The organism is Parviterribacter multiflagellatus, assembly GCF_056863265.1.
The window spans coordinates 167570-224475 of record NZ_JBXPIZ010000006.1; the positions used below are offsets into that span (position 1 = coordinate 167570).

A 56906-nucleotide genomic window follows, 5' to 3' on the forward strand; every position below is an offset into this window, starting at 1 on the left:
CCCCCAATATCCTCGCGGGCCCGTGCCCGCTCCCGTCTCCGTGGTCGTGCCGACCCGCCAGCGCGCGGCCTACCTCGCGGTCGCGCTCCGCTCGATCGCCCCGCAGGTCGCCGCCTGCGGGGGCGAGCTGGTCGTCGTCGAGGACGGCGACGACGGGGGCGCGACCCGCGCGGCGGCCGAGGCCTGCGGCGCGCGCTACGTCGCCAACGCGCGCACGCCGGGGCTCAACGGCGCGCGCAACACCGGCGTCGACGTGACGACCGGTGCGCTGGTCGCGCTGGTCGACGACGACGTCGAGGTGCGCGCCGGGTGGCTCGACGCGCTGCTCGCCGCCGCGGACGCGCACCCGGACGTGGACGCGTTCACCGGCCCGATCATCGCGCGGCTCGAGACCCCGCCCACCCGGCCGTACCGCTTCTGCGGGCGCGAGGGCGCGCCGATCACGACGTTCGACCGCGGGCCGGAGGAGCAGGAGGTCGAGCACGCGTGGGGCGCGAACCTCGCCGTCCGCCGCTCCGCGTTCGACCGCATCGGCGGGTTCGACGAGGGCCACCCGACCGGCGCGGGCGACGAGGAGGAGTGGGAGCGGCGGCTGCGCGCCGCGGGCGGCCGCATCCTCTACGTGCCCGGCGCGGCGCTCGACCACCGGCGCGACGCCGCCGACGCGCGCATCGGCGCGCTGGCGCGGGCGGCGCGGGTGCGGGGCCGCTCGGCGCGGCGGTTCGACGCCACGTCCGGCCGCGCGCCGGGCCTCGGCCACGAGCTGCGGGTGCTCGCCGGCTGCGTGCTGCACGGCCCGCTGCGCCGGTGCGCGAACGGGCCGATCCTCGCCGCGCACGCGCTCGGCCGGGTCGAGGAGGCGCTGAACCCCGGCCCGGACCCGACCGCGGACGACTTCCTCAGCGGCCGCAGCGGCCACGTCGCCGGGCGGCGCGGACAGCTCCTGCGGGCGCTCGACGCCGTGCTCGACCGTGCGTGGCGGCGCGGGACGCCGCGGGGCGCGCAGCGGCGCGTGCTCGTGCTGGCGATCGACCGCCCGGGCAGCCACTTCGCCGCCGCGCGCGCGGAGCTCGAGCGCTCGCGCCACCACGTCGAGGTCGCGGTGACCGGGCCGGGCGAGCGCGGCAAGTTCCAGAACCTCAACGCGCTGCTCGAGGGCCGCGACCTCGCCGCGTACGACTGGGTCCTCGTGATCGACGACGACGTCGTGCTGCCGCGCCGCTTCCTCGACCGCTTCCTGGCCCGCGCCGAGCGCCACGGGCTGCGGCTCGCGCAGCCCGCCCACCGCCTCGCGAGCCACACGGGGTGGAGCGTCACGCGGCGGCGCCCGGCCAGCGTCGCGCGCGAGACCGCGTTCGTCGAGATCGGTCCGGTGACCGCGTTCCACCGCGACACGTTCGGCACGCTACTGCCGTTCCCCGACCTGCGGATGGGCTGGGGCCTGGATGTGCACTGGGCGGCCGTCGCGCACGAGCGCGGCTGGCCGATCGGGGTCGTCGACGCGACGCCGATGCTCCACGCCGTCCCGCCGGCCGCGACGTACCCGCGCGACGCCGCGATCGCCGAGGCGCGCGCGTTCCTGGCCGACCGGCCGTACCTGCCGCGCGACGCGGCCGACCGGACGCTGCGGACGCACAGGTAGGGCCGCGTGCGGGCGGTCGTCGTCACCGAGTTCTACCCGCGGGCGGAGGACCCCGTCCTCGGCGTCTGGGCGCACCAGCAGGCGGTCGCGACGCGGGCCGCGGGCGTGGAGCTGGAGGTCGTCGTGCTCCACCGCGTCGTCCCCGCCAAGCGCGACGTCGCGGGCGGGCCGCGTCAGGCGGCCGCGTCGCTGGCGGCCAAGCTGCGCCAGCCGCGCGGGGTCGAGCTCGACGGCGTGCCCGTGCACTACGCGCCGTTCGTCTCGCCGCCGCGCACGCAGAGCTACGGCGCGTGGGGCTGGTGGGCGGCGCCGACGCTGCGGCGCGCGCTCCGCCGGCTGGAGCCGTTCGACGTGCTCCACGCGCACAACGCGGTGCCGGCGGGCGACGCGGTGCGACGGCTCGGGCGCCCCGAGCCGCTGCTCGTCAGCGTCCACGGCGGCGACGTCTTCCACACCGCCGAGCGCTCGCTCAACGTCACGCACACGTTCGCCGCCGCGGATCTCGTGCTGGCCAACAGCGAGGGCATCGCGCGCCGCAGCCGCGGCCTCGGCGCCGCGCGCGTGCGCGTCCTGCGGCTCGGCACAGAGCTGCCGCCCGTGCCCGCCGCGCACACCGGGCCGCCGCGGCTCGTCACGGTCGCGCACCTCGTCGCGCGCAAGCGCCACGCCGCCGTGCTCGACGTGCTGCCCGACCTGCCGGGCGTCACGTACGAGGTGATCGGCGACGGGCCGGAGCGGGCGGCGCTGGAGGAGCGGGCGCGCGCGCTCGGCGTGGCAGACCGCGTGGTCTTCCGCGGCCAGCTCCCCAACGCCGAGGCGCGGGCGCGGCTGCTGGACTGCTCGGCGCTCGTCCTCCCCTCGACCGACGAGGCGTTCGGCGTCGCCTACGTCGAGGCGATGGCCACCGGGCTGCCCGCCGTCGGGCTGCGCGACGAGCCGGGCCCGCGGGAGATCGCCGGGTGCGGCCCGGGCATGGTCCTCGTCGACCGCGACGAGCCCGGCTCGCTGCGCGCGGGCATCGAGCGCGCGCTCGCCGAACCGGCCCGTCTGGGCGCCGCCGCGCGGGCGACCGTGCAGGCGCACTTCACCTGGGAGCGGTGCGGCCGGGCCACCGCGAGCGCCTACGCGGACGCCCTCTCCCGCTACCCTCGGTAGGAGCGGCTCGCCCGTCGTCCGGGCTTCCCGTGTGTCACATCGGGCGGAGGTAGGACGCAACTTCCGCCGCCTCCCGCCGTTGTGATCCCTCGGACGCGCAGCCGCGCCCGTCCTCGTCCAACCCGACCCGGAGAGTCCCGACATGCGCAGAGCACTTCTCACCGTCCTGCTCGCCCTCGCCGCGCTGCCGGCGACCGCCGCCGCGAGCGTGACGTCGGTGTACGAGGACTGCCAGGACGGCCGGCTGGACGACCAGCACTCCGCCAGCGACCTGCGCGAGGCGCTGTCGGACATCCCCGTCGACCTCGACGAGTACACGAACTGCCGCGAGATCATCCGCAGCGCCCAGCACGGCGTGCGCGGGCCGGGCGGCTCCGGGCCGACGCAGAACGAGAGCGGCAAGCAGGGCTACGGCCCGGTCCTCATGGGCCAGGGCGGCCTGCCCGTCGGCGCCGAGAAGCGCCCGTTCAACCCGCGCGACCTCGCCCAGCCGGACGAGATCCAGGAGATCGACAGCATCACCGCCGGCGGCGACGTCAACCCGCTCGCCGCGCAGCAGAAGGTCGATGCCGAGAAGGCGGGCAACGCGCCGGCGCGCACCAGCGGCGCCGACCTGCCGACCACGCTGATCGTCGTCCTCGTCCTCGCGGCGGCGGCGTTCCTCGCCCCCGTCATCGCGCGGATCAGGAGCCTTGTCGTCCATCGCGACGCCTAGCCCGCCGGCGCCCGGCTCTCCGGAGCCGGACAGCAGCCTCCCCGTTCCCGCGCCGCCGGGCCGGACGCCGGCCCGGCGGTCCCGCGTTCCCCGCCTGCCCGAGCGCGGCCGGCCCAGCCCGTCGCTGCTCGCGTTCGCGGGGGTGGCGGGCATCCTGCTGCTCACGACGTTCGCGCAGCGGGCCGGCAACGCGCTGGGACCCAAGACGCTCGTCGAGATCGTGCTCATCGTGCTCGGCGGCGCGGTCGTCGCGACCGCGCTGGTGCGCGCGCGGCGGCCGTTCGAGACCCCGGGCCTGATCGCGATCGTCCTGTTCGGCCTGCTCGCGGCGCTGACGGCGCTGTCGATCGGCTGGGCGGTCAACCCGTCCGACGGCTGGCTCACCGCCAACCGCCTGTTCTCCTACACGGCCGTCTTCGCGGGCGCCGCGGCGCTGGCGCGGCTGCGGCCCGCGGTCGTGCCGTCGGTCGTCGGCGCGATCGCCTTCTCGCTCACGATCGTCTGCGGCTACGGCCTGCTGACGAAGGCGCTGCCCGGGCAGCTGCAGGAGTTCGAGCTCTTCGCCCGCCTGCGCGAGCCGTTCGGGTACTGGAACGCCGTCGGGCTCGCGGGCGTGCTGGCGCTGCCGCCGCTGCTGTGGCTCGGCGCACGGCGCGACGGCGCGCCTGCGCTCAACGCGCTCGCGGCGCCCGCGATCAGCCTCTGCCTCGCGGCGACGCTGATGGCGTACTCGCGCGGCGCGCTGGTCGCGGCCGCGATCGGGCTCGCGGTCTGGTTCGCACTCGTGCCGCTGCGCCTGCGCGGCGTGACCGTGCTGGCGATCGGCGGCGTCGGCGGAGCGCTGATCGCGGTGTGGAGCTTCGGGCAGGACGCGCTGACGACCGATCGCGCGCCGCTCGACGAGCGCACGCCGGCGGGCACCGAGCTGCTGATCCTCACGCTCGCGGTGATCCTGCTCGTCTACGTCGTCGCGCTCGCGGCGTCGTTCGTCGCCGAGGTGCGAGACGTCCACGCGCTGAGCCGCAAGCGCATCGGCGCGGTGCTCGTCGTGCTCGCCGCCTGCCTGCCGTTCGCGGCCGCGGGCGCGCTCGCGATGACCGACGCCGGCCTGAAGGGGAGCATCGAGAACGCGCTCGGCTCGCTCACCGACACCGAGGCGGTCGGGCCCGCGAACGACCCCGGGCGGCTGATCGACACCGGCAGCGTGCGCGGCCGCTACTGGCAGCAGGCGTTCAAGGTGTGGGAGAGCGAGCCGGTGCTCGGCACCGGCGCAGGCGGCTACAGCACCGGCCGACTGCGCTACCGCGAGGACCTGCTGGACGTGCGCCACGCGCACGGCTACATCCCCGAGACGATGGCCGAGCTGGGGCTCGTCGGGCTCGTCCTGAGCTTCCTCGTGCTCGGCGCGTGGGGCGTGGCCGGGTGGCAGGCGATCCGCGCCGCGATGCGCCGGCGCTCGACCGCCGAGCTGGCCGCGCTGGGGACGCTCGTCTCCGTCGCGGTGACGTTCGGCGCGCACTCGATGATCGACTTCACGTGGGCGGTGCCCGGCGTGGCGCTCGTCGCGCTGGTCGCGGCGGGGTGGATCGCGGGGCGCGGGACGCTGCCCGTGGAGCTGCCCGCCCCGGCGGCGCCTGCGGCCGGGCCGGAGCCGGCGACTGCCGTGGCGGTGGCGGAGTCGCCCTCCCGGAGCCGGTTCGGCGCGCTGCGCACCCCGCGCGCGGTGGCCGCCGGCGGCGTCGTCGCGCTCGTCGCCGTCGCCGCGTGGTCGGTGTGGCAGCCGATGTGGTCGCAGAAGGCCAGCGACGCGTCGATCACGGCGCTGAGCGACGGCAACCTGGAGGAGGCGCGCCGCCAGGCCGACCTCGCCCGCGACCGCAACCCGCTGTCGATCGAGCCGCTGCTCGACATCGCCGCCATCGAGGGCCGTGCCCGGCGCCCGCGCGAGGCCGAGCAGGCGCTGATCGAGGCGACGCGGGTGCAGCCGCAGAACTGGCTGCCGTGGCAGCGCCTGGCGGACCTGCGGCTGTTCGACCTCGACGACCCGCAGGGCGCCGTCAACGCGTCACGGGTCGCGCTGTACCTCAACCCGCGCTCGTGGGACGTCGTGCAGCGGTTCATCGACGCCCGCCGCCGCGCGGCAGAAGCCGCGGCCGGCAAGTGAGCGCCGCCAGGGCCGACACGCCGGTCCTGGTCGTCACCAGCGACGTCCCCGAGGACCGCGTCGCGCCGTTCCGCGCGCTGCACGCGCGGCGCCCGATCGTCGTCGCCCGCTTCGGCGGCACGCGGCGCCACGCGGGGGCGAGCGCCGCCGACCCGGGCGTGCCGGTGCTCGACCTCGAGCAGCGCGCCGTCCACGCCGAGGCCGCGAGCGGGCGGTACACGGCGGTCGTCGCGGGCACCGTCGGCCGGATCGCGCTGCCTGCCGCGTACCTCGGCGCGCGGCGGGCCGGGGTGCCGTTCGTGCTGTGGTCGGCGCTGTGGTCGCAGCCGCACGTCGCGAGCCTGCCGCTGATGCTCTGGCTCTACCGCCACGCGGACGCCGTCGCCGCCTACGGCGAGCACGTCGCCGCCTACGCCGCCGCGCGCGGTGCGCGGGAGATCCACCTCGCCCCGCAGGCCGTCGACCCCGCGTTCTGGTCCGTCCGCGACACCGCCGCGGCGGAGGCCGCCGCCGGCCCATCCGCGGAGGCCGCCCCCTCCCACCCCCTCCGCGCCCTCTACGTGGGCCGGGTCGAGGAGGAGAAGGGCATCGGCGTCCTGCTCGACGCGTGGCGCCGCACCGGCCTCGCCGCGGACGGCGCGACGCTGACCGTCGTCGGGCCTGGCGCGCTGCCGCAGGCCGAGGCCGGCGTCGACGCGCGCGGGCCGCTGCCCTCTGAGGGCGTGCGGGCCGCGATGGGCGCCGCCGACGTGCTCGTCGTCCCCTCGATCGCCACGCGGGCGTTCCGCGAGCCGTGGGCGCTGGTCGTCAACGAGGCGATGCACCAGGGCCTCCCCGTCATCGCCACCGACGCAGTCGGCGCAGCGGCCGGCGGGCTCGTCCGCCACGAGCGCAACGGGCTGATCGTCCCGCAGCGCGACCCCGAGGCCCTGGCCGGGGCGCTGCGCCGCCTCGCCGCCGACCCGCCGCTGCGCGCCGCGCTGGGCGCCGCGGCCGCGCGCGACGTGGCGGCCTTCACTCCCGAGGCGTGGGCCGCGGGGATGGACGCCGCGATCGCCGCCGCCCTGCGCTGACCCTCAGCGCGCGACCGCGTGCAGGTGGCCGTGGCGCCGCGTGATCGTCAGGTCGGTGAAGCCGGCGTCGTCGAGCACCATCGCGAGCGTCCGCTTCGTGAAGAACCGCAGGTGGTCGGCGTACGGCCACACGTGCTCCTCGAACGCGCGCGGCCGCAGCGCGAGCTTCAGCAGCAGCCGGCGCGGATGGTCGGGGGTCGTGAGGAGCAGCGTGCCGCCGGGCCGGACGACGCGGCGCAGCTCGGTGGCGAACGCGCCGACGTCGTGGACGTGCTCGATCACCTCGCCGGCCCACGCGGCGTCGGCCTCGCCGTCGGCCAGCGGGAGCGGCGCGCCGGCCTCGGCGCGGCGGACGTCGGCGAGCTGGGGGAACCGCGCGCGCAGGCGCCGCAGCGGCTCGTCCACCACGTCGACCGCGATCGGCCGCGCACCCGCCTCGGCCAGCGCCGCGGAGAACACGCCCTCGCCGCATCCGACGTCGAGCACTCGCTGCCCCGGCGCGACGTGCGCGAGCAGGAAGTCGCGGCGCTCCGCGAGCAGCTCCGGCTCGGCACCCTCGGGCACGGCGTCCCACACGGCGTCGAGGTAGTCCGACATCGGTGGGACGTCTACCGCGCCGCGGCGACCGGCTCGGGCTCGGGCTCGTCGGCCGGCGGCGGCTCCGCCGGCGCCTCCTGGGTCCGCGCACGCAGCAGCCGGTGCACGCCGCCGTACCGCACCGCGCCGATGATCAGGCCGGCGATCGTGATCGGGACCATGAGCACGAACCGCAGCAGGATCAGGTACGACAGCGCCGCCTTGGAGGACTCGTCCAGCGCCTTCGCGCCGATCAGCACCGCGGTGTCCATCGTGCCTGCGTAGCCCGGCCCGGACGGGATCATCACGAGCATGCTCGCCAGCGCGAGGACGTAGAACGCGCCGACGAGCCCAAGCCCGAGGCCGGCCGCGACGCTCGTCAGCCACCACACGCCGCCTTCCAGCGTCCACACGACGACCGTGAGCACGAGCACCTCGGCCCCGTGCCGGCCCTTGAGGTTGGCCGTCGCGGCCAGCATCGGGCGGACGAACTCGATGACGCGCCGCAGGACGCCGCGGAGGTGGAGCACCGCCGCCACCGCCACGCCGAGCGCCGCGAGCCCGCCGAGGATCAGCGCCGCCGTCCCGGCCCGGTCGCCGAGCACGTCGGTGCCGGCGCCGCTGAGCGCGCCGTAGGCCAGCGCGAGGAAGAGCACGCCGAGCACGAGCACGTCGCACAACCGCTCGGCGACGAGCGTCCCGACGACCGTGCGGTTGTCGGTCTGCGCGCGCGGCGTGAGCAGCGCCACGCGGAGCACGTCGCCGGCGCGCGCCGGGAGCACGTTGTTGCCCAGGTAGCCGACCGCGATCAGCCCGTACGTGTCGGCGCGGTGCGGCTTGGCGCCGTTCTCCAGCAGGAGGATCTGCCACCGCTCGCCGCGGACCGCGCACGCGAGGAAGTACAGGACGACCGCCCCGGCCAGCGCGGCGAGGTGCGGCGCGTCGGTGGGGAGCTCGGGCGCCTCCTGCTTGGAGGCCCACCAGACGATCCCGGCCAGCGACGCGACGGAGACGAGCGCGCCGGCGAGGCCGGCGAGCCGCCGGCGACCGGCGCGCGGAGCTCGAGCGGTCGACACCGCGGACAGGGTACGGCGCGCGCGCCGCGCGAGGGCCCGTCAGCTCGCGCGGCGCGGCGTGGCTCAGACCTCCCGGCGCGTGGAGGTCGTGGAGGCCGCCGGGCGCTCCGGCGCGTGGTCGGGGTCGCGGTCCACCGTGCGGTCGCGGTCCCGGTCGCGCTCGAACCGCGCCGGGACGCGCTGGTGCGCCTCGGTCGGCTGCTCGGCGCGCTCGCGGCGCACCGCCGCCTCGCGCTCCTCGATCCGCTCGCGCTCCGCGATCGCGGCCCGCTCCTCCGCCTCGTGGTCCCGGCGGCGACGGCCGACGCGCGGCAGCAGCGCGACGAGGGCCAGCACGCCCGCGGCGATCGCCCAGGCGGTCGCGGTGCCGGCGTTGGCGGCGAAGATGCCGAGCGCGTCGCTGCCGTCGGCGACCCACAGCAGCGCGCAGGCGCCGAGGACGAACGCGACGATCAGCGACACGGTCTTCGCGCCCCAGTGCATCGGCGCGGCGCCGAGGAGCAGCGCGCCCGAGCCGGCCCACAGGACGCTCGTCCAGCCGTTCGCCTCCATCCCGAGGAAGGTGTCGCCGTTGACGGTGCCGCGGAACGGATCCGCGGTGAAGTCGTCGGCGCCGCTGAGGTACGAGGCGACCCCGAGGACGATCATCGCCAGGCCGAGGATCCCGGCCGGGGCCTTGGCGAGCGAGACGCCGTCCCGCCTTCGTGCTCTGGACATGCAGAGGTGGTTCCCGTCAACCCACGCTCGTCAATCAGCGATTGGCGGGTAGCCCGTCGCGCGTGACCGAACGGCGCCTCACGTTCGTCTACCGCGCGCCGAGCGAGGACGCGGCCCGCGCGCTCGCCCGCCACCTGGCGTGGGAGACGAGCTACGACGTGCACGTCCTCGGCCCGGGCACGGAGGACGACCGGTGGCGGGTCGCCGGGGCGACGAAGCCGACCGACGCGGACCAGCGCGCGGTCGAGGAGTGGGTCGACTGGCTGGTCGAGGCCGGTGCGGGGCTCGACTGCGAGCTGGAGCGGTGGGGCGCCCAGCCCGCCCCGGGCCGGCCCTGACGCCGCGCGTGCGAGGCTGGGAGGCGATGCCGTACACCGGACGCGAGATCCACCTGGCCGCCCGCCCCGTCGGCGAGCCGAAGCTGACCGACTTCCGCACGGTCGAGACGACGACGCCCGAGCCCGAGGAGGGCGAGGTCGTCGTGCGCAACCTCGTCATGTCGGTCGACCCGTACATGCGCGGGCGGATGAACGACGCGAAGTCCTACGTGCCGCCGTTCCAGCTCGACCAGCCGCTCGCGGGCGGCGCGGTCGGCGAGGTCGTCGCGTCGCGGGCCGACGGCTTCGCGGCCGGTGACGTCGTGCTCCACCAGCTCGGCTGGCGCGAGTACGCGCGGCTGGACGCGCGGCACGCGACGAAGGTCGACACCGCGATCGCGCCGCCGTCGGCGTACGTCGGGGTGCTCGGGATGCCGGGGCTGACCGCGTACGTCGGGCTCCTCGACATCGCGGCGCTGCGCGAGGGCGACGTCGTGTTCGTGAGCGGCGCGGCCGGCGCGGTCGGCTCGCTCGCGGGGCAGATCGCCAAGCAGCGCGGCCACACGGTCATCGGCTCGGCCGGCTCGCCCGAGAAGGTGCGCCACGTGGTGGAGGAGCTGGGCTTCGACGCGGCGTTCGACTACCACGACAGCCCGGTGGCCGAGCAGCTCCGCGCCGCCGCGCCGGACGGCATCGACGTCTACTTCGACAACGTCGGCGGCGAGCACCTCGAGGCGGCGATCGGGTCGCTCAACACGTACGGCCGCGTCGCGCTGTGCGGCGCGATCTCGGTCTACAACGCGACCGCGCCCGCGCCCGGGCCGCGCAACCTGTTCCTCGCCGTGGGCAAGCGCCTGACGCTGCGCGGCTTCATCGTCAGCGACCACGCGGACCGCCACGCGGCGTTCGCCGAGGAGGTCGGCGGCTACCTGCGCGACGGCCGGATCGTCGCGCGCGAGACGCTGGTCGACGGCGGCGTCGAGGCCGCGCCGCAGGCGTTCATCGACCTCCTGCGCGGCACGAACACCGGCAAGATGGTCGTGCGGATCGCGTGAGCGCGAGCCCGCTGGCCGAGTGGCGGACCTGCCCGCGGTGCGGGTCGCCGCTCGAGCTCCACGACGCGACCGACGACGTCCACGTCACGTGCGCGGCCTGTGGGTTCGTCCACTACGACAACCCCGCGCCGGCGACGGTGCTGATGATCCTGAACGACCGCGACGAGCTGCTGCTCATCCGCCGCGCGGTCGCGCCGTACGCGGGGGAATGGGACACGCCGGGCGGCTTCCTCGTCCCGGGCGAGTCGGCCGAGGACTGCGCGCGGCGCGAGGCGCGCGAGGAGCTCGGCGCCGACGTCGTCGACCTCCGCCCGTTCGGCACCTTCCCCTCCCGCTACGGCGACGGCGGCCGGTGGACGATCGGCATCGCGTTCGCCGCCCGCCTGGCGCTCGGCGCGACGATCGCGCTCGATCCCGACGAGTCGCTCGAGTTCGGCTGGTTCCCCCTGGACGCGGTCCCGCGCCTCGCGTTCCCCGACGGCCGCGACGCGCTCGCGGCCTTCCTCGCCGCCCGCACGCGCTAGCCGTCCAGCGCCGCGCGCACGAGCGCGACCGCCGAGGCGCCCGCCGCGTCCATCGCCTCGGTCGTGCGCGCGGCGCGGGAGAGCATGAAGCCGCCCTCCAGCAGCATGATCACCTGCTGGGCGAGCGGGCGGGCACGCTCCTCGGCCACCCCGTGGGCGGTGAACCAGGCGGCGGCGCGGGTGGTCCACAGCTCGAAGACCTCGGCGGTCGCCTCGCGGAGCGGCTCGTTGGTGGACGCGACCTCCAGCGCCACCGTCGCGATCGGGCACGCGTCCGCGTAGTCGGTCTGCTCGAGCGTGGCGGCGCCGCCCGCGAAGAACAGCTCGACGCCCTCGACCGGGTCGTCCGCCGCGTCCATGAAGAGCGGGAAGAGCTCCCAGTACATCGCGCCCGCGGAGCGCACGACCTCCGCGCCCAGCTGCTCCTTGCCGCCCGGGAAGTGGTGGTAGATCGAGCCGAACGGCGCGTTGGCCGCCGCGACGATCTGCTTGAGGCCGGTGCCGGTGTAGCCGTGACGGCGGAAGAGCTCCGCCGTGGCTTCCAGGATCCGGTCGCGGGTGTCGGTTGCCACGAGAAGAGTGTACGGTGCAGGACGAGTAGAGCGATCTATCTAGTCCGACGGAGACGGAGGCACCAGCCATGCGACAGGTCGAGACGAGCGCGGGGACGATCGAGGTCCAGGACACCGGCGGCGACGGGCCGGTCGTGGTGCTCCTCCACGGACTGCTGATGGACCACACCGTCTACCGGGACGTGGTCGCGGACCTGCGCGCCGACCACCGGTGCGTCGTGCCGAACCTGCCGCTCGGCAGCCACCGCATCCCGATGCACCCCGACGCGGACCTCTCGATGCACGGCCTCGCGCGCATCGTCGCCGACGTCCTCCAGCAGCTCGACCTCCGCGACGTCGTGCTCGTCGGCAACGACCACGGCCTCTGCCAGCCCTTCGCCGCCCGCCACGGCGAGCGCGTCGGCCGGCTCGTGATCACCTCGCAGGAGGCGTTCGACAACATCCCGCCCGGGCTCCCCGGGAGGTTCGTCAAGCTCGCGACCAAGCTCCCCGGCGGCATCACGCAGGCCGCCTACGCCATCCGCATCCGCCCGCTCCAGCGCCTCCCGATGGCGTTCGGGTGGATGACGAACGCGACGATCCCGAAGGACCTCGCGCACCACTGGACCGCGAGCACGTTGAAGGACCCCCGCGTCCGCCGCGACCTGCTCAAGTACGCGACGTCGGACTACGACGGCGTCCTGGTCGAGGCGGCGGAGGAGCTGCGCGCGTTCACCAAGCCGACGCTCGTCGCGTGGTCGGCGGACGACAAGGTCATGCCGCCGGAGCACGGCCTCCGCCTCGCGCAGATGATCCCGAACGCGCGCCACACGGAGGTGGCGAACGCGCGCACGCTGGTCCCGCTGGACCAGCCGGCCGTGTTGGCGCGGCTGATCCGGGACTTCGCGGCCGAGGCCGCGGGCTACGACGACGCGAACAGCGAGCGCGCCGCGGCGATCACCACGTCCGGGCGGTCCTCCGGCAGGAAGTGACCGGCGCCCTTGACGATCTCGAGCCCCGGCGCGAACTTGCACACCGGGTCGCGGTCGCCGCCGATGAAGCGCATCGGCACGTCCGGCCGCTCGCGGGGCGTGCTGAGCAGCGGCAGCGCCTCCTTGGTGGTGAACGTCCGGTAGTAGCCCACGGTCGCGCGCCGGCGCGCCGGCTCGCGCAGCCGCTCGACGTACGGCGTCACGTCGTCGCCGCGCAGGCCGCTGATCCGCAGCAGGAAGCCCGCGAGCTGCGGCACGTACCGCTCGGCGCCCGGCGCGGAGAGGATCGGCATGTGGGTGAAGCCGAGCGCCTGGCGCGGATCCATCCCGCGCTCGAACAGCTGCGGCACCGACAGGATCAGCGCCGCGGAGACGCGCTCGGGCGCCTTGACGGCCATCAGCTGGGCGGTCACCGCGCCCCAGTCGTGGCCGATCACCGGGACGCGCTCCAGCCCCAGCTCGTCGAGCAGGCCGAGCACGTCGTCGGCCAGCCGCTGCTTGGAGTAGTCGCCCTCGGGCGCGTCGGTCCACCCGAGCCCGCGCAGGTCGGGCGCGATCACGCGCCACGTCGTCGCCAGCGACGGGATCACCTTCCGCCACATCCACCAGTGCTGCGGCCAGCCGTGGAGGAGCAGGAGCGGCGGCGCGCTCTCGGCGCCCGCCTCGGCCACGTGCATGCGCAGCCCGTCCACGTCCACGTGGCGGTGCGTCACGCCTTCAAGTTCGATCAACGCTTCTCGATCTTCCCGGGAGGTACCTGGACGTCGGCACCGTACTCGGGATGGTCCTCGCACAGCTCCTTGAGCCGGTCGAGCGACCAGCGGTTGCGCCCCCGGACGAGCAGATGGGTGAGCGGCTGGAAGACGAACGCGGTGAGCGTGTCGCCCGGGTCCTCGCGCATCGTCACGCGGGTGCCGCCGTCGCCGTCGGGCTCCAGCGTCATGTCCACGACCGCCGTCCCGAAGAGCGGCCGCGCCTTCGCCCACAGGATGAGCTTGCGCGGCTGGTCGACCTCCAGCACCTGCGTGTGGTCGTTGATCTGGAGCGGCCCGATGCCCACGTTGTGGTGGAACCGCGTGCCCGCCGCCGGGAACCCCGGATCCGAGCCGCGCATGTAGCGCGAGCCCACGACCCAGTAGCCGTAGGACCGCCAGTCCGCGAGCACCGCGAAGACGCGCTCGGGCGGCACGTCGAAGTGCGCTTCGTTGATCGCCACGCTAGGTGGTACGTACCCAGTGGCGAGAGGGATCGTCACCGTTTCCCCGCGGTTCCGAACGGACAGGCCGTCCGACATGCCCGACGCGGTCGTCATCGGCTCTGGCCCGAACGGGCTCGTGGCCGCCAACCAGCTCGCCGACGCGGGCTGGTCGGTCGCGGTGCTGGAGGCGCAGCCCGACCCCGGCGGCGCCGTCCGAAGCGGCGAGCTGACGCTGCCCGGCTTCGTCCACGACCGCTTCAGCTCGTTCTACCCGCTGGCCGCGGCGTCACCGGCGATCCGCGCGCTCGGGCTGGAGGAGCACGGCCTGCGCTGGCGCCGCGCGCCGTACGCCGTCGGCCACCCGCGCCGCGACGGCAGCGCCGCGTACGTCGCGCCGTCGCTCGACGAGACGTGCGCGCACCTCGACACGTTCGCGCCCGGCGACGGGGAGGCCTGGCGCGCGCTGATGGAGCGGTGGGCGAAGGTCGGCCCCGAGCTGCTGCGCGCGTTCTTCACGCCCTTCCCGCCGGTACGCGCCGGCGCGCGGATGGCACGGGCGCTGGGCGGCTACCGCGAGCTGCTCGACTTCGCCCGGTTCGGCATGCTGCCGATCCGCCGGTGGGCCGACGAGGAGGTGCGCGGCGACGGGGCCGCGCGCCTGCTGGCCGGCAACGCGCTGCATGCCGACTTCGCGCCCGAGCAGCCCGGGAGCGCGATGTTCGGGTGGGTGCTGTGCGGGCTGGCGCAGACCGCCGGCTACCCGGTGCCCGAAGGCGGGAGCGGCGCGCTCACCCAGGCGATGGTGCGGCGGCTGGAGGCGCGGGGCGGCACGGTCACGTGCGGGAAGCGGGTGGCGGAGGTCGTCGTGCGCGGCGGCCGGGCGGTCGGCGTCCGGACGGCGACCGGCGACGTGGTGGACGCGCGCCGGGCGGTGCTGGCCGACGTGGGCGCACCGCAGCTCTACCTCGACCTGCTCGACCGCGCGCACGTCCCGCCACCGGTCCTGCGCGCGCTGGAGCGGTTCGAGTACGGCTTCGCGACGTTCAAGGTCGACTACGCGCTCGACGGCCCGATCCCGTGGCTCAACGACGACATGCGCGGCGCGGGGACCGTCCACGTCGCCGAGGGGATCGACGCGCTGACCCGTGCGGTGACGCAGATCGTCCTCCGCCAGGTCCCAGCCGAGCCGTTCCTCGTCGCCGGCCAGTACGCCGCCGCCGACCCGACGCGGATGCCGCCCGGCAAGGAGGTCTTCTGGGCCTACACGCACGTGCCGCGGCGTCCCGAGGGCGACGCGGGACCCGACGACCTGCGGGGCGACTGGACGGACGCGCGGGAGCGCGAGACGTTCGCCGACCGCCTCACCGCGCAGGTGGAAGCGGTGGCGCCGGGGTTCGCGGATCGCGTGCTCGCCCGGCACGTCACGACGCCGCAGGACTTCGAGGCGCAGGACGCCAACCTCGTCGGCAGCGACCTCAACGGCGGCACCGCGCAGCTGCACCAGGAGCTGATGTTCCGCCCGATCCCCGGCCTCGGCCGCCCCGAGACGCCGGTCGCGGGCCTCTACCTCGCGTCGGCGTCCGCCTACCCGAGCGGCGGCGTGCACGGCGCGTGCGGGGCGAACGCGGCCCGGGCGGCGCTGCGCTCCACCCGCGGGACGCAGCGGGCGATGGCGCGCGCGACGGCGCGGTGGAGCGGCAAGCCGTCGTGAGGACGCCGGGCCCCTCGGGTACGTGACAGGCATGTCCGAGCGCACCATCGACGAGCAGCTGACCAAGCACCTCACGGACGTGCACTCGATCGAGGTCCAGGCCCTGGAGCAGATGCGCTTCGCCCCGCGCATCGCTGGCCACCCCGACCTGAGCCGCATCTTCGTCGAGCACCTGGACGAGACCCGGCGCCACGAGCAGATGGTCGCCGCCGAGCTCGACCGCCGCCACGCGTCGCCCTCCCTGCTGAAGGACGTCGCCGGCCGTGTCGGCGGCTGGGGGATGGTGCTCTTCGCCGCCGTCAACCCCGACACGCCCGGCAAGCTCGCGTTCCACGCCCATTCGTACGAGCACATGGAGCTGGCCGCGTACGAGCTGCTGCGCCGCATCGCCGAGCGCGCGGGCGACACGTCGGTCCGCGACATGGCGGTCGCGATCGCCGGGCAGGAGCGCGCGATGGCCGACCGGATCGCCGAGCGGTGGGACCTCGCCGTCGAGGCCTCGCTGGCCGAGAAGAGCGCCGACGACCTCGACAAGGAGGTCGTCAAGTACCTGCGCGACGCGCACGCGCTGGAGGGCCAGGCGCGGCAGCTGCTCGAGTCCGGGCCCGCGATCGCCGAGCTCGACGCGCTGGCGGCGATCTTCCGCTCCCACCTGGAGGAGACGAAGGAGCACCAGCGGCTGGTCGACGAGCGCCTGCACGCGCTCGGCTCGGCGCCCTCGCGCTTCCAGTCCGGCGCGCTGCGCCTGGGTGCGCTCAACATCGGCACGTTCTTCAAGCTCCAGCCCGACACGCCGGCGAAGCTCGCGGGCTTCGCGTACGCGTTCGAGGCGCTGGAGGTCGGCTGCTACGAGCTGCTGCGGCGGGTTGCCGAGCGCGCGGGCGACACCGAGACCGCGACGATGGCCGAGGGCATCCTGCGGGAGGAGCAGGCGACCGCCGAGCGCATCACCGGCACGTGGGACGCGGCGGTCGACGCCGCGCTGGTGCAGCAGGGCGTCACGGCGTAGCGATCACGAGCCGCAGCGAGGAGCGGACGTCCTCGTCCAGCGCGCGCAGGTGGCCGTGCTCGCGGTCCCACGCGCCGGAGGCGAGGTCGGCGGCGAGGCGCGCGACGATCCGCTCTTCCTCCCCTTGCGGGAGCATCGTCCACATCGACTGCGCGGCCCGCACCGCCGGGTCGAGCAGCGCCTCCGGCCGGTTCCAGAACGCCTGGAAGAAGCCGTCGGTGCAGTCCGCGGGCGTCGGGATCGTCTCGACGCGCACGTCGCCGCCGAGCGCGTCGGCGATCGCGGCGATGGACGGGAAGCGGCGCCGCTCGATCGCGAAGCCGGCGGCCAGGTGGTCCTGCTGCCAGGCGGGCGCGTCGTCGAGGTCGAACGTGAAGACGACGACCGGCCCGCGCGCGACCCGGCGCAGCTCGCGCAGCCCCGCCGCCGGCGGCTCCCAGTGGTGGATCGTGATGGACGCCATCGCCGCGTCGAAGCCGTCGTCGTCGAAGGGCAGTGCCTCGGCGCGCGCGTCGAGGCAGGGCGCGGCGCCGGGCGGGCGCTGGGCGCGCATCGTCGCGCTCGGCTCCACCGCGAGGACGTAGCGGTCCTCAGGCTCGTAGGAGCCGGCGCCCGCGCCGACGTTGAGCACCGTCCGCGCGTCGCCCAGCGCGGCGTGGATGCGCGCGGCTATGCGCGGATCGGGGCGGCGGTGGGCGGAATATCCCCGCCCGTGCTGCTCGTAGTCGACTCGCGGCGAAGCCATCTGCGCAGCCTACCTTGCGCGGGCAGCCAGCCGGTCGGGGGACGACCTCCGGTGGACAGCCATGAGCCGGCGAGGATGAGCAGCATCCCGGCCACCGCGCTTGCGGTCAGCGACTCGTCGAGCAGCGTGACGCCGAGCGCCACCGCCACCGCCGGGTTGATGTACGTGATGACCGACGCGCGGCTCGGGCCGACCTCGGCGATGAGCGTGAACCACAGGAGGAACGCGAGCGCGCTGCACACCACGCCGAGCACCGCCAGCGCCGCGAGCGCGTCGCCGTCCGGCGTCGTCGCGGGGACGTTCACCGCCGCCGCGGGCGCGAGCATGATCGCGGCGAGGAGGAACGACACGGCGACCGGGCCGGTCGGGTCGCCGTCCGACAGGTGGCGCTTGATCACCAGCGGGCCGATCGCGTAGCCGACCGTCGCGAGCAGGATCGCCAGCGCGCCGACGAGCTCGTCCGTCGAGCCGGACACGTCGACGCCGAACAGCAGCACGACGCCGCCGAGCCCGACGAACAGGCCGGCGAGGCGCGCGCCGTACACGCGCTCCTCGTGGTCGACCCAGATCGCGAGGATGGCGATCGTCAGCGGCAGCGCGGCGATGATGATCGCCGCGAGCGACGAGTCGACGTGCTGCTCGCCGTACGCGATGAGCGGGAACGGCAGGACGATCTCGGTGAACGCGAAGAGCGTCAGCGGCCTCAGCTTGGCCCGCAGGCCGCGCAGCGCCCCGCGGTGCACCGCGAGCGGCAGGAGGATCAGCGCCGCGAGCGCGACGCGGACGAAGCTGAGGAAGACCGGCGGCACGCCGCCGTCGACCGCGACCTTGATGAAGAGGTACGGCATCCCCCACACGACCGAGACGGCCGCGAAGACGATCCACCCCTTGCGGCTCAGTACGCCCCCCGCTTCATCAGGACCGCCGGGATGGTCTTGACGAGGATCGTGAGGTCGAGGAACGGCGACCAGCGCTCGAGGTAGAGGAAGTCGAGCCGGACCAGGTCGTCGAAGTCGAGGTCCGAGCGGCCCGAGACCTGCCACAGCCCGGTGATGCCGGGCAGCACGAGGTAGCGCTTCTTGTGCCAGCTCTCGAGGCGCTCGAAGTCGCGCAGCGGGAGCGGGCGCGGGCCGACGAGCGACATCTCGCCCTTGAGGACGTTGAGCAGCTGCGGCAGCTCGTCGAGCGAGTACCGGCGCAGCAGCCGCCCGATCGGCGTCACGCGCGGGTCGTCCTTGATCTTGAAGATCGCGCCGCTCGCCTCGTTGAGCGACTCGAGGTCGGCCTGCCGCTGGTCGGCGTCGCGGTACATCGTGCGGAACTTCATGCACGCGAAGGGCGCGCCGCCGATGCCGGGCCGGACCGAGCGGTAGAGGACGGGCCCGCGCGACGTGAAGCGGATCGCCAGCGCCATGCCCGCGAGCACCGGGCTGAGCAGGAGGAGCAGGAACGACGCGACGACGACGTCGAACGTCCGCTTCATCGCGAAGTCGACGCCCTCGAAGACCGGCGGCTTGAGCTCGAACAGCGGCACCGACTGGCCGGGCACGAACTCCGCGCGGTGGATCAGGATCTCCATCGTCGACGGCGCGACGTGGACGCGCACGCCGCGCTGGTGGCACGCGTCGACGAGCTCGACGGCCTCCTGCTGCGGGAACGCGGGGTCGGCGATGATGACCTCGTCGACGCGGTTGCGCTCGACGATGCGGCCGATGTCCTCCAGCGAGCCGAGCGAACGCAGGCCGTTGTCCGGCCGCGGCGTGAGCGAGATGAAGCCGACGACGTTGATCGGGCCCTGCGACTCGCCGAGCGCGTGGGCGACCGCCTCGATGTGCTCGCCGGTGCCGACGAGCATCGCCCGGCGCTGGTAGCCGGCGGCCTTCAGGACGACGTACGCGGCGCGGTCGAACGCGTAGCGCAGGCCGCTCACGTACAGCACCGCGAAGACGAGCGAGCCGTAGAAGAGGTAGTAGCTGGAGAACTCCTGGCCTGTCAGCAGCGCGTAGCCGAGCGCGACGAGCATCACCTGGAACAGGCCCGCGACGATGCGCGTCAGGCCGGGCCGCGCGGAGCGGCGCGCGTAGAGGTCCGAGCGCGCGAAGAGCAGCGCGGTGATGAGGAAGGTGAACGCGACGAGCTCGCGCGTCTGGTCGAAGACCTCACGCGAGTTGAAGTCCCCGAGGACCCCGTCCTTGAGGGCCAGCGCCGTGAAGATCGCGCCGAAGACCGCGAGGAAGTCCAGCACCAGCAGCGCGCCGATGCGGGCGCCCGCGCGCGCCGTGTCCATCCGCAGCAGGAAGGAGAGGACGGGGGGCCGCTTGCGACGGACGTCCTTGTCCGGAAGGTGCACCAGCTCTGCCGTCTCGGGCCTCTCTTGAGCGCGGGTCTTCACTGGTGCGGAGGTCGGCATGTACCCGGCCCTAACGGGCCAGTCTGACGGAAGGTGCGCAGTTTCGCGGCGAGCTACCGCGCGCGTGCGGCCTTCAGCGCCTTCTTCGGGACGACGTCGATGACGACGAAACGCCCGTCCGGGAGCTTCTCAGCGTAGCCCGCGTTCGCAAGCTTCTTGAGGACCGCCGGGCACTTCTTGCAGCGGGGGCGGTCCTGGCAGCACTTCTTCTTGGGCTTGACGGGCTTCCCGACCTTCGGCACGTTCGGGCACCCTAACGCATTCCGACCGCACCAGTCGGTTTAGGCGCGTTCGGCCGCCCCTGCCGGTAGGTTCTGGCCATGCCTTCCCCCGACCTCACCGCGCTCCTGAACGAGCAGATCGGCCACGAGTTCGCCGCGCAGAACCAGTACATCGCGATCGCCGTGCACTTCGACGCGGAGACCCTGCCGCGGCTGCGCGACTACTTCTACCGGCAGGCGGTCGAGGAGCGGAACCACGGGATGATGCTCGTGCAGTACCTGCTCGACTCGGGCGAGACGCCGCGCATCCCCGCGGTCGTCGCGCCGCAGGTGGAGTTCGGCGACATCGTCGAGCCGGTCGCGCTCGCGCTCGCGCAGGAGCAGCGGGTGACCGAGCAGTTCAACGTCCTCTCCGCGCAGGCGCGCAAGGACAACGACTTCATCTCCGAGCAGTTCCTCAACTGGTTCCTCAAGGAGCAGGTCGAGGAGATGTCGTCGATGTCGGACCTGCTGACGACGGTCAAGCGCGCGAAGGAGAACCCGCTGTGGGTCGAGGAGTACCTCGGCCGCGAGGGCATCGGCGAGGAGGCCGAGGACCCCACGGCGCCCGAGGCCGCGGGCGGCGCGCTCTAGCCCCTCAGCCGCTTCCGCAGCGTCCGCGAGTCGTCGGGGCGGCGGAGCGTGACCTTCGCCGCGTCGAGGTGCTCGAGGTGCGCCTGCGCGAACTTGCGCGACGTCTGCAGGGCGTCGCGCAGCCGGGCGAGGGTGACCGCGCCCTCGGCCTCGGCGATCTCCACGACGCGGCGCTCGACCTCCTGCAGCGCGTTGGGGTGCGCCCACATCGTCTTGCCGAGCCGCACCGCGCGGCCGTGGGCGGCGAGGGCCGGGAGGTGGCGCGCGTCGACGCCGAGCGCGGACTCGAGCGGCGGTTCGTGGCCGGCCTCGCGCAGCCGCTGCTCGAGCGCGAGTGCCTCCGGGGAGAGCGGCGCGGGGGCCTCCGGAGCGCCGCCGCCGCGCAGCTCGGCCACACCGCCCGCCGCCGCCGCGCGCGACTTCCTCGCCCGCGGGTCCACCACGACGCCGCCGCCCAGCGTGTCCGGCGGCGCGATCGAGCGCACGACCACGCGGTCGCCGGCGCGCGCGAGGAGCGGCTGCTCGAGCCGCAGCTGCCAGACGCCGTCGCCGCGGTCGGCCAGGCGGCCGGGCGCCTCGCGGGTGCCGTGGTGGACCTGCACGCGCTGGCCGTGCGTCGCGTCGCGCAGGACCAGGCGCGCGTCGAGGACGTAGGACGGCGCGATGCCCGCGCCGGGTGCCGCGAGGACGTCCCCGCGCGCGACGTCCCGCACCGCGACGCCCGTCAGGTTGACCGCGACGCGCCGCCCCGCCGCCGCGCGCTCGACCGGCGCGTCGTGCACCTGCACGCCGCGCACCCGCGCCCGCAACGTCTCCCCCGCACGCAGCACCTCCAGCTCGTCGCCGCGGCCGATCGTGCCCGACCACAGCGTCCCGGTCACGACGGTGCCCGCGCCGCGGATGGTGAACGCGCGGTCGACGTGGAGGACCGGGACGTCCCCACGCTCGCCACGCCCGGCGACCCGCGCCGCCGCGCGCTCCAGCGCCGCCGCGACGTCCGCGATCCCGTCACCGGTCCGCGCGGACGTCGGCACGATCTCGACGCGGTCTCCCAGCAGCTCGCGCGTCGCGCTCCGCACGCGCTCCACGTCCGCGCCCGCGACGTCGGTCTTCGTGATCGCCACGACGCCCTCCCGCACGTCGAGCGCGCGCAGCACCGCGACGTGCTCGCGCGTCTGCGGCATCACGCCGTCGTCCGCGGCCACGACGAGCAGGAACAGGTCCACCCCCGTCGCGCCCGCGACCATCGTCCGCACGAACCGCTCGTGGCCCGGCACGTCCACGACGCTCAGCCGGCGCCCGCCTGGCAGCGCGAGCGGCGCGTAGCCGAGTTCGATGGAGATGCCGCGCTCGCGCTCCTGCGGCAACCGGTCGGTGTCGACGCCGGTCAGCGCGCGGACGAGCGCGGTCTTGCCGTGGTCGATGTGGCCGGCCGTGCCCAGGACGAGGCCGCGGCCGTCATCCACGCCGCGCCGCCTCCACCGCCGCGGCCACCAGCTCGACCTCGTCGTCGGCCAGCGTGCGCGGGTCGAGCAGGAGCCGGCCCTCGTGCACGCGCCCGAGCACCGCGGGCGTGCCGTGGCGCAGCGGCGTTGCCAGCGCCTCGTCCAGCGCGACCGCCGGTCCGGGCAGCTCCAGCAGCGGCAGCGCACCGCCGCCCACCTTCGCGACGGCGCCCACGAGCTCCCCGCCGGTCAGCTCCGCCAGCCGCGCGGCGCGCGGCGCCGGGTCCTCGCACAGCATCCGCAGCACCGGGATCTCGCGCACGGCGACGGCCGGCTCGCGGTACAGCGCCAGCGTCGCCTCGAGCGCCGCCAGCGAGAGCTTGTCGATCCGCACCGCGCGGGCGAGCGGGTGAACACGGCACGCGTCGACCGCCTCGCGCGTCCCCACGAGCAGCCCCGCCTGCGGGCCGCCGAGCAGCTTGTCGCCGCTGAAGCACACCAGCGCCGCGCCGGCCGCGACGGACGCGCGCACCGCCGGCTCGTCCGCCAGCACGTCCAACTCGGCGAGGTTGCCGCTGCCGACGTCGTCGATCACCGGGACGCCGAGCGTGCACAGCGACGCGACGCTCACCTCCTCGACGAACCCGAGCGTGCGGAAGTTCGACGGGTGGGCGCGCAGCAGCGCGCCGGTGTCGGGTCCGATCGCGGTGGCGTAGTCGCGCAGCCGCGTACGGTTCGTCGTGCCGACCTCGACCAGCCGCGCGCCCGCCTGCGCGACGACCTCGGGGATGCGGAACGCGCCGCCGATCTCGATCGCCTGCCCGCGGGAGACGACGACCTCGCGGCCGGGGCCGGCCAGGGCGGCCACGCTGAGCAGCACCGCGGCGGCGCAGTTGTTGACGGCCAACGCGGCCTCCGCGCCGGTCAGCTCGCAGAGCAGCGCGGCGACGTGGTCCTGCCGCGAGCCGCGCCGCCCGTCGGCCAGCGACAGCTCCAGGTTCGACGAGCCCTCCGCGACCCGCGCGACGGCCTCCCGCGCGGCCTCGGCGAGCGGCGCGCGGCCGAGGTTCGTGTGGACGACGACGCCGGTGGCGTTGAGGACGCGCCGCAGCGAGGGCGCGAGGCGCTCGCGGGCCCGGCGCGCCAGGTCGGCCTCGTCCTCCGCGCCGCGCAGGATCTCCGCCCGGCGCTCCTCGATCACCGCCCGCGCGGCGCTGACAGACCCCACCTCCGCGGCGAGCCGGTCGACCGCGGGCAGAGCTCTCAGGAGGGCACGCTGCCGAGAACCCACTCGCCCTCTTCCCGCTTCCAGATCGGGGCGCGGGCCTTCGCCTCGTCGATGATCTCGCGCCCGCCGGCGAACGCCTCGCCGCGGTGCGGCGCGGACACCGCGATGACGATCGACGGCTCGCTGAGCGGCACCTCGCCGATGCGGTGCTCGACCGCGGCGGCGCACAGCCCGTGGCGCTCGACGGCGGCCTCGGCGATCTTGCGCAGCGACTCGAGCGCCATCTCCTCGTACGCCTCGTAGTCGAGCTTCGGCACGTCGCGGGTGACGCCCTGGAACGTCACGACGGCGCCCGCGCGCGGGTCGCGGACGAGCGCGCTGATCGCGTCGACCGACAGCTCCTCGGAGCGGATCGCCACGTGCACCTGCGCCGCGCCGCCGGACACCGGGGGGATGAGCGCCAGCTCGTCGCCCGCATGCAGCACGACCGCGTCGTCGGCGTACTCGCGGTTGACGGCCATGACGACCGGAAGACCGGTGGTGAGCTCCTCGACGGCGGCCAGCGCGTCGCGGACGGCGGCGCCCTCCGGGAGGTCGAGCTCGAGCTCGCGGCGGCCCGCGCGCTCGCGGAGCTGGGCGAAGAGACGGACGGTCACCTGCATGCGCCTTGATCGTCGCACGTCTTCCCCGAGGGTTTAGATTCCGCGGCCGATGGCCCGGATCCTGGTGGAGCGGGAGCAGCCGCTGGCGGCGTTGCGCGCGGCGCTCGACGAGGCGCGTGCCGGGCACGGCGGGGTCGCGCTCGTCACCGGCGTGCCGGGGCTGGGCACGACGGCGCTGCTCGACGAGGCGGTGCGGCAGGCGTCCGGGCTGCGGGTCCTGCGCGCGTGCGGGCACGAGCTGGAGCAGTCGTTCGCCTACGGGGTCGCCACCCAGCTGCTCGGCGACGTCGTGACCGGCGCGCCCGCGCGCGAACGGGCGCACCTGCTCGGGCTCGTCTGCGACCTGGCCGACGCCGGGCCGCTCGCGCTGGTGGTCGACGACGCCCACTGGGCCGACGAGGCGAGCCTGGGCTGGCTCGCGGACCTGGCCGAGCGGATCGCGGACCTGCCGGTCGCGCTCCTGCTGGGCGCCCGCGATGGAGCGACCGACGAAGGGCTCGCCGCGATCGCGGCGCACGCCCGGACGGCGATCGCGCTCACGCCGTTGAGCGACGCCGGAGTCCGGACCGTGGCCGGCGCGGGCGCGGAGCCTGCGTTCGCCGACGCGTGCGCCGAGGTGAGCGGCGGCAACCCGTTCCTCCTGCACGACCTGCTCGACGAGCTGCGCCGCCGGGAGCTGCCGCCGACGGCCGTGCAGGTGCGGGCGGTCAGCCCGGAGCGCGTGACGCGGCGGATGGAGGCGCGCCTGACGCACCTCGGCGATGCCGCGCGGGCGTGCGCGCAGGCGCTCGCGATCCTCGAGACGGCCTCGCGCGAGGCGGTCGCCGCGCTGGCGGGGCTGGAGCGGGAGGACGCGGAGGCGGCGTTGGACGCGCTCGCCCGCGTGAAGCTCATCACCGGCGACGAGGCCGCGCGGTTCACCCATCCTCTGCTGCGCGCGGCGGTCGCGGCGGGGATCGGCCCCGCGACGACCGCCCGGCTGCACGCGCGGGCCGCGGTCCAGCTGGAGGCGGCGGGCGCGGCGGCGGAGCGGGTCGCGCAGCACGTGGTCGCCAGCGGCGGTGGGAGCGCGGAGGACGTGGCGCGGCTGCGGCGCGCGGCGCAGGAGGCGGCGGCGCGGGGCGTCCCGGCCGAGGCGGCGCGGCTCCTGCGGCACGCGCTGGCGCTGCCGGGCGCGCCGTCGTCGTGCCCGGAGGGCGTGGCGCTGCGGGCGGAGCTGGGCCGGGCGGCGGTCGCGGCGGGCGCGCCGGACGGGCCGGCGCTGCTGGCGGAGGCGTCGGACGCGGCGGCGGCCGGCGGCGATCCCGCGCAGGCCGTCGAGCTGGCCATCGCGGCCGCGCGGCGGCTGCTGCTCGGCGGCGGGACGAGCGCGGCGGCGGAGCTGCTGGAGCGGCGGCTCGCGGACGGGCTGCCGCCGGAGCTGGACCGCGAGGTGCGGATCGTGCTGCTCGGCGCGGTGCACATGGATCCCGCGCTGGCGGGACGCATCCCCGAGACCGCGGAGGACCTGCTCCCGGCGGGCAGACCGCCGCGGACGCACGCCGAGCACGTCCTGCTCGCGGCGTCCGCGCTCACCCGCTGCGTGACGCTGACCGGGACGGCGGAGGACACGCTGCGGCTGGCCCGGCTGGCGTGGGCCGGCGGGCGGCTGCTGGAGGAGGAGGGACCCGAGGGGGCGACGGTCACGTACGTGACGGGCGTGCTCGCGGCGGGCGGCGCGCTGGCCGAGGACGAGCGCATCGCGGACGCGCTGCTGGCCGCCGCGCGCGCCCGCGGGTCGGTCGTCGGGGCGGCCGCCGCGTCGTACGTGCGGTCGGTGCCGCGGCTGTTCGCGGGCGACCTCGTGGGCGCGCTGGCGGACGCCGAGGCGGCGCTGGAGGTGCCGGGGCACGCGTTCGTCGCGGCGGCGATGCTCGTGGTGACGCGGGCGCGGATCGAGCAGGACGACGCCGGGCCGGCGGCGACGATGCTGGCGGGCTTCGACCCGGACGACCCGGCGTTCCCGCCGCTGATGCGGTCCGCGTGGTGGAGCGCGGTCGCGCGGCTGCGGCTCCAGACCGGCGACGCCGCGGGCGCGCTCGAGGCGGCGCAGACCGTGCGAGAGCTGGCAGGGCCCGTGTTCCTCCCCTACCTCGGCGACCACCGGCTGCTGGCGGCGGAGGCGCTGACGCGGCTCGACCGCATCGACGAGGCCGAGCGGCTCGCGCTGGAGGAGCTCGAGCAGCAGCGCGCGTGGGGCGCGCCCGGGCGGATCGGCGCGGCGCTGACGACGCTCGCGCTCGTGCGCGGCGACGACGTGGGGCTGCTCGACGAGGCGGTTGCGGCGCTCGCGCGCTCGGAGGACCGCCTCGACCACGTCGCGGCCCTCGTCGCGCTGGGCTCGGCGCGGCTGGCCACGGGCGACGGCGCCGACCCCGAACCGCCGCTGCGCGAGGCGCTCACCACCGCGCGCCGCCTCGGCGCCCGCCGCCTCGAACGGCTCGCTCGCCACACCCTCGTCGCGGCCGGCCACCCGATCCCCGCACCCCCGATGTCCGAGTCCCTCACCCCGTCCGAGCGCCGCGTCTGCGAGCTCGCCGCCCTCGGCCTCGACGACCGCGAGATCGCCCAGGCCCTCTTCGTCACGGTCACCGCCGTCCGCGCCGACCTCCGCACGGCCCTCGAGAAGCTCGGCGTCCCCGACCGCGCGGCGCTCCACCAAGCCCTCCGCGCCGCCTAGGGGCGAACCTCTCCTACGCGGTCTCTCCGGCCCGCGTGAAGTCCCTCGAGGAGATCGTCTACGAGATCGCCCGCGAGGCGCTCGCCGACCAGGAGCGCCGGATCGCTGGCACGCGCCTCCGGACCGGCACGCTCGTCGCCGCGCACGCGCTCGTGGCGTCGTTCCTCGGCTCCGCCGCCCTGCGCGAGAGCGGGCTCACCGTCGCTGCATGGGGCGCGCTGGCCGTCTTGGCAGCAGCGCTCGCCCTCGCCGCCGTCGTCCTGTGGCCGTGGGACGTGCAGTTCGCGCTCCCTGCCTCGCGGGTGTACGCGCGTGTCGCGTGCCCACCGGCGACCACGGAACACGACGAGGGCGCTTGGCTGCTCACCGTCGCACGGCTCTATGAGCAGGCCGAGCAGTGGAACGCGCCGACGCTCGCGCTCACCGGCCGGTGCAGCGGCGGCATCGCGCTGCTGCTCGTTGCCCAGACCCTGTTCTGGCTGGCGGGGCTCGGGTAGGCTGACAAACATGTCCACGCAAAGAACGCGCATGGATGAGATCGAGTTCACCCGCGAGGAGCTCGACGAGCTGCTTCTCCTCGAGACGGGCGAGACGCGCGGCGACCGGCGCCGGCGGCGTGAGGCGCGCCGGGCGAAGTGGCGCGCGCGGTTGCGGCGCGTGCTCCTCCTCGGGCGCTGACGGCGGCGCGTCGTCAGGGCGCCTGAGCGTAGGCTTCCGCACATGGCGACCGAGCCCAAGGCTGCCGAGGAAGGACTCACCGTCGCACCGATCGTCGGCAAGGACGATCCGCGCCGGTTCACCGACTCCGGCATCGAGATCAAGAAGCTGTACACCGCCGACGACGTCCCGGGCGACCTGGGGGAGCGGCTCGGGGAGCCGGGCGAGTACCCGTACACGCGCGGGCCGCACCGCGAGATGTACCGCAAGCAGACGTGGACGATGCGGCAGTACGCCGGCTACGCCACGGCGCGTGAGTCCAACGAGCGCTACAAGTACCTGCTGTCGAAGGGGTCGACGGGCCTCTCCATGGCGTTCGACCTGCCGACGCAGCTCGGCCTGGACTCCGACGACCCGCGCTGCCTGGGCGAGGTCGGCCGGACCGGCGTCGCGATCGACACGATCGACGACATGCGCGCGGCCTTCGACGGCATCCCGCTCGACGAGGTCTCGACCTCGATGACGATCAACGCGCCCGCGACCGTCCTGCTGCTGCTCTACCAGCTGGTCGGCGAGGAGCAGGGCGTGCCGTCCGAGAAGCTCCGCGGGACGACGCAGAACGACATCCTCAAGGAGTACATCGCGCGCGGGAACTTCATCTACCCGCCCGAAGGCGCGATGCGGCTCACGACGGACCTCTTCGCGTACTGCAAGGAGAACGTCCCGAAGTGGAACACGATCTCCATCTCGGGCTACCACTTCCGTGAGAAGGGCTGCAGCGCCGTCCAGGAGGTCGCGTTCACGCTCTCGAACGGCATCGCCTACGTGCAGGCGGCGATCGACGCGGGCCTGAAGGTCGACGACTTCGCGCCCCGCCTGGCGTTCTTCTTCAACGGCCACAACAACGTCTTCCAGGAGGTCGCGAAGTTCCGCGCCGCCCGGCGGATGTGGGCGAAGATCATGAAGGAGCGCTTCGGGGCGGAGAACCCGAAGTCGATGATGCTGCGCTTCCACACGCAGACCGGCGGCGTGACGCTCACCGCGCAGCAGCCGGTGAACAACATCGTCCGCGTCGCGCTGCAGGGCTTCGCGGCCACGGCCGGCGGCACGCAGTCGCTCCACACGAACGGCTTCGACGAGGCGCTCGCGCTCCCGACGGAGAACGCGGCCCGGATCGCGCTGCGCACCCAGCAGATCCTCGCGCACGAGTCGGGCGTGACCGACACGGTCGACCCGTTCGCCGGCTCGTACTTCGTCGAGGGCCTGACGGACGAGATCGAGGCGCGCGCGACGGAGGTCATCGCCAAGGTCGACGAGCTCGGCGGCTCGGTCGAGGCGATCGAGTTCATCATGAAGGAGATCGACGAGTCGGCCTGGGGCTACCAGGAGCGCTACCGGCTCGAGCAGGACGTCGTGGTCGGCGTCAACCGGTACGTCGAGGACGATCCGGACGTCCCGGACACGCTGAAGGTCGACCCGGCCACCGAGCACGGCCAGGTCGAGCGCCTGAAGCAGTTCAAGGCCGACCGCGACCAGGAGAAGGTCGAGCAGCGCCTGAACGAGATCCGCCGCGCGGCGGAGGGCACCGACAACCTGCTGCCGGTGCTCCGCGAGGCGCTCCGCGACCGCTGCTCGCTCGGCGAGGTCTGCGGCGCGATGAAGGACGTCTTCGGCGCCTACCAGCAGCCGGCGAGCTTCTAGCGTCCCTTGAGGGTGAGGGGGCCGTCGAGCGTGACGGCCTTCCCGCCCTTGGGCGTCACGACGACGCGCAGGGTCACCGGCAGCTTCGCGCCGCGGCGCAGCCGGCTCCTGCCCGTCTTCGTCGCGGCCACCGTCAGCCGTGCGGTGCCCGGCTGCGCGAAGCTGCGCCTGCCGCCCGCCAGGAGCTTCGCGCTCTTCTTGCGCGCGCCCGACGCCTTCGCGGTGCCGGTGTAGAGCCGGAGGGAGACCGTGCCCGCGATCGGGCTCGTGAGCTTCAGCGTCGTGCGCTTGGCGAGGCGCCGCGCACCGAGGGTGGTCAGCTCGGCCTTCGCCGCGGCGAGCAGCCGGCGCGCGGCGCTCTGGGCGGAGACGCTCCCGGCGGCGGTGATCGGGGACCGGACCTCCCACCCGTCGATGGCGGGGAGCGAGGTGACCGCGAACGCGCGGGTCGACTCGGCGCAGTTGCCCGCGGTGTCGCACTGTCGGACGACCGCCGTGTAGTGGCCTTCGCCCAGCGCGACGGGGACGCGCGCGCTGAAGCGGCCGCGCTCGACCGGCACCCCGAACGTCGCGACCGGCGCGCCGCCGTGCAGGACGGTGACGCTCACGGCGCCTTCGTCGCGCGGCCCGGTGGCGGCGGCGCCGCCGACGAACGGCTGGGGGATCGTCGCGTCGCTCGACGGTGACTCGAGCACGAGCCCCTGCGGCGCGACGCCGTCGGAGAGCGCGTCCGCCGACGTGCTCGCGCGGTTCCCGAGGTGGTCGGTCGCGGTCGCGCGGAAGGTGTAGGTGCCGCCCTCGGCCAGCGTCGGCGCGTCGGCGGGGTAGGTGAAGGTGAACGTGCCGTCGCCGGCGACCTGCGCCGGGCCGGTCGCGACGATGCCGCCCGCGCCGTCGAGCACGTCGACCGCGACCGTCACGCGGGCGCCGGAGCTCGCGTCAGCGGTCCGCCCCGCGACGCCGGGCCGTGCGCCCGCGAACGTGCCGGGCGCCGTCAGCGCGACGACGGGCCCCTCGGCGTCGACGGTGGCGGCGGACGTGGTGGTCGCCGCGTTGCCGGCGGCGTCGGTCGCGGTGACGCGCAGCGTCGTCCCGGCGCCGTGGCGCAGGGCGGGCGCGCTGTCGGGGTACGCGACGGTCCAGCGGCCGTCGGCGTCGGCGTGCGCTGACGCGGAGCCGAGCACGCTCCCGTCGGCGTCCAGCACCTCGACCTTCGCGGTGATGCGCTCGGGCGCGCTACCCGCATCGGCGACGACGCCGCTCACGCGGGGCCGCGCGCCGACCAGCCCGCCGGCGTCATCGACGCTGACGGCAGGCGCGGTGGCGTCGAGCTTGTCGTCCTGCAGCGCGACGACGTCCTCGGCGGCCAGCGGCGCGCCGTACAGGCGCACACGCTTGACGCCGCCGGCGCTGCCGTCGTACCAGTCGTCGCGGAAGAGCCGGATCGTGCTGCCGGTGGCCAGGCCGGTCGTGTCGGCGTAGGTCAGCACCGGGGCGCCCTCGACGTACGCGGTCAGCGTTCCGGCCGCGTCGCGGGTGACCACGACCTGGCGCCACGTCCCGGCGGGGACCACCGCGCCCGACGACGCGGCGACGTCGGCGCCGCCGCGGACGACCACGAGCCGGCCGTCGCGGACGTAGATGCCGTCGTCGCTGCGGCCGGAGGAGAAGTCGATCAGGCGCCGCTTGCCGCTCACCGTCGTCATGCGCACGAGCGCGACGAGGGTGTACGAGGCCGGCGCGGCCGCGTTGAGCTGCACGCCGCTGTACTGGCGGACGCTGCGGAACCGGCGGCCGGCGTCGGTGCCCCACCCGTTCCCGCCTCCGGAGTCGCCCATGGTGGCGGCGCCGCGCGAGGCGGTGTACGTCGCGTTCAGGTCGAACGCGGCGACCGGCGCGGGCGGCGCGGCGAGGGCGGGAGCGGGGACGGCCACCGCCGCGGCGGCGAAGCCGAGCGCGGCGGCGGGGACGCGAAGATCGAGCGGGGGACGGCGCACGTCCCCGTTCGTCGGACGTTCAGCGCACTGCTTGACGGTGCAACGACCGCCGGTGTCAGGCGGCCGACCGCCTCCGGCGCGGCTCCGGCTGGCCCATCCCCAGCAGCTTCACGCCGGACGACGTGAGCGGGCCCGCGATGGCCGCGTTGGCGAGCAGGACGACGCCCTCGCGCGTACGCGGGTTGATCGCCGCGAACGAGGCCGAGCCACCCGTCCCGCCGTTGTGCCAGAGCAGCGGGCCGCGGCGCTGCCAGCCCAGCGCGGGCTCCTCCGCGTCCAGCTCCGCGGCGAGGAACCGCAGCTGGTCGGCGACCGTCGAGCGCAGCGCGCCGGCGCCGAGGAACTGCGGCATCGTCCACGGCGGCACCTCGCGCCCGCGCGCGTGCGGGGTGGCCAGCCGCGGCGCCGGGTCCAGGCCCGTGTCCTCCATCCCGAGCGGCGCGCAGATGCGCGACGCGATGAGGTCCTCCCACGGCGCGCCGGCCCGCGCCGCGAGGGCCTGGCCGAGCAGCGCGGCGCCGAGGTTCGAGTAGCGGCGCCGCCGCCACGGCCGCGAGCGCACGCGCGCGACGGCCCGCTGCATCGTCGCGAGGTCGATGCTCGCGTACGGGTCGGCCTTGTCGGTGCTCGCGCGCAGGATCGGGATCGACAGGCGCGGCAGCCCGGCGCGGTGGGTCGCCAGCTGCTCCAGCGTGATCCCGCCGGGAACCTGCCACGGCGCGGGCAGGCAGTCGGCGAGCCGGTCGCTCCGGGAGACGACGCGCTCGGCTTCGAGCGCCTGGAGCAGGCGCGTGTTGTAGACCTTCGTCAGCGACCCGAGCTCGTACGCCCAGGCGGCGTCGGCGTCTCCGTGGGTGGTGACCTCCGTGCCGGCGGCACCGAGCCGGCCGGCGACGATCCCGCCTCCGCGGGTCTTGGCTGCGAGGCGATCGAGGGCGTCGTCATGCACGGGAAGGAGTGTCGTCGATGGGCCCCGAAGACCGTCCGCGATGCCCGAAGCCGCACGCACGCTTGTGAAGTCGCCCCCGGAGCTCTGGGCGGAGATCTCCGACCCCGACGCGCTGGCGCGCCATCTCGGCGCGTTCGGTGAGATCCGCATCACCCGGCTCGAGCCTGAGACCACCGTCGCCTGGGAGGGCACCCGCGCACGCGGCACGGTCGGTCTCGAGCCTGCCGGCTGGGGGACGAAGGTCACGGTCATCGCCGAGGAGATCGACGCCCCCGAGCTTCCCGAGGACAGGACGACCGCTACGGCGGACGCGCCCGAGCTGGCGCCTCCGCCCGTCCACCCCACCCCCGCGACGGAGCCCGGCGGGAACGCCGGCTCGGACGTCGCGGACCCCTCCGACGCGCTGCCTCGCAGCGGCGTCCGCGGCCTCTTCGCCCGCCTGCTCAGGCGGCGCGAGGAGGCCGTGGAGGACGGGGCGCCCGACGCTGCCGCGGAGCCGCAGCCGGAGCCGGCCGCCGAGCCCGCGCCCGCGCCGGTCGCGGAGGCCGTCCCCGAGGTCGAACCGGAGGTCGTCGACCAGCGCGGCGCCGACGAGGTGCTCGACGACATGCTCGCCAGCCTCGGCTCGGCGCGCCACCGCCCCTTCTCGCGCGGCTGAGCCGCTAACGCTTCGCCGTCACCTGCCGCTCGGCGCGCACGCCCCCGAGCGTGACGCGCACGCGCACGGCGAGCCGCCGCTTGCCGCGCAGCCGCGTGCGGCCGGCCTTCGTCGCCTTCAGCGCCACGTTGCCGCCGCGGGCCCGGCCCTGCGCGAGCAGGATCTTGCCGCGCCGGTCGTAGACCGCGACGACCGTGCCGGCGGGTGCGGACAGCGCGAGCTCGACCGTGCGCCCGGCCGCCAGCGGGCCGAGCCTCAGGCCGCGCACGGCGGGGCCGAGGAGCGAGCCGGCGGTCGGCTGCGGGAGAACGGGCGCGGTGCCGCGCGGGACCGCGGGGGCCGTCGCCGGGCCCGCCGGAGGGGCGGCCGGGGGCGCGGGCGGGCCCGGAGCGCCGGGGTCGACCGGCTCCTCACCGCCGCGCGGCTCCTCCTCACCCGGATCCGTCACCGGGTCCGGCCCGATCCGCAGCGCGCGCCGCGCGGTCTGGCACTGGTTGACGCGGTCGCAGTGCTCGGCGACCAGCGTGTACTCGCCGTCCTCGAACGGCAGCGCGACCTCCTCGCCCGCCTCCTCGTCCCAGACGAGGCGCTGGACCTCGCCGCCCCACGCGCCCTGGGCGTCGACCGAGAGCTCGGCGCGCGCGACGTCGTCGTCCTCGTCCGGGTCGCATGGCGTCGAGGCCGGGCACACGCGGAGGAACACCTGGTCCCCGTCGCCCACCCCGCGGTGGACCGTGCCTGCGACGAACGGCGTGCGGTCGGGGGTCGACGCGGCGGGCGCGGTGAACGCGAGGCCGGTCGGGCCGGTCGTGTCGGCGACGAGCGCGATCCGGTCGGTGCGCTCGTGGCCGAGCGCGTCTCGGGAGCGGACGGCGAGGTCGTAGGCCGCACCGTCGACCAGGGCCGGCCACGGCCCGGCGTGGAAGCCGGTCTGGATCGCCTCGAACCCGAGCGACCAGGCGTTGCCCGCCGACGCGACCGGGGCGGTGACGGGGCTCCCGTCGCGCTCCAGCCACGTGTCGATCGCGAGCGGCCCGGTGCCGTCGTCGGTCACGGTCCCACTCACCTCGGTCTGCGGCCCGACCGGCACGACCCCTTCGACCGGGAACGGCAGCGACACCCGCGCCGCGCCGGTCACCGCGTCGTCGCGCGGGCTCAGCGCCGCGACCGCCGCCGGGCCCGCCGCGTCGCGGAACGCGCGCAGCCGCGCCACCGACGCGGTCACGTCGGGCGTCCCGAGCAGGCGGTAGCGATACCGGTAGCCGTCGGCCTGCGTGCTGCCCTCGAGCTGCAGCCGGCGGGCGTTGACGTCGTCGACCGTGCCCTGCGGCGCGCCGTCGACGTACCAGCGCACCAGGCCGGCGAAGTCGCGCTCGAGCACGAGGTGCGCCCACGCGCCCTCGGTGACGGTCGCGGGCGTGGTGGCGGTCGGCGCGTGGACGGTCACGCCGTCGTCGACCACCACGTGGCCGCCGTCGAGGTAGAGACCCGGCCCGCCGCTCCCGGCGCTGGTCAGCGCCACGAGCCGGACACGCCCGGCGGCGTCGCCGACGTCCTCCAACCGCAGCAGGACGCTGATCGCGTAGCTCGACCGCGACGCGTCGAACCGGTCGAGCGCGACCGCGAGCTGCTGGCCCGGGCCGAACCGCGCGACCGGCCGCGTCGCGGCGCCGACCTGCGCGGCGGCGAAGGTGCCGTCGCTGACGAGCGGCGGGAGCGACTCCGGGTCGTACGCGGCGGACGCGGCGAGCGACCCCGCGAGATCCCAGACGGCGTAGACCTCGGCCGCCGCGGAAGCGGCCGCCGGGACGGCGGCCACCCCCGCGGCGACGCTCAGGAGGGCGAGGGCGAGACGGCGGGCTCCGGGCATGGACCGGAACCTAGGTCCGGTCCGCCCGGCCCACATCGGGGTTTCCCCCGGCGTGCGCCCCGCTCAGGGACGCCGGGGCGTGCCTACTTGGTGGCGCGCTTGAGCGTGATCTTCTGGTCGGTGGCGACCGGCTTGCCGCCCTTGGGCGTGAAGACGACGCGGACCGTGACGGTCAGGCGCTTCTTGCCCTTGGTGATGGCCTTGGCGCGCTTGGTCGGCTTGACCTTGACGGTGCCGTTGCCGGCCTTGGCGAACGTCCTCTCGCCGGAGGCGATCAGGTTCTTCGGCGCCTTCGCCGTCTTGGCGGCCTTCTTCTTCTTGGCCGCGGCCGCGTAGGCGACGACCTTCTTCGGCGCCGCGCCGCTGAACTGCTGGATCTGCAGCGTGCCGGGGCTAGTGACGGTCACCGGGACGGTCTGCGGCTTGGTGACGCCGGCGACGCCGCCCTTGACGAGGTTCTGGATCGTCGTCTGGAGGAGCCGCTTGGCGATCTCCTTCGGGGTGACGATCGTCGCCGGGACGGTCGGGGTGACCGGCGCGGCGACCGGCGCGGCGGGCACGGCGGGCGCGGGCGGGCACAGCTGCGAGGCACGCCGCTCGACGAACGTGGTGACCATCACCGTGTTCGGGTCGTTGAACTCGCCGGTCTTGCGGACCTCGGTCGTCGAGACGAGGTAGTCGGCCGGGAGGGCGCGCGACCAGGTGCCGGCGAACGTGCCGTCGCCCTGGGCGGTCAGGTCGCCGTACACGTACTCGGAGTCCGAGTAGCGGTCGGTCACGACCTCCGGGTAGGCCGAGACGTCCGCGATCTCGGCGGTGCCGTTGCGCGTGCCGGTGAACGTCGTGCTGCCGCCGCAGGTGACGAGCGCGGGACGACCGTTGTACGTCGTCTCGGCGATGACCGCCTTGGTGTTGGCGTTGAGCACCTGGACGACGTCGCCGGCAGCGACGTCGAACTCGCTCCACCACTCGAAGTCCGGCCGGGCCGTGCCGACCACGACGCCACCGCGGAGGACCTGGACCGTCGCGGCGACGTCCGTGTTGTAGACGTTGATGCTGTTGCCCGAGTTGGCGGCGGTGGGCACGCCGTCGTAGATGCCGATCGCCGTGTAGGCCGAGGCGGCGGGGGCGGCGACGGCGGTCGCGGCCAGGGCGGCCGTGACGGCGAGGCCGGTCTTGCGGAGGTTCATGGGCGCTCCATGCGGGTGGGGAACCCGGTCTGGTCCATCAGACCGGATGTCGGACGATCACCGTGATCGGCAGTCGGTGCGGTGTTCTGTATCCCTCTGGACGTCTCTCGTCCGGTCGCAGACCGCCAGGTCGCGCCCGCTTCCGCCTTCGAGCCGGTCGCGGCCCGCGGCGCCGTTCATGCGGTCCGGTCCGCCGGCTCCGTAGAGCCGGTCGGCGCCCGCTCCGCCGTTGAGGACGTCCGCGTGGCGGCCGCCGACGAGCCGGTCGTCGCCGGCCTCGCCGTGGAGCCGGTCGCGGCCGCCGCCCCCGATCACGAGGTCGTCGCCGGCGCCCGCGTAGATCACGTCCGCGTCGCTCGTCCCATACAGGACGTCGTCGCCGTCGGTGCCGCGGATGACGTTCGTCGCCGCGCCGCCGCGCTCGACCCCGTCGGGGATCATGCCGGTGATCGAGCGGGGCGGCCCGTTCGGGACCAGCGGCGGGAGCTGCGACACGAGTCCGGGACCGGTCCCGACGTGGTCGGCGGCCTCGCCCGCGGGCACGGCGGCGACCAGCGCGAGCGCCACGGCGACGCCGGGCAGCACGCGCCTCATCCCGCGCCCACCGTGGCCGCCGGGCTGGTGCGGGCGCCCACCCGCAGGCGCAGCGCGGCGCCGCGCGCGAGGCGGATGCGGTGCTCGGCCGGGCCGGGCCGGGCGCCGCGCAGGGTGGCCAGCGGCGTCCACGATCCGGCGTGCCGGCGCTCGACGACGACGGACGCGCCCGCCGCCTCGGCGGGCAGGTCGCTCCACAGCAGCACCTCTCGCGGGCCGATGCGGTCGGCGGTGAGCGGGAACGCGAACGCGCGCGCGAACGGCTTGGCGGGGCCGGGCACGCCGGACGGCAGCCGGTGCGTGAGCCCGGCGGGCCGCTCACGGCCGTCGAGCCGCACGGCCGGGTCGGTCACGAAGTGCCAGAGGACGAGCTCGGCGCCCGCGCGCCACAGCCGGTGCAGCCCGCGCGAGACGTACCGCGCCTGGTCGGCCGCGGGCACGCGCGGCGCGGCGCCGCTCTCCCAGTTCAGCTCGGTGATCCACAGCCGCTCGCTGCTGCCGGACGCGACGCCGCCCTGGCGCCGCGCGGCCGCGACGGCGCGCTGGACCTTCCCGACGTCGGCGATCGCGAAGTCGAGCCGCGAGCGCGCGCGGCGGTCCGGGTCGCCGACCGACAGCGGGTGGAGCGCGATCGCGTCGAACCGCGGCGGGTCAGTGCACGGGATGCCGCGCGTCGACGGCGGCGGCTCGAGGCAGAGGAACGCGTGCCAGAAGCGCGTCGGCGCGGTACGGCCGGTGCCGTCGCGGGACTCGCCGACGGGCGCGACGCCGGCGGTGCCGACCTGCGCGCCGGGCTGCGCGGTGTGGACGGCGTCGGTGAACGCGGTCTGCATGCGCCGGTACCAGAGGGCCGCGAAGGGCTCCCACCTCCTGCCGCGCGCGACCCACTGCGGCTGCAGGTAGTTCGGCAGGTTCGGCTCGTTCCAGGGCTGGAAGCGGCGCACGCGCGGCAGCGTCGCGCCGGGGACCTTGGGATCGGGGTACGTCCCGTCGTAGCGGCGGGCGAGCGCGGCGCCGAAGTCCGCCAGCGCGCGCGGGTCGGGCGCCCACGTCCCGCCGGCGGCGAACCGCCAGCGGCCCGGCAACTCGGCCCACGCGGGCGCGGCGAGGACGTAGAGGAGCGGGTCGAGGCCCTGCGCGACGGCGCGCTTGACGTTGGCGTCGATCGCGTCGAGCCGGTACGCGGGGTGCGCGGGATCGCGCAGGTCGCCGGCCGGGCGCGTGCGGCCGTGGATGTAGCCGCGCCAGTGGACCGGGAGCCGCGCGACCGTGCCGCCGAGCCCGCGCACGACCTGCAGCGCGGCGGGCGGCACGAGCGGGTTGGGGTCGTAGCCGAGCCGCGCGTCGGAGACGCCGCGCTCCCAGGCGGAGACGGGCGTGGCGGCGGCGCCGGCCGTGGCCGGCGCCGCGGCGAGCGCAGCGAGGAGCACGGCGGCGAGGAGCGACAGGCGGCGGGGCACGTCCCCACGCTTGTCGGCACCTCGCCGCCGCGGTGAAGCGGCGCTACCGCTTCAGCGTCAGGCGGCGATCCTCCGCGACCGGCGTGCCGCCGCCGGCCGGGGTGAAGGTCGTCCGCACGGTCACGCGCACCGAGCGCTTGCCGCGCACGAGGCGCTTGGCCCGCTTGGTCGGCGTGACCTTCACCGTCGCCGCGCCCGCGCGCTTGACGGTCGCCGTGCCGCTGGCGATCGCGTTGGCCGGGAGCTTCGCGGCCTTGGCCTTCTTCTTCCGCGCGGCGCTCGCGTACGCGGTGACCTTCTTCGGCGCCGAGCCGGCGAAGACCACGACCTGCACCTGCCCCGGCGTGCTGGTGCCGGCGCTGACCGACCACGGCTTGAGCAGGCTCTTCAGCCCGCCGCGCTCCAGCACCGACACGGCGGACGCGAGGAACGCGGGCGCCGCCGGCACGGTCGGCAGGACGTTCGGGCGCACGGGCGGCAGGCCGGTCTGACCCGCCGGGCGCTGGAGCTCGCCGTGGACCGGCGGGTACAGCACCGTCCCCACGCCCCGGGCGACGCGGAAGCCCTGCGTCGTGGTGCCGCAGTTGCCGACCGCGTCGCATTGGGCGACCTCGGCCACGTAGTCGCCGTCGGCGAGCGGCGGCAGCGTCTGGTCGAGATCGAAGTCGTAGAGCACCGCGCTCCAGCGGCCGCCCACGACGTCGCCGATGCCGAGCCCGGCGAAGCGGTCGAGCGCGGTCTCGTCGAACGGGTCGGGCGCCGTCGTGCCGCGCCAGAGCGTCACCCACACGACCGCCTCGTCGCGCGCAGCGGTGCCGCCGGTGCCCGTGAGGACTGGGGTGCCGGACGTGCCGGGTGCGTCGACCCCGGGCACCGGCGCGGTGGCGTCGATGCGGATCGGCAGGGAGCCGGTCGTCGCGTTGCCGCGGCGGTCGGTCGCCGTGGCGCAGATGGCGTAGGCGCCGCCGTCGTGCAGGCCGCCGACCTCGGGGTACTCCTCGAACCAGGTCGTCGCGGTGAGCGCGTCGTAGCCCGGGAACACGCCGCCCGCCACGTCGGTCCCGCTCGCGAGCACCGTGCCCGCGCACGTGCCGGCGCGGACGCTCCAGTCGACGACGAGCGGCCCGGTGCCGTCGTCGTCGGCCTCGCCGGCCACCTCGGGCGCGGCCATCCACCGCTCGCCGCCGTAGTCGACGGTGTACGTGTCGTCGATCTCGACGCGGGCAGGCGCGGCGGTGTCGGCCACGGCCGCGGTCGCGGCGTCGAGCTCCTCGGTGCTCAGCGCACCGTCCCACGTGCGCACGCGCGCGACCCGCGCCGCGCCCGCGCCGGGGCCGAGGAGCCGGACGTGCGCGCCGAACGTCGAGGGCGCGGCGCCCGCGACGGTCGCCGAGTCGCCCTGGCGGTCGATCCGCACGCTGCCGGCGAGCGAGCGGCTGACGACGACCGACTGCCACGCGCCGTCGGCGACCGGGCCGACCTGGGTGAACGTCGCGCCCGGCGCGTTCCACCAGCCCAGCACGCCGTCGCGGACGACGACCCCGGAGCCCGACACGCCCGCGTCGAACGAGAGCACCGGCACGTTGTCACCGGACGCGACGTCGTTCGGATCGGCGTCGTCGAGCCGGAAGCTCACGGCGATCGCGTACCGCTCGGGCGACTCGAGCCCGTGGCCGGGGACGGTCAGGCCCTGGCCGGCAGCGAGGTCCGCCACGCCCTTGCGCGGCGCCGCGATGCTCGGCTCCTGCACGAAGGACGGGGCGCCGCCGACAGGCGCGAGCGCGAGGTCGGGCGCGGGCAGGTCCCAGTCGAGCGGGACGGCGTAGGAGGCCGTCAGGTCGGCGTCGAGGTCGTACGACGTCGCGAGCGTGCCGGCGGTCGCCGGAGCCGACGCGCCGAGCGTCAGCGCGAGGGTCGCCGCGCCGAGCAGGGACGCTCGTCGCAGCCGCGGGGGCAGGATCAAGGCAAGCACCTCCGTGGTGCCAGGGAAAGAGGTCTCAGGCAGGCGCGTCCGTGCGCCGCCCGCGGGAGCCTAGAGCAGCGATCCCTGTCCAACCGCCGGATCCGTACGACCGTCCAGGTGGGTCCGGAGCCGCCGGAGCCCGCCTCCCGGTAGGTTCCACCGCTCCATGAGCCCGAAGACCCCACGCCAGAAGAACCCTGAGACGTTCGAGGAGAAGGTCGCACAGCTCCAGGAGCTGCGCGAGGCGGCCGTCCACTCGGCGCCCGAGGCGGAGAAGAAGCAGCACGACAAGGGCAAGTACACGGCCCGCGAGCGCATCGAGAAGCTCCTCGATCCTGGGACGTTCCAGGAGCTCGACACCTTCGTGCGCCATCGCACCTCCGACTTCGGGATGGACAAGAACCGTCCCTGGGGCGACGCGGTCGTCACCGGCCACGGCCTCATCGACGGGCGCCGCGTCGCGGTGTTCTCGCAGGACTTCACGGTCTTCGGCGGCTCGCTCGGCGAGGTCATGGGCGAGAAGATCGTCAAGGTCATGGACTTCGCCGCCAAGGTCGGGTGCCCGGTCATCGGCATCAACGACTCGGGCGGCGCGCGCATCCAGGAGGGCGTCGTCTCGCTCGGCGCCTACGGCGACGTCTTCGTGCGCAACGTCAAGTGCTCGGGCGTGATCCCGCAGATCTCGCTGATCATGGGCCCGTGCGCCGGCGGCGCGGTCTACTCCCCCGCGATCACCGACTTCATCATGATGGTGAAGGAGACGTCGCACATGTTCATCACCGGGCCTGACGTCATCAAGACGGTCACCGGTGAGGAGGTCGGGTTCGAGGAGCTCGGCGGCGCGATCTCGCACAACCAGAAGTCGGGCGTCGCCCACTTCGCCGCCGACGACGAGGACGCGTGCCTCGAGGACGCGCGGTACCTCTTCAGCTTCCTGCCGCAGAACAACCTCGAGCAGGTCCCGCGGGTGCTCCCGACCGACGACCCGCAGCGGATGGACGAGGAGCTCGACGGGCTCGTCCCGGCCGACCCGCAGAAGCCGTACGACATGCGCGACGTGATCCGCCACATCGTCGACGACGGCGAGTTCCTCGAGGTCCAGGAGCTCTTCGCGCCGAACATCGTCTGCGGCTTCTCTCGCCTGGACGGCTACGCGGTCGGCGTCGTCGGCAACCAGCCGCGCCAGATGGCCGGCGTGCTCGACATCGACGCGTCCGAGAAGGCCGCGCGGTTCATCCGCACCTGCGACGCGTTCAACATCCCCATCTTCACGCTCGTGGACGTGCCGGGCTTCCTGCCGGGCACCAAGCAGGAGTGGGGCGGCATCATCCGCCACGGCGCCAAGCTCCTCTACGCCTACACGGAGGCGACCGTCCCGAAGGTCACGGTCATCACCCGCAAGGCGTACGGCGGCGCGTACGACGTCATGGGCTCCAAGCACCTCCTCGCGGACATGAACTTCGCGTGGCCGACCGCGGAGATCGCGGTCATGGGCCCCGAGGGCGCGGTCAACATCATCTACCGCAAGGACCTCGCGTCGTCGCCGACGCCGGACGAGCGGCGCGCCAAGCTGATCGAGGACTACAAGGCGCGGTTCGCCAACCCCTACACGGCGGCCGAGCGCGGCTACGTCGACGACGTGATCATCCCGTCGCAGACGCGCCCGAAGGTCATCGACGCGTTCGCCGCGCTGCAGACCAAGCGCGAGCCGGGCCCCAAGCGCAAGCACGGCAACATCCCGCTGTAATCGCCCAGGGGCGATTCCAGCCGGGAGTGTCCGCCCAGGGGGCGGAACTCCCCGCTCTAGGTGCCAAGTGCCGCATGCGGCGCGACCGTTCGGGTACGGTCGCGCCGCTGTGCGTCGAACTGTCCCCGCCGCCTGCGCCGTCGCCGCCTGCCTCCTCACCGGGGCCGCGCCTGCCGCGCACGCCTTCACCCTCGCCGAGCCCTCCGCCGCGCCGGTCTCCGCCGCCGCCGGGGCCAACAGCGACTTCCGCGTCCACGTCGCGCCCCGCGACGGGCAGATCAAGGACCTCGTCCTCCACCTGCCGCCCGGCCTCGTCGGCGACCCGCAGGCGACGCCGAAGTGCACGATCGCCCAGTTCGAGGGGACCGGATGCCCGGAGGCGACGATCGTCGGCGCCAGCACGACGGCCGTGCAGCTCGGGCCGATCGGCCAGACCGCGAACGGGACGATCTACAACCTCGCCCCGCGCGGGAGCGAGCCGGCGCGGCTCGGCATCCGGATCGTCCCGCCGATCGGCGGCCCGATCCGACTGGAGTCGGTGGTGTCGTCGCGGCCCGACGGCGGGCTCGACTCGACGCTGACGAACCTCCCGCGCCAGGTCTCCGGCCTCGACGTCACGATCACCGCGCTCGACGTCGTGCTGCGCGGGAAGGTGAGCGGCGGCAAGGCGTTCATGCGCAACCCGACGTCGTGCGCCCCGGCCGAGACGGGGTTCGACGCACGCTCCTACGCGGGCGAGGCGGCGTCGGCGCGGGCGTCGTTCACCCCGACGGCCTGCGAGGCGGTGCCCTTCGCCCCGGTGTTCACCGCGGAGGTCGGCGCGCCCGGCCAGACCAAGGCGCGCGGCAAGCCGCCGGTCACCACCGTCGTGGCGCAGGGCGCCGGCGAGGCGGGCGTCAAGAGCGTGGCGGTCACGCTTCCCAAGGTGCTGGCGGTGCCGCTGGCGGCGGTCGGCCGCGCATGCCTGGAGGCCACGTTCGCCGCCGGTCAGTGCCCGGCGTCCGCGCGGATCGGCGAGGCGACCGCGGTCACGCCGCTGCTGACCGAGCCGCTGCGCGGGCCGGTGTCGTTCGTCGCCGGGAGCGACCCGCTGCCGGGGCTGGCGCTCGAGCTCCGCGGGCCGCTCGCGCTGACGCTGCGCGGCGCCAACACGCTGAGCCCCGCGGGCCAGGTGACGACGTTCAGCGGGATCCCCGACGTGCCGCTCGACCGGTTCGAGCTGCGGTTCGCCGGCGGCCCCGAGGGTCTCCTGACGCTGTCACGCGACGTCTGCGCCGGGCCGGCGCCGCGGTTCGCGGCGACGTTCACCGCGCACAGCGGCGCGAGCAGGACCGTGACCGTCCCGGCGACGCTCGTGGGCTGCGAGCCGCTCGTCACCGCCACCCTCGTGCGCTCCAAGCGGCTCCGCCCGGCGGTGCGCGTGCGGATCGACGCCGGGGAGCGCCGGGTGCGCCGCGTGCGCGTCACGCTCCCGCGGTCGCTGACCGTCGTCACCGGCCAGGTCCGGCGCATCCGCGTGACCGGCAGCGGCGCGACCAGGACGACGATTCAGCGGCGCGGACGGGTCTTCGACCTCGCCGTGCCGAGCGCGGCGGGCGCCCGGAACCTCGCGCTCGCGCTGCCGAGCGGCTCCGTCAGGATGCGGCGCGGCGCGGAGCTGCCGCGGGTCACCGCCGTGGTCACCGACGTCGAGGGCGGCGTCACGACCGCGTCCGTCCGGGCGAAGGCCCAGGCGCCTCCGCCCGGGCCGGCGGGCCGTTAGCCTGCCGCGTCCCATGTCCGCCGACGACGCCCATGCCCCGAAGTTCGTCCGGAAGCTCCGCGCCCAGCGCGAGCGCCATCTCGAGCGCTCCAAGCCGATGCGGCTGGTCTTCGTGGTCGTCGGCTTCACGGTGCTGCTCGCGGGCCTGGCGATGCTCGTCACGCCCGGCCCGGCGTTCGTGATCATCCCGATCGGCCTCGCGATCCTGTCGCTCGAGTTCGTGTGGGCCGAGCGGCTGCTGGAGCGCTCGCTGCTGGAGGCCGAGAAGGCGAAGGCCAAGGCCGCTGAGACCTCGCGCACGCAGCGCATCCTCGTCGGCCTGGCCACCGCGGCCGGGGTCGCGGCGGTCGTGGTCTGGGCGGTGTGGGGCGACATCCCGCTCCTCCCCGTGTGACCGGTTCGTCAACGGGGAGTGACAGCGGGTGCGCGCGGGCGTAGGTTGCCCGCGCGATGCAGACCACCCGCCGTCAGCTCCTCGGCCGTGCCGCGCTCGGCGCCGCGGCCGCCGTCGTCGCCCCGCAGGCGCTCCTCCTCCCCGCCAACGCGCAGACGCGCCGCATGCTGCGGGGCGGGCGGTTCAGCGACGGGATCATCTCCGCCGACCCCACCACCACCGGCGTCAACCTGTGGACGCGCGTCGACGACGTCGAAGGCGCCGGGCGGGTGCTGCTCGAGGTCGCCCGCGACGACGACTTCCGCCGCGTCGTCTCGCGCAAGGAGATCCCGACGACCGCCGGCGTCAACCACGCCGTCAAGGCGCAGGTGCAGGGCCTCAAGGCCCACACGGAGTACTTCTACCGCTTCGCCACCGCGACGCAGGACTCGCAGGTCGGCCGCTTCCGCACCGCCGCGCCCGCCGACTCCAACGAGCCGGTGAAGTTCGCCTACTTCTCCTGCCAGGACTGGACGCACGGCTTCTACAACGCGCACGAGGTGATGGCCGAGGAGGACCTCGACTTCATCGTCTGCCTCGGCGACTACGTCTACGCGGAGACGTACCACTCCAAGCGGGGCGGGACCGGCGTCCGCGACGACCGCATCGGCCGCCAGTCGCGCGACGACTCCCACGAGCTGGAGGCGGTCACGCTCGCCGACTACCGCGCGAAGTGGTCGCTGTACCGCTCCGACCCGGCGCTCCGCGCGCTGCACCGCCGCTTCCCGATGGTCTACGTCCCGGACGACCACGAGGTCCAGGACAACTACGCGGGCGCCGAGCGGGACGGCGGGCTGGCCCCGGCCAAGCAGTACAGCGCCAGGCGCAAGGCGGCCGCGCGCAAGGCGTTCTACGAGGCCAACCCGCGCTTCGCGGCGGCCAGCGGCCAGCGCCTCTACCGCTCGCTGAAGTTCGGCAAGACGGTCGAGCTGTTCATCACCGACCAGCGCACGTACCGCGCCGACCAGCCCTGCGACGACGCCGTCGCGCCTGCGTGCTCGGAGCTGCCGCAGGCCCGCCCGTTCCTCGGCCGCGCCCAGATGGGCTGGCTCAAGAACGGCCTGTCGAAGTCGCGGGCGAGCTGGAAGGTCATCGCCAACGAGGTGATGGTGATGCCGACCAAGGTCCTCGGCGACTCCTACGTCCAGTTCGACAGCTGGCAGGGCTACCCGCAGGAGCGCGAGGAGCTCCTGCAGCACATCAAGGCGGGCGTCGAGGACGTCGTGTTCGTCACCGGCGACATCCACACGTTCATCGCCGGCGACGTGCGCACCGCGGCGGGCGAGAACGTCGCGCTGGAGTTCGTGGGCGGCTCGATGACGTCGATCGGCTTCGGGGAGAGCGACCTGCCCGCGGGCAACGGCCAGGTCATCAAGGGCAACGACCAGAACCCGAACACGCCGCAGGTCCTGATCGACACGCTCCGCGGCATCAACCCGTGGGTCGACCAGGCCGACTTCGACCACCACGGCTACGGGCTGGTCGAGGCCAAGCCGGACGGGATGACGTCGAGCTTCGTGCGGCTCGAGACGGTCAAGCGCCGCTCCCGCAAGACGCTCGCGCCGAAGGGCTTCACCTGGGAGGTCGCGCGCGGGCAGACGTCGATCAAGGGCGTCAACGGGCCGCCTGCCGCGTGAGCGACGCGTAGACACGGTGTCAACGGCATGTTGCGCGAGCCACTACGCTCGCGCACATGTCCCACCGCAAGCTGGGCGCGGCGCTGCTCGCCGCCTGCGCCCTCGCGCCCGTCGTCCCGGCCGCGGCCCAGGCGCAGTCCAAGCCGTCGAAGACGGCCCGCGACGTCACCGTGATGACGCGCAACCTCTACCTCGGCGCGGACCTGATCCCGCTCGCGACGCAGCCCGATGTCCCGAGCTTCGAGCAGGCCGCCGCCCAGCGCTTCCAGACGGTCCAGACGAACGCGTTCGCCACGCGCGTCAAGCCGCTCGCCGCCGAGATCCGCAAGACCAAGCCGGACCTCATCGGCATCCAGGAGGCCGCGACCTGGCGGCGCTCGCCGGACGGCGTGAAGGACGGCAACGCGACGGTCGCGAGCCAGACCGTCTACGACTCGCTCGCGCTGCTGCAGGCCGAGCTGAAGCGGATCGGGCAGTCGTACAAGGTCGTCGCCAAGCGCCCGTGGTTCGACTACGAGGCGCCGACCGCGCTCGGGTTCGACGTGCGGCTCACCCAGTACGACGCGATCCTCGCGAAGACCGGCAAGAGCGTGAAGGTCAAGACCGGCCGGACGTTCACCGATGGCTTCGCCGACACGTTCGACGTCCCCACCCAGGTCGGCGTCGCCAAGTCGCCGCGGGGCTACGTGGGCGTCGACGCGAAGGTCGGCGGCAAGAGCTTCCGGTTCGTCACGACGCACCTCGAGGCGTACTCGCCCGAGATCGCGAACAAGCAGATGACGCAGCTGCTCAACACGGGGCTGAAGTCGAAGAAGACGACGTCGATCCTCGTCGGCGACTTCAACTCGGACCCGAAGAGCGCCGCCACCGACGACCGCGGCGCGGAGCGGACCCCGAACGCCTACGCGACCGCGCTGAAGGCGGGCTTCGAGAACCCGCTGAAGCGCCGCGAGACGTGCTGCTTCGCCGAGGACCTGCGCTCGACGAGCGAGAAGCTCGACTCGTGGATCGACCACATCGTCGTGCGCCCGGACGCGCGCGTGATCAAGTCGTCGATCGTCGGCGCGTCGTCGTCCGAGCGGACCGGCGGCCTGTGGCCGTCGGACCACGCGGGCATCGTCGCCACGCTGCGGCTGAAGTAGCCGCGCGCCGGGAGCGCGGCCCGCTCAGCCGGAGACGGCGGCGGGCTGCGGCTCCCCGGCGAGAACGAGGTCCAGCAGGCCGGGGAAGCGCGCCTCGAGATCGTCGCGGCGCAGCGTGAGCAGGAGCTTGCGCCCCTCCGGCCGCTGCCGGATGACGCCGGCCTCGCGCAGGACCCGCCAGTGGGTCGTCAGCGTCGAGCGCGCGATCTCCGGCAGCACCGCGGCGCACAGGCGCTCCTCGCCGTCCGCCAGCTCGCGGACGACCTCCAGCCGCACCGGATGGCCGAGCGCGGCGAGCACGTCCACCAGCTCGATCTCGCTCCGGTCGGGGTGGCGCGGCGTCCTGGGCACGGGCTCATTGTACGCGATGTTCGTACTTGCGCCGAGACCTATGTACGATTATCCCGAACAATCGAACGGAGATCGTCGTGACCCACCCTCCCGGCCGCCGCGGCCACCTCGGCATCGCCCTCGCGCTCCTGGCGTTCGCCCAGCTGATCATCGCCCTCGACTACAACATCGTCTTCGTCGCGCTGCCCGAGATCGGGACGCAGCTCGGCTTCGGCGAGCAGACGCTGCAATGGGTCGTGAGCGCGTACGCCGTCGCGTTCGGCGGCTTCCTGCTCCTCGGCGGTCGTGCCGCGGACCTGCTCGGGCGGCGGCGCATGTTCCTCCTCGCGCTCGGCCTGTACGGCATCGCGTCGCTGGCCGGCGGCCTGGCGTCGTCGCCCGGCCTGCTCGTCGCGGCGCGGGCGGTGCAGGGGATCGGGGGCGCGCTGCTCTTCCCGGCCACGCTGTCCCTGCTGACCACGACGTTCGCGGAGGGGCCCGAGCGCAACCGCGCGCTGGCGATCTGGGGCGGCGCGGGGGCGAGCGGCCTGACGCTCGGCTCGCTGCTCGGCGGCGCGCTGACCGACGCGTGGGGCTGGGAGGCCGTCTTCTTCGTCAACGTGCCGCTCGCCGCCGTCGTGATCGCCGGCGCGCTGGCTTTCCTGCCGCGCGACGAGGCCCGCGTCCGCGTCCGCGCGTTCGACCTGCCCGGCGCGCTGACCGCGACCGCCGGCATCAGCCTCGTCGTCGTCGCGCTCGTGCAGGGCCCCGACACGGGCTGGACCTCCGGCACCGTGCTGGGCGCGGGCGCCGCCGGCCTCGCGCTGGTCGGGCTCTTCCTCGCCATCGAGGCACGCAGCCGCGACGCGCTCATGCCGCTGCGGCTGCTGGCCAACCGCAGCCCGCGCTCGGCGATGGCGATCACGTTCGTCTTCATGGGGACCCTGGGGGCGCTGCCGTACTTCCTCACCCTGCACTTCCAGGCCGTGCGCGGGATGGAGCCGCTCGAGAGCGGGCTGGCCTTCCTCCTCCCGTCGCTGGCGATCGCGACGGGCACGCAGCTCGGCGAGCGCCTCGTGCGGCGAGCGCCGCTGTGGTCGGTGGTCACCGGCGGCTTCGTCGTCGCGGCGGCCGGGACGCTCCTGCTGTCGGTCACGATGACCGCCGACGCGTCCTACGCGGCGCTCGTCCCGGGCCTCGCGGTCATGGGCGTCGGCCAGGGCGTCGTGTGGACGGCGATGTGGATCGCCGCGGCCGAGGGCGTGCGGCGGGAGGAGCAGGGCGTGGCCTCCGGCATGGCGTCGACCGCCCAGCAGGTCGGCGGCGCGGTGGGCCTCGCGCTGCTCATCGTGATCGCGAACGCGGGTCTCGACGGCGCGGCCGGTGAGGCCGCGCGCCAGGCGACGAGCGACGGCCTGCGGTCGGCGACGCTGGTCGCCGCGGCGGCGATGGTCCTCGGCGTCCTCGCCGGGCTGGCCCTGCGCCGGCCGGCGAACGCCACGGCCGACGGGCTGGTGCCCGCCGTGGCGAACGACCGGGTGAGCTAGAGCCGGATCGTCTGGGCCTCGACGCGCCCCTCGCGGTGCGCGTCGAGAGCCGCCCGGGCGATCGCCAGGTCCTGGATCGCCAGGCCGGTCGAGTCGAACAGCGTGACCGCCTCGGCGTCGCGGCGGCCCGGGCGGTCGCCGGTGAGGACCGCGGCGAGGTCGGTCACGTCCGCCTGGGTGATGCGGCCGGCCTCGACGGCGCCGGTCAGCTCGCCGCCGTGCGACGCCTGCGCCCACTCGTCGCAGAAGAGCTGCGCGGCGACGACCGCGTCGACCGTCGCCTCGGCCTTCCCGCTCCCGTCCGCACCGAGCATGTTGAGGTGCAGGCCGGGGTGGAGGTCGGCCGCGTGGACGACCGGCTCGGCGCCCGGCGTCACGCACGTGACGACGTCCTGCGCGAGCGCCTCCTCGCGCGTGCCGACCTGCCAGCCGAGCTCGTCGGCGAGCCGCGCCGCCGCGTCCGGTCGCGGGTCGAAGCAGACGCCCGGGCCGAAGCCGGCCGCCGCCAGACAGCGGGCCGCGTAGGAGCCGTTGAGCCCGCAGCCGATGAGGCCGGTGCTCCTGCCCGCGGCCAGCGCGCTCGCCGCCACCGCCGCCGCGGCGCCCGTGCGCAGCGCCGTCACGGCGCCCGCGTCGAGCAGCGCCACCGGCTCGCTCGTCGTCGCGTCCGAGACCACGAGCAGCCCGATCACCGTCGGCAGCCCGCGCCCCGGGTTGGTGGGGAACGAGCTGATCCACTTGAGGATCGCCAGTCCGTCCCCGCGTGCGGGCATCGCCCGGAAGTCCCCGTTCGGCGGGCTTTGGAGGTAGACCTTCGCCGGCATCACCCACTCCCCGCGCCGGTGCTTGACGAACGCGTCGCGCACCGCGTCGATCGCGGCCGCGGGGGTGACCGCGGCGAGGACCGCGTCGTGGTCGAGGACGGGGAGCTCGGGCATCGCCTCCGCACTCTGCCACGCTGCGGCGCGTGATCGAGGTCTCGCATCTCGCCAAGCGCTTCCGCGGGCGCACCGCGGTCGAGGACGTGTCGTTCACCGTCCCGGCGGGAAGCGTCTGCGCGCTGCTCGGGCCGAACGGCGCGGGGAAGACGACGACGCTGCGCTGCCTCGTCGGCCTCGCGCGCGCGGACGCGGGGAGCGTGAGCATCGCCGGCGACGTCCCCGGCGCCGTGCTCGATGGCTTCGGGCTGCACCCCGCGCGGACCGGCCGCGACCACCTCCGCATGCTCGCCGCCGCGCTTCCGTCGCCCGCCCCGCTCCCGCCGCTGCTCGAGCGCGTCGGCCTCGCCGCCGAGGACGCCGACCGCCCCGCGGGCGAGTACTCGCTCGGGATGGCGCGCCGGCTCACGCTCGCCGCGGCGCTCCTCTCCGCTCCGCGCGTGCTCGTGCTCGACGAGCCGGAGAACGGCCTGGATCCGCAGGGCGTCCGCTGGCTGCGCGATCTCCTGCGCGAGCACGCGGACGGCGGCGGCGCCGTGCTCGTCTCCACCCACGCGCTGGCCGAGGTCGCGCTGGTCGCCGACCGCGCGGTGATCCTGCACCGCGGCCGGGTCGCCGCCACGCTCACCGACCTCGCCGGGCTCGAGGAGCGTTACCTCGAGGCCACAGCGCCGTGATCCGCGCCGAGGTCCTCGCGCTCCGCACGACCCCGACCGCGATGCGGCTCTTCGCGCTGGCGCTCGCCGTCGCGCTCTTCCTCACCGTCTCGTACGTCGGCATCCGCGACATCGAGCACCTCCCGCGCGGCGACGCCGAGCGCGGCGTCGAGACCGCGGTGACCGGCGCGTTCGTCCTCTTCTTCGCCGGCCTCGTGCTGGCGACCGCGCCGTTCCGCCACGGCGTCGCCCCGCAGCTCGCGCTGCTCGCGCGGTCCCGCACCGCGCCGTTCGTCGCGCGCGCCGTGACGCTGGCCGGGTTCGGCGCGCTGGCCGGCCTCGTCATCGCCGCGGCCTCCACCGTCACGGTCCTGGTCATCGTCGGCGCCGGCGGCGGGCCGTCCCCGCCGGCGGGGATCGTCGCGCGCGTGCTCGTCACGGTCCCCGTGTACGCCGCGCTTGCCTGTGCGGCCGGCGCGGGCCTGGGCACGGCGCTGCGCTCGCAGCCCGCCGCGCTCGCCGCCGGCTTCGGCCTCGCGCTCGTCCTCGACCCGGTCCTCTCTGCCATCTCCGAGGTCGCCGCCGCCTACGGCCCCGCCGGCGCGGCCGCGGCGCTGGTCGGCATCGACGACCCTGACGCCCCGCCCACGCTCGCCGCGCTCGCGGTCCTCCTCGCGTACACCGCGCTCACGCTCGTCGCCGGCGCGCTCGCCACCGCGCGGCGCGACCTCTGACGACGCGGACGGGTAGCCTCCCCGCGCGATGCCGAACCGCCGCCCCAAGCTCGAGATCGTCGCCCCCGGCGCCAGCCCCGAGGAGGCCGCCGCCGTGGTGGCCGCGCTGGAGCGGTTCATGCGCGAGACCGCGCCAGTCGTCGCTCCGGTGGACGAGAAGCCAAACCCCTGGTATCGCGCGGGTTTGCTCGAGTCGATCGACCGGGAACCGCCGCAGAACTGGTAATTCCCTAAAGCCAAGCGGTTTTCACGTGTATCCTTCCGGGCTCCGCTCTCTGGACCCGGAACGCAAGGAGACACCAGCCGCATGGCTACCGACACGACCAAGGGACGGAAGGGCTCCCTCGCGAACCCCGAGGTCGTCGAGGACGTCCCCGGGCACATCATCCCGATCATCGAGCAGGAGTTCGACGACTTCGTCAACGAGGCGGAGAAGTTCCTCGGTGGCGAGACGCCCGAGCCCGAGTTCATCGGCTTCCGCCTGAAGCAGGGCGTCTACGGGCAGCGTCAGCCCGACGTCCAGATGGTCCGCGTCAAGCTCCCGTTCGGCGGCATCACGCCGGACCAGATGGACACCTTCGCGAGCGTGGTCGAGAAGTACGCGCCGCTCAACAAGGGCCACGTCACGACGCGGCAGAACATCCAGCTGCACCACATCCCGCTGCGCGAGATGGCCAAGCTGATCCGCGAGATCAGCGCCTCCGGCCTCTCGTCGCGCGAGGGCTGCGGCAACACCGTCCGCAACGTCACCGCCGACCCGTGGTCGGGCGTGTGCGAGGAGCTGTTCGACCCGACGCCGTACGTCGGCGCGTACGTCCGCTACTTCGTGCGCCACCCCACGACGCAGCTGATGCCGCGCAAGATCAAGACCGCGTTCGTCGGCGACGCCGACAGCGACCGCGCGCTCACCGGCATCCACGACATCGCGTTCATCGCCCGCGAGCGCGACGGCGTCAAGGGCTTCGAGGTCCGCGTCGGCGGCGGCACGTCGATCATGCCGCGCATCGCCCCGACGCTCTACGACTTCGTCGAGGCCGACAACGGCGACTACATGAAGATCGCCGAGGCGGTCTTCCGCATCTTCGACCGCCAGGACTGGCTCCGCGTCAACCGCGCCCGCGCGCGCATCAAGGTCTTCGTCGACAAGTTCGGCATCGACGAGCTGCGCCGCCAGGTCGACGAGGAGCTCCAGCTCGACTGGGTCAACGAGCGCGACTTCACGCCGGACCTCTTCCTCCACGACGAGGAGGCCTCACTCGCGACGCCGCGCGACGACTACGCGCCGGCGCCGGAGGGCGACAAGCGGTTCGACCAGTTCCTGGCCGAGAACGTCAAGGACCAGATCCAGGCCGGCTACCAGACGGTCCACATCCACATCCCGCGCGGCGACCTGACGCCCGAGCAGTTCCGCGGGATCGCCCAGATCATGCGCGACTACTGCTCCGGCTACGCGCGCATGACCGTGCACCAGAACATGGTGCTGCGCTGGGTGCCCAAGGAGGCCGTGTACGAGGTCTACACCAAGCTCGGCGAGCTGGGCCTGAACCAGCCGGGCGCGGACAAGATCAACGACGTCGTCAGCTGCCCGGGCACCGACTCGTGCAAGCTCGGGATCGTCTCCTCGATGGGCCTCAACGCGGCGATCCGCGAGAAGCTCGCCGAGATGGACATCACGGACCCGCTCACCCGGCAGGTCCACATCAAGATGTCCGGCTGCCCCAACGGGTGCTCCCAGCACCACATCGCGAACATCGGGTTCTACGGCGCGTCGATCAAGGTCGGCGAGCACACGATCCCCGCGTACGTCGCGCACATCGCCGGCACGTTCGACAAGGGCCCGATCGCCTACGGCCAGCGGCTGAAGGTGCGCCTGCCCTCCAAGCGCGTCCCGGACGCCGTCGAGCGGTGGCTGCGCTGGTACGAGGCCGAGCGCCTCGAGGGCGAGGACTTCAACGGCTTCGCCGGCCGCGTCGGCACCACCGCGTTCGAGGACAAGGTCCGCGACCTCGCGATGCCGGTCGACTTCACGATCGAGAACATGAACACCTTCATCGACTGGTCGAAGAAGGTGCCGTTCCAGGTGCAGCGCGGCGAGGGCGAGTGCGCGATCTGATCGACACCCTGCGCGAGGCGGCAGAGCGTCACGGCGACAAGCTCGTGATGCTCTGCTCCTTCCAGAAGGAGGAGTCGGTGATCCTCCACGAGCTCGTCAAGGTCGCACCCCAGACGCGCGTCGTGACGATCGACACCGGCGTCCTCTTCCCGGAGACGCTCCAGGCGTGGCGCGCGTTCGAGCAGCACTACGACCTGAAGATCGAGGTCGAGGACGCGAAGGGTCCGTGGACGGGCCCGGACAACTGCTGCTCGGTCGAGAAGGTCGCCGCGCTGGAGCGCGCGCTGGACGGCGCGACGGGCTGGGTCACCGGCATCCGCCGCGAGCAGTCGCCCACGCGCGCCGACGCCCAGCTCGTGGAGCAGGACGCAAAGCGCGGGATCTGGAAGTACAACCCGCTCGCGACGTGGACCGAGAAGGACGTGTGGCGGTACATCGGCGAGCACGCGCTGCCATACCACCCGCTCCACGACCAGGGCTACTCGTCGATCGGGTGCGCGACCTGCACGCAGCCGGGCTCCGGCCGCGAGGGCCGCTGGGCCGGCACCGAGAAGCTCGAGTGCGGCCTGCACGTCGAGCAGGTCTCACCGAGCTGAGCTGAGCGGAGCGGCGTGGACCCCCTCGTCATCGTCTTCGGCCTCGGCGTCGGGATCCTCATCGGCCTGACCGGGATCGGCGGCGGCTCGCTGATGACGCCGCTGCTGATCGTGTTCGGCGGCTACTCGCCGACGGTCGCGATCGGCACCGACCTCGCGTACGGCGCGATCACGAAGACGCTCGGCGGCTGGCGCGTGCTCAAGCAGGGTGCGGTCGACCTGAAGCTGTCGGTCTGGCTCGCGGTCGGCTCGCTGCCCGGCGCGCTGCTGGGCGTGTGGGCGCTGCACCGGCTCGAGCAGGCGCACGGCGACGACTTCGAGCCGTGGCTGCTCGGCGCGGTCGCGGGCGCGCTGCTGATCGCGTCCACCGCGATCCTCTACCGCGCGCTCTTCCAGCCCGGCGCGCGGGCCCAGGAGGTCGACTCCGCGCACCTCGACGCCGGCCGCAAGGTGCTGACGGTGAGCGTCGGGCTCGTGCTCGGCTTCCTGCTCGGCCTCACGTCGGTCGGCAGCGGCGCGCTCGTCGGCCTCGCGCTCATCCTCCTCTTCAAGCTGACGCCGCGCCGGGTCGTCGGCACCGACGTCTTCCACGCCGCCGCGCTGATGTGGACGGCGGCGATCGCCCACCTCTTCAGCGGCAACATCGACTTCGGCCTGATGGGGACGATCCTCATCGGCTCGATGCCCGGCGTGTGGATCGGCACGGCGCTGCTCCCACGCGTCCCGACCGACGGCCTGCGCCCCGCGCTCGGGGCCGTGCTGCTCGGCGCCGCGCTCGGCGTCCTCAAGAAGGCCGGCGTCGAGGTGCCCGTCGCGGCCATCGTCGGCGCGCCGCTCGCCGTCGGCGCGCTCGCCTTCCTCCTGCACCGCCAGCGCTCGCGCACCGCTTCGCCGGCCGCCGAGCCGCCGGCGCCCGAACCGTCCACCCCCGACCCCGCGGCCCGCGAGGTCGCCGTCGCCACCCGATGACCTACGAGCTCCCTCACCTAGACGCCCTCGAGAGCGAGGCGATCCACGTCATGCGTGAGGTCGCCGCGACGTTCGAGCGTCCCGTGCTGCTGTTCAGCGGCGGCAAGGACTCGGTCGTCCTGCTCCGCATCGCCGAGAAGGCCTTCCGCCCCGGCAAGTTCCCGTTCCCGATGCTCCAGGTCGCGACCGGCCACGAGTTCCCCGAGGTCACCGACTTCGTGCACCGGCGCATCACCGAGCTGGGCGAGCGGCTGATCGTCGCCAAGGTGCAGGACTCGATCGACGCCGGCCGCGTGGTCGAGGAGACCGGCAAGGGCGCGTCGCGCAACCGCCTCCAGACCGTGACGCTGCTCGACGCGATCACCGAGCACGGGTTCGACGCGGCGTTCGGCGGCGCGCGCCGCGACGAGGAGCGCGCCCGCGCGAAGGAGCGCATCCTCTCGTTCCGCGACGAGCTGGGCCAGTGGGACCCCAAGAACCAGCGCCCGGAGATCTGGAACCTCTACAACGGGCGCATCAAGCCAGGCGAGCACGTGCGCGTGTTCCCGATCTCGAACTGGACCGAGCTCGACGTGTGGGAGTACATCGCCCGCGAGCGGCTCGAGCTGCCGTCGATCTACTTCGCGCACGAGCGCGAGGTGTTCCGCCGCGACGGGATGCTCTACGCGGCGTCCGAGCACGTCGAGGCCGACGAGGAGCGCTTCACGACCTCGGTCCGCTACCGCACGGTCGGCGACATGGTCGTCACCGGCGCGGTCCAGTCCACCGCCACCACGCTCGAGGCCGTCGTGGCCGAGATCGCGGCCACCCGGATCACCGAGCGCGGCGAGACGCGCGCGGACGACCGCGTGACCGAGGCGGCCATGGAGGACCGCAAGCGCGAGGGCTACTTCTAGTGCCGGGGTCGAACGGGAACGGCAACGGGCACAGCTCCGGCGTGCCCGCGGGGACGCCCGCCCGCGAGGCGTCCGGCGAGCTGCTGCGCTTCGCCACGGCGGGGTCGGTGGACGACGGCAAGTCGACGCTGATCGGCCGCCTGCTCTACGACACGAAGGCGATCTTCGAGGACCAGCTCGACCAGGTCGCGCGCGCGTCCGAGCGCCGCCACGGCGCGAACGGCGCGGCGACGCCCGACCTCGCGCTGCTCACCGACGGCCTGCGCGCCGAGCGCGAGCAGGGCATCACGATCGACGTCGCGTACCGCTACTTCTCGACGCCCAAGCGCTCGTTCATCATCGCCGACACGCCCGGGCACGTCCGCTACACGCGGAACATGGTCACCGGCGCGTCCACGGCGGACCTCGCGCTGGTGCTGGTCGACGCCCGCAACGGCGTGGTGGAGCAGTCGCGCCGCCACGCGTTCATCGCCTCGCTCCTGCGCATCCCGCACATCGTCGTGGTCGTCAACAAGATGGACCTCGTCGGGTGGGAGCAGGCCGCGTTCGACCGCGTGGTCGCGGACTTCACGGAGTTCGCCGCGAAGCTCGACGTCGCCGACACGACGTTCATCCCCGTCAGCGCGCTGCAGGGCGACAACGTCGTCGACCGCAGCGAGAACATGCCGTGGTACGACGGCCCGACGCTCCTGCACCACCTCGAGCACGTGCACATCGCGTCGGACCGCAACTACCGCGACGCGCGCTTCCCGGTGCAGTGGGTCGTCCGGCCCGGCAGCGCCGACGACCCGCGCTTTCACGACTACCGCGGCTACGCCGGCCAGGTCGCCGGCGGCGTGCTGCGGCCGGGTGACGACGTGGTCGTGCTGCCGTCGGGCGCGCGGACGACGATCGCGGGCATCGACACGTTCGACGGCCCGGTCGAGGAGGCGTTCCCGCCGATGTCGGTGACGCTCCGGCTCGCCGACGACCTCGACGTCTCGCGCGGCGACATGATCTGCCGGCCCGGCAACCGGCCGCTGCTGGAGCGGCGCGTCGAGGCGGAGATCTGCTGGATGGCCGAGACGCCGTCCGACCCGCGCGGGCGCTACCTGCTCAAGCACACGACGCAGACCACGCGCGCCGTGGTCGAGTCGCTGCGCCACCGCATCGACGTCACGACGCTCCACCGCGACCCGTCGATCGACCACCTCGAGCTCAACGACATCGGCCGCGTCACGATCCGCACCGCGGCGCCGATCGCGTTCGACCCGTACGCGCGCAGCCGCACGACCGGCGCGTTCATCCTCGTCGACGAGGCCACGAACGACACGGTCGCGGCGGGCATGCTGCTCGGCGCCGCGAGCGACGCGACCGACGCGGCCGGCGGCGGGAAGCTCTCGCGCGAGGAGCGCTGGGCGCGGCTGGGCGTCCGCGGTGCGACCGTGTGGCTGACCGGCGCGGACGCGGCCGAGGCGGCGACCGCGCTGGAGGGCCGGCTGGTCGACGCGGGCACCCCCGCGCTCGAGCTGGAGCCCGCGCGGGCGACCGTGGCGGCGACGCTCGCGGAGGCGGGCGTGATCGCCATCGTGGCGGGCGGCGACGGGCTGGAGGCGGTGCGCGCCGCGCATGCCGACGCGGGCCTGGAGCTGCACGAGGTCGCGGTCGACGACGTCGCGGCCACGGTCGAGCGCACCGCCGCGCAGCTCGCGCGCCGCTAGCCCGCGGCGCGCGCCGGGTAGGGGCGGTGCGCATGCCGCGCGCCGCCCTCCTCGCCCTCGCCGCCGCCGGCCTGCTCGCCTCCGGGTGCGGCGACGACGGCGGGCAGGAGCGCGAGCCGTACCCGCGCG

54 protein-coding genes (1 of these 54 cut by a window edge) are annotated in these 56906 nt (G+C 74.8%); 32 read left to right on the plus strand and 22 right to left on the minus strand.

The window, feature by feature from the left end; all coding sequences use genetic code 11:
- Positions 1-22 precede the first annotated feature (22 nt).
- From AC1UE5_RS14370 to AC1UE5_RS14390, 5 genes are all read left to right on the plus strand, one after another.
- Positions 23-1642 (plus strand): glycosyltransferase, encoded by a 1620-nt coding sequence (locus AC1UE5_RS14370; protein ID WP_482924561.1) that lies wholly within the window; start codon positions 23-25, stop codon positions 1640-1642.
- Positions 1643-1648: 6 nt separating this feature from the next.
- Positions 1649-2797 carry a glycosyltransferase gene (locus tag AC1UE5_RS14375; RefSeq protein WP_482924563.1) on the plus strand — a complete coding sequence of 383 codons (1149 nt, stop codon included), beginning with the start codon at positions 1649-1651 and terminating at the stop codon, positions 2795-2797.
- Positions 2798-2939: 142 nt separating this feature from the next.
- Positions 2940-3512 carry a hypothetical protein gene (locus tag AC1UE5_RS14380; protein ID WP_482924565.1) on the plus strand — a complete coding sequence of 191 codons (573 nt, stop codon included), beginning with the start codon at positions 2940-2942 and terminating at the stop codon, positions 3510-3512.
- Positions 3490-5676 (plus strand): O-antigen ligase family protein, encoded by a 2187-nt coding sequence (locus AC1UE5_RS14385; RefSeq protein WP_482924567.1) that lies wholly within the window; start codon positions 3490-3492, stop codon positions 5674-5676. The genes AC1UE5_RS14380 and AC1UE5_RS14385 overlap by 23 nt, the downstream gene beginning before the upstream one ends.
- A complete protein-coding gene (locus AC1UE5_RS14390) occupies positions 5673-6749 on the plus strand; it encodes a glycosyltransferase (RefSeq protein WP_482924569.1) in 1077 nt (358 codons plus the stop codon). The genes AC1UE5_RS14385 and AC1UE5_RS14390 overlap by 4 nt, the downstream gene beginning before the upstream one ends.
- 3 nt (positions 6750-6752) lie before the next feature.
- On the opposite strand, the gene AC1UE5_RS14395 is transcribed toward AC1UE5_RS14390, so the two are convergent.
- The 3 genes from AC1UE5_RS14395 to AC1UE5_RS14405 all read right to left on the minus strand — a co-directional run bounded on the left by AC1UE5_RS14395 (position 6753) and on the right by AC1UE5_RS14405 (position 9118).
- Entirely contained in the window at positions 6753-7346 is a 594-nt protein-coding gene (locus AC1UE5_RS14395) for a class I SAM-dependent methyltransferase (protein ID WP_482924571.1), read from the minus strand.
- An 11-nt stretch (positions 7347-7357) separates the two neighbouring features.
- Positions 7358-8401 carry a lysylphosphatidylglycerol synthase transmembrane domain-containing protein gene (locus AC1UE5_RS14400; RefSeq protein WP_482924573.1) on the minus strand — a complete coding sequence of 348 codons (1044 nt, stop codon included), beginning with the start codon at positions 8399-8401 and terminating at the stop codon, positions 7358-7360.
- Positions 8402-8464: 63 nt separating this feature from the next.
- Positions 8465-9118: a hypothetical protein gene (locus AC1UE5_RS14405; RefSeq protein WP_482924575.1), complete on the minus strand. Its 654-nt coding sequence runs from the start codon at positions 9116-9118 to the stop codon at positions 8465-8467.
- Between the two features lie 62 nt (positions 9119-9180).
- Here AC1UE5_RS14405 and AC1UE5_RS14410 point away from each other — a divergent pair, with 62 nt between their 5' ends.
- The 3 genes from AC1UE5_RS14410 to AC1UE5_RS14420 are packed head-to-tail and all read left to right on the plus strand — an operon-like array spanning position 9181 to position 11014.
- Positions 9181-9456, plus strand: coding sequence for a hypothetical protein (locus tag AC1UE5_RS14410; RefSeq protein WP_482924577.1), 276 nt, complete (start codon positions 9181-9183; stop codon positions 9454-9456).
- Positions 9457-9482: 26 nt separating this feature from the next.
- Positions 9483-10490: an NADP-dependent oxidoreductase gene (locus AC1UE5_RS14415; protein WP_482924579.1), complete on the plus strand. Its 1008-nt coding sequence runs from the start codon at positions 9483-9485 to the stop codon at positions 10488-10490.
- On the plus strand, positions 10487-11014 hold the full coding sequence (locus AC1UE5_RS14420; protein WP_482924581.1) for an NUDIX hydrolase: 528 nt from the start codon (positions 10487-10489) through the stop codon (positions 11012-11014). Before AC1UE5_RS14415 ends, AC1UE5_RS14420 begins: the two co-directional genes overlap by 4 nt.
- On the opposite strand, the gene AC1UE5_RS14425 is transcribed toward AC1UE5_RS14420, so the two are convergent.
- Positions 11011-11586 (minus strand): TetR/AcrR family transcriptional regulator, encoded by a 576-nt coding sequence (locus AC1UE5_RS14425; protein ID WP_482924583.1) that lies wholly within the window; start codon positions 11584-11586, stop codon positions 11011-11013. The genes AC1UE5_RS14420 and AC1UE5_RS14425 overlap by 4 nt on opposite strands.
- A 68-nt stretch (positions 11587-11654) precedes the next feature.
- Between AC1UE5_RS14425 and AC1UE5_RS14430 the strand changes: the two genes are divergently transcribed.
- On the plus strand, positions 11655-12557 hold the full coding sequence (locus AC1UE5_RS14430) for an alpha/beta fold hydrolase (protein WP_482924585.1): 903 nt from the start codon (positions 11655-11657) through the stop codon (positions 12555-12557).
- Here the strand turns inward: AC1UE5_RS14430 and AC1UE5_RS14435 are convergent.
- Together AC1UE5_RS14435 and AC1UE5_RS14440 are read right to left on the minus strand one after the other, a co-directional pair.
- On the minus strand, positions 12488-13270 hold the full coding sequence (locus AC1UE5_RS14435; RefSeq protein ID WP_482924587.1) for an alpha/beta fold hydrolase: 783 nt from the start codon (positions 13268-13270) through the stop codon (positions 12488-12490). The genes AC1UE5_RS14430 and AC1UE5_RS14435 overlap by 70 nt on opposite strands.
- Before the next feature lie 14 nt (positions 13271-13284).
- The gene (locus AC1UE5_RS14440; RefSeq protein ID WP_482924589.1) at positions 13285-13773 is read right to left on the minus strand and encodes an SRPBCC family protein; all 489 of its coding nucleotides are present in this window, start codon (positions 13771-13773) and stop codon (positions 13285-13287) included.
- 76 nt (positions 13774-13849) lie between these two features.
- On the opposite strand from AC1UE5_RS14440, the gene AC1UE5_RS14445 reads away from it, so the two are divergent.
- Positions 13850-15466: a phytoene desaturase family protein gene (locus tag AC1UE5_RS14445; protein ID WP_482924591.1), complete on the plus strand. Its 1617-nt coding sequence runs from the start codon at positions 13850-13852 to the stop codon at positions 15464-15466.
- A gap of 31 nt (positions 15467-15497) precedes the next feature.
- On the plus strand, positions 15498-16475 hold the full coding sequence (locus AC1UE5_RS14450; RefSeq protein WP_482924593.1) for a DUF892 family protein: 978 nt from the start codon (positions 15498-15500) through the stop codon (positions 16473-16475).
- On the opposite strand, the gene AC1UE5_RS14455 is transcribed toward AC1UE5_RS14450, so the two are convergent.
- The 4 genes from AC1UE5_RS14455 to AC1UE5_RS14470 all read right to left on the minus strand — a co-directional run bounded on the left by AC1UE5_RS14455 (position 16465) and on the right by AC1UE5_RS14470 (position 19872).
- Positions 16465-17220, minus strand: coding sequence for a class I SAM-dependent methyltransferase (locus AC1UE5_RS14455; protein ID WP_482924595.1), 756 nt, complete (start codon positions 17218-17220; stop codon positions 16465-16467). The genes AC1UE5_RS14450 and AC1UE5_RS14455 overlap by 11 nt on opposite strands.
- Positions 17145-18191 (minus strand): DMT family transporter, encoded by a 1047-nt coding sequence (locus AC1UE5_RS14460; protein WP_482925050.1) that lies wholly within the window; start codon positions 18189-18191, stop codon positions 17145-17147. The genes AC1UE5_RS14455 and AC1UE5_RS14460 overlap by 76 nt, the downstream gene beginning before the upstream one ends.
- Positions 18116-19570, minus strand: coding sequence for a sugar transferase (locus AC1UE5_RS14465; RefSeq protein WP_482924597.1), 1455 nt, complete (start codon positions 19568-19570; stop codon positions 18116-18118). Before AC1UE5_RS14465 ends, AC1UE5_RS14460 begins: the two co-directional genes overlap by 76 nt.
- A gap of 113 nt (positions 19571-19683) precedes the next feature.
- Entirely contained in the window at positions 19684-19872 is a 189-nt protein-coding gene (locus tag AC1UE5_RS14470) for a hypothetical protein (RefSeq protein ID WP_482924599.1), read from the minus strand.
- Positions 19873-19950: 78 nt separating this feature from the next.
- Here AC1UE5_RS14470 and AC1UE5_RS14475 point away from each other — a divergent pair, with 78 nt between their 5' ends.
- Positions 19951-20484, plus strand: a complete 534-nt coding sequence (locus tag AC1UE5_RS14475; RefSeq protein ID WP_482924602.1) for a ferritin — start codon at positions 19951-19953, stop codon at positions 20482-20484.
- On the opposite strand, the gene selB is transcribed toward AC1UE5_RS14475, so the two are convergent.
- From selB to AC1UE5_RS14490, 3 genes are read right to left on the minus strand one after another with little or no spacing between them, the layout of a single operon-like run.
- Entirely contained in the window at positions 20481-21950 is a 1470-nt protein-coding gene (selB, locus tag AC1UE5_RS14480; RefSeq protein ID WP_482924604.1) for a selenocysteine-specific translation elongation factor, read from the minus strand. The genes AC1UE5_RS14475 and selB overlap by 4 nt on opposite strands.
- Complete coding sequence (gene selA, locus AC1UE5_RS14485; protein WP_482924606.1) at positions 21943-23157, minus strand: L-seryl-tRNA(Sec) selenium transferase; 1215 nt, start codon at positions 23155-23157, stop codon at positions 21943-21945. The genes selB and selA overlap by 8 nt, the downstream gene beginning before the upstream one ends.
- 35 nt (positions 23158-23192) lie before the next feature.
- On the minus strand, positions 23193-23819 hold the full coding sequence (locus AC1UE5_RS14490; protein WP_482924609.1) for a molybdenum cofactor biosynthesis protein MoaE: 627 nt from the start codon (positions 23817-23819) through the stop codon (positions 23193-23195).
- A gap of 49 nt (positions 23820-23868) precedes the next feature.
- On the opposite strand from AC1UE5_RS14490, the gene AC1UE5_RS14495 reads away from it, so the two are divergent.
- The 4 genes from AC1UE5_RS14495 to AC1UE5_RS14510 are packed head-to-tail and all read left to right on the plus strand — an operon-like array spanning position 23869 to position 28896.
- Positions 23869-26538, plus strand: coding sequence for an AAA family ATPase (locus AC1UE5_RS14495; protein WP_482924611.1), 2670 nt, complete (start codon positions 23869-23871; stop codon positions 26536-26538).
- 35 nt (positions 26539-26573) lie between these two features.
- Positions 26574-27035, plus strand: coding sequence for a hypothetical protein (locus tag AC1UE5_RS14500; RefSeq protein WP_482924614.1), 462 nt, complete (start codon positions 26574-26576; stop codon positions 27033-27035).
- A 10-nt stretch (positions 27036-27045) separates the two neighbouring features.
- Positions 27046-27216: a hypothetical protein gene (locus tag AC1UE5_RS14505; RefSeq protein WP_482924617.1), complete on the plus strand. Its 171-nt coding sequence runs from the start codon at positions 27046-27048 to the stop codon at positions 27214-27216.
- Between the two features lie 42 nt (positions 27217-27258).
- Positions 27259-28896 (plus strand): acyl-CoA mutase large subunit family protein, encoded by a 1638-nt coding sequence (locus tag AC1UE5_RS14510; RefSeq protein WP_482924619.1) that lies wholly within the window; start codon positions 27259-27261, stop codon positions 28894-28896.
- Here the strand turns inward: AC1UE5_RS14510 and AC1UE5_RS14515 are convergent.
- Positions 28893-30893, minus strand: coding sequence for a LamG domain-containing protein (locus AC1UE5_RS14515; protein ID WP_482924621.1), 2001 nt, complete (start codon positions 30891-30893; stop codon positions 28893-28895). The genes AC1UE5_RS14510 and AC1UE5_RS14515 overlap by 4 nt on opposite strands.
- A gap of 55 nt (positions 30894-30948) precedes the next feature.
- Positions 30949-31842, minus strand: coding sequence for a serine hydrolase domain-containing protein (locus tag AC1UE5_RS14520; RefSeq protein WP_482924623.1), 894 nt, complete (start codon positions 31840-31842; stop codon positions 30949-30951).
- Between the two features lie 64 nt (positions 31843-31906).
- Here AC1UE5_RS14520 and AC1UE5_RS14525 point away from each other — a divergent pair, with 64 nt between their 5' ends.
- Positions 31907-32500, plus strand: coding sequence for a hypothetical protein (locus AC1UE5_RS14525; protein ID WP_482924625.1), 594 nt, complete (start codon positions 31907-31909; stop codon positions 32498-32500).
- A 4-nt stretch (positions 32501-32504) separates the two neighbouring features.
- Here the strand turns inward: AC1UE5_RS14525 and AC1UE5_RS14530 are convergent, their stop codons facing one another.
- From AC1UE5_RS14530 to AC1UE5_RS14550, 5 genes are all read right to left on the minus strand, one after another.
- Positions 32505-34370: a LamG-like jellyroll fold domain-containing protein gene (locus AC1UE5_RS14530; RefSeq protein WP_482924627.1), complete on the minus strand. Its 1866-nt coding sequence runs from the start codon at positions 34368-34370 to the stop codon at positions 32505-32507.
- 83 nt (positions 34371-34453) lie between these two features.
- Entirely contained in the window at positions 34454-35560 is a 1107-nt protein-coding gene (locus tag AC1UE5_RS14535; protein WP_482924630.1) for a hypothetical protein, read from the minus strand.
- Positions 35561-35617: 57 nt separating this feature from the next.
- Positions 35618-36154, minus strand: coding sequence for a calcium-binding protein (locus AC1UE5_RS14540; RefSeq protein WP_482924632.1), 537 nt, complete (start codon positions 36152-36154; stop codon positions 35618-35620).
- Positions 36151-37614, minus strand: coding sequence for a hypothetical protein (locus AC1UE5_RS14545; RefSeq protein ID WP_482924635.1), 1464 nt, complete (start codon positions 37612-37614; stop codon positions 36151-36153). Before AC1UE5_RS14545 ends, AC1UE5_RS14540 begins: the two co-directional genes overlap by 4 nt.
- 43 nt (positions 37615-37657) lie before the next feature.
- Positions 37658-39577, minus strand: coding sequence for a hypothetical protein (locus AC1UE5_RS14550; RefSeq protein ID WP_482924638.1), 1920 nt, complete (start codon positions 39575-39577; stop codon positions 37658-37660).
- A gap of 166 nt (positions 39578-39743) precedes the next feature.
- On the opposite strand from AC1UE5_RS14550, the gene AC1UE5_RS14555 reads away from it, so the two are divergent.
- From AC1UE5_RS14555 to AC1UE5_RS14575, 5 genes are all read left to right on the plus strand, one after another.
- Positions 39744-41324: an acyl-CoA carboxylase subunit beta gene (locus AC1UE5_RS14555; protein ID WP_482924641.1), complete on the plus strand. Its 1581-nt coding sequence runs from the start codon at positions 39744-39746 to the stop codon at positions 41322-41324.
- Between the two features lie 109 nt (positions 41325-41433).
- Positions 41434-43086: a hypothetical protein gene (locus AC1UE5_RS14560; RefSeq protein ID WP_482924643.1), complete on the plus strand. Its 1653-nt coding sequence runs from the start codon at positions 41434-41436 to the stop codon at positions 43084-43086.
- Between the two features lie 13 nt (positions 43087-43099).
- The gene (locus tag AC1UE5_RS14565) at positions 43100-43480 is read left to right on the plus strand and encodes a PGPGW domain-containing protein (protein ID WP_482924646.1); all 381 of its coding nucleotides are present in this window, start codon (positions 43100-43102) and stop codon (positions 43478-43480) included.
- Positions 43481-43536: 56 nt separating this feature from the next.
- Positions 43537-45156: an alkaline phosphatase D family protein gene (locus AC1UE5_RS14570; protein ID WP_482924648.1), complete on the plus strand. Its 1620-nt coding sequence runs from the start codon at positions 43537-43539 to the stop codon at positions 45154-45156.
- 56 nt (positions 45157-45212) lie between these two features.
- Entirely contained in the window at positions 45213-46298 is a 1086-nt protein-coding gene (locus tag AC1UE5_RS14575) for an endonuclease/exonuclease/phosphatase family protein (protein ID WP_482924651.1), read from the plus strand.
- A 24-nt stretch (positions 46299-46322) separates the two neighbouring features.
- Here AC1UE5_RS14575 and AC1UE5_RS14580 read toward each other — a convergent pair whose 3' ends face one another.
- Positions 46323-46649 carry an ArsR/SmtB family transcription factor gene (locus AC1UE5_RS14580; protein WP_482924654.1) on the minus strand — a complete coding sequence of 109 codons (327 nt, stop codon included), beginning with the start codon at positions 46647-46649 and terminating at the stop codon, positions 46323-46325.
- 77 nt (positions 46650-46726) lie between these two features.
- Between AC1UE5_RS14580 and AC1UE5_RS14585 the strand changes: the two genes are divergently transcribed.
- Positions 46727-48175, plus strand: a complete 1449-nt coding sequence (locus AC1UE5_RS14585; protein WP_482924657.1) for an MFS transporter — start codon at positions 46727-46729, stop codon at positions 48173-48175.
- Here AC1UE5_RS14585 and AC1UE5_RS14590 read toward each other — a convergent pair.
- Positions 48172-49113 carry an ornithine cyclodeaminase family protein gene (locus AC1UE5_RS14590; protein WP_482924660.1) on the minus strand — a complete coding sequence of 314 codons (942 nt, stop codon included), beginning with the start codon at positions 49111-49113 and terminating at the stop codon, positions 48172-48174. The two genes, AC1UE5_RS14585 and AC1UE5_RS14590, sit on opposite strands and share 4 nt — an antisense overlap.
- 29 nt (positions 49114-49142) lie before the next feature.
- Here AC1UE5_RS14590 and AC1UE5_RS14595 point away from each other — a divergent pair, with 29 nt between their 5' ends.
- From AC1UE5_RS14595 to AC1UE5_RS14635, 9 genes are all read left to right on the plus strand, one after another.
- The gene (locus AC1UE5_RS14595; RefSeq protein ID WP_482924662.1) at positions 49143-49790 is read left to right on the plus strand and encodes an ABC transporter ATP-binding protein; all 648 of its coding nucleotides are present in this window, start codon (positions 49143-49145) and stop codon (positions 49788-49790) included.
- On the plus strand, positions 49787-50503 hold the full coding sequence (locus AC1UE5_RS14600; RefSeq protein WP_482924665.1) for a hypothetical protein: 717 nt from the start codon (positions 49787-49789) through the stop codon (positions 50501-50503). The genes AC1UE5_RS14595 and AC1UE5_RS14600 overlap by 4 nt, the downstream gene beginning before the upstream one ends.
- A 28-nt stretch (positions 50504-50531) precedes the next feature.
- Complete coding sequence (locus AC1UE5_RS14605; RefSeq protein WP_482924667.1) at positions 50532-50729, plus strand: hypothetical protein; 198 nt, start codon at positions 50532-50534, stop codon at positions 50727-50729.
- Between the two features lie 81 nt (positions 50730-50810).
- Positions 50811-52616, plus strand: coding sequence for a nitrite/sulfite reductase (locus tag AC1UE5_RS14610; RefSeq protein ID WP_482924670.1), 1806 nt, complete (start codon positions 50811-50813; stop codon positions 52614-52616).
- The gene (locus tag AC1UE5_RS14615) at positions 52604-53212 is read left to right on the plus strand and encodes a phosphoadenylyl-sulfate reductase (RefSeq protein ID WP_482924673.1); all 609 of its coding nucleotides are present in this window, start codon (positions 52604-52606) and stop codon (positions 53210-53212) included. Before AC1UE5_RS14610 ends, AC1UE5_RS14615 begins: the two co-directional genes overlap by 13 nt.
- A gap of 15 nt (positions 53213-53227) precedes the next feature.
- Positions 53228-54181, plus strand: a complete 954-nt coding sequence (locus AC1UE5_RS14620) for a sulfite exporter TauE/SafE family protein (RefSeq protein WP_482924676.1) — start codon at positions 53228-53230, stop codon at positions 54179-54181.
- A complete protein-coding gene (cysD, locus tag AC1UE5_RS14625; protein ID WP_482924678.1) occupies positions 54178-55077 on the plus strand; it encodes a sulfate adenylyltransferase subunit CysD in 900 nt (299 codons plus the stop codon). Before AC1UE5_RS14620 ends, cysD begins: the two co-directional genes overlap by 4 nt.
- A 41-nt stretch (positions 55078-55118) precedes the next feature.
- A complete protein-coding gene (locus AC1UE5_RS14630; RefSeq protein ID WP_482925052.1) occupies positions 55119-56777 on the plus strand; it encodes a sulfate adenylyltransferase subunit 1 in 1659 nt (552 codons plus the stop codon).
- 32 nt (positions 56778-56809) lie between these two features.
- On the plus strand, positions 56810-56906 hold the 5' end (the start) of the coding sequence (locus tag AC1UE5_RS14635; protein ID WP_482924681.1) for an endo-1,4-beta-xylanase. 938 nt of this gene lie beyond the right edge of the window; only the first 97 of its 1035 coding nucleotides appear in the window; its start codon is at positions 56810-56812; the stop codon falls past the right edge of the window.

Bases quoted from the DNA above. Each gene is read 5' to 3' on its own strand.
- AC1UE5_RS14380 (WP_482924565.1), top strand. From the start codon at position 2,940: ATGCGCAGAGCACTTCTCACCGTCCTGCTCGCCCTCGCCGCGCTGCCG.
- AC1UE5_RS14395 (WP_482924571.1), bottom strand. From the start codon at position 7,346: ATGTCGGACTACCTCGACGCCGTGTGGGACGCCGTGCCCGAGGGTGCC.
- AC1UE5_RS14405 (WP_482924575.1), bottom strand. From the start codon at position 9,118: ATGTCCAGAGCACGAAGGCGGGACGGCGTCTCGCTCGCCAAGGCCCCG.
- AC1UE5_RS14415 (WP_482924579.1), top strand. From the start codon at position 9,483: ATGCCGTACACCGGACGCGAGATCCACCTGGCCGCCCGCCCCGTCGGC.
- AC1UE5_RS14430 (WP_482924585.1), top strand. From the start codon at position 11,655: ATGCGACAGGTCGAGACGAGCGCGGGGACGATCGAGGTCCAGGACACC.
- AC1UE5_RS14445 (WP_482924591.1), top strand. From the start codon at position 13,850: ATGCCCGACGCGGTCGTCATCGGCTCTGGCCCGAACGGGCTCGTGGCC.
- AC1UE5_RS14450 (WP_482924593.1), top strand. From the start codon at position 15,498: ATGTCCGAGCGCACCATCGACGAGCAGCTGACCAAGCACCTCACGGAC.
- AC1UE5_RS14455 (WP_482924595.1), bottom strand. From the start codon at position 17,220: ATGGCTTCGCCGCGAGTCGACTACGAGCAGCACGGGCGGGGATATTCC.
- AC1UE5_RS14475 (WP_482924602.1), top strand. From the start codon at position 19,951: ATGCCTTCCCCCGACCTCACCGCGCTCCTGAACGAGCAGATCGGCCAC.
- AC1UE5_RS14490 (WP_482924609.1), bottom strand. From the start codon at position 23,819: ATGCAGGTGACCGTCCGTCTCTTCGCCCAGCTCCGCGAGCGCGCGGGC.
- AC1UE5_RS14495 (WP_482924611.1), top strand. From the start codon at position 23,869: ATGGCCCGGATCCTGGTGGAGCGGGAGCAGCCGCTGGCGGCGTTGCGC.
- AC1UE5_RS14505 (WP_482924617.1), top strand. From the start codon at position 27,046: ATGTCCACGCAAAGAACGCGCATGGATGAGATCGAGTTCACCCGCGAG.
- AC1UE5_RS14510 (WP_482924619.1), top strand. From the start codon at position 27,259: ATGGCGACCGAGCCCAAGGCTGCCGAGGAAGGACTCACCGTCGCACCG.
- AC1UE5_RS14530 (WP_482924627.1), bottom strand. From the start codon at position 34,370: ATGCCCGGAGCCCGCCGTCTCGCCCTCGCCCTCCTGAGCGTCGCCGCG.
- AC1UE5_RS14535 (WP_482924630.1), bottom strand. From the start codon at position 35,560: ATGAACCTCCGCAAGACCGGCCTCGCCGTCACGGCCGCCCTGGCCGCG.
- AC1UE5_RS14540 (WP_482924632.1), bottom strand. From the start codon at position 36,154: ATGAGGCGCGTGCTGCCCGGCGTCGCCGTGGCGCTCGCGCTGGTCGCC.
- AC1UE5_RS14555 (WP_482924641.1), top strand. From the start codon at position 39,744: ATGAGCCCGAAGACCCCACGCCAGAAGAACCCTGAGACGTTCGAGGAG.
- AC1UE5_RS14565 (WP_482924646.1), top strand. From the start codon at position 43,100: ATGTCCGCCGACGACGCCCATGCCCCGAAGTTCGTCCGGAAGCTCCGC.
- AC1UE5_RS14570 (WP_482924648.1), top strand. From the start codon at position 43,537: ATGCAGACCACCCGCCGTCAGCTCCTCGGCCGTGCCGCGCTCGGCGCC.
- AC1UE5_RS14575 (WP_482924651.1), top strand. From the start codon at position 45,213: ATGTCCCACCGCAAGCTGGGCGCGGCGCTGCTCGCCGCCTGCGCCCTC.
- AC1UE5_RS14590 (WP_482924660.1), bottom strand. From the start codon at position 49,113: ATGCCCGAGCTCCCCGTCCTCGACCACGACGCGGTCCTCGCCGCGGTC.
- AC1UE5_RS14605 (WP_482924667.1), top strand. From the start codon at position 50,532: ATGCCGAACCGCCGCCCCAAGCTCGAGATCGTCGCCCCCGGCGCCAGC.
- AC1UE5_RS14610 (WP_482924670.1), top strand. From the start codon at position 50,811: ATGGCTACCGACACGACCAAGGGACGGAAGGGCTCCCTCGCGAACCCC.
- cysD (WP_482924678.1), top strand. From the start codon at position 54,178: ATGACCTACGAGCTCCCTCACCTAGACGCCCTCGAGAGCGAGGCGATC.